Origin of the sequence: Novosphingobium aquae, assembly GCF_037572715.1 — a bacterium.
Classification (GTDB): Bacteria; Pseudomonadota; Alphaproteobacteria; order Sphingomonadales; family Sphingomonadaceae; genus Novosphingobium; species Novosphingobium aquae.
The window spans coordinates 225935-283103 of record NZ_JBBHJY010000006.1 but is presented as its reverse complement, the minus strand read 5'-3'; the positions used below and the strand labels follow the sequence as shown (position 1 = coordinate 283103).

The 57169-nt window shown below is 64.8% G+C and carries 51 protein-coding genes (1 of these 51 only partly in view); 30 read left to right on the top strand and 21 right to left on the bottom strand.

Annotated features, from left to right (window positions below; all coding sequences use genetic code 11):
• The 4 genes from WG900_RS13445 to WG900_RS13430 form a co-directional block, all read left to right on the top strand.
• Window positions 1-565 (top strand): SDR family NAD(P)-dependent oxidoreductase (locus tag WG900_RS13445; RefSeq protein WP_339967757.1); only part of this gene is annotated, 565 nt, incomplete at its 5' end.
• An 89-nt stretch (window positions 566-654) separates the two neighbouring features.
• The gene (locus WG900_RS13440) at window positions 655-2250 is read left to right on the top strand and encodes a gluconolaconase (RefSeq protein WP_339967756.1); all 1596 of its coding nucleotides are present in this window, start codon (window positions 655-657) and stop codon (window positions 2248-2250) included.
• 5 nt (window positions 2251-2255) lie between these two features.
• Window positions 2256-2864, top strand: a complete 609-nt coding sequence (locus tag WG900_RS13435; protein WP_339967755.1) for an MSMEG_1061 family FMN-dependent PPOX-type flavoprotein — start codon at window positions 2256-2258, stop codon at window positions 2862-2864.
• A gap of 24 nt (window positions 2865-2888) precedes the next feature.
• A complete protein-coding gene (locus tag WG900_RS13430; RefSeq protein ID WP_339967754.1) occupies window positions 2889-3302 on the top strand; it encodes an EthD domain-containing protein in 414 nt (137 codons plus the stop codon).
• Between the two features lie 32 nt (window positions 3303-3334).
• Here the strand turns inward: WG900_RS13430 and WG900_RS13425 are convergent, their stop codons facing one another.
• Complete coding sequence (locus WG900_RS13425) at window positions 3335-3814, bottom strand: nuclear transport factor 2 family protein (RefSeq protein ID WP_339967753.1); 480 nt, start codon at window positions 3812-3814, stop codon at window positions 3335-3337.
• 173 nt (window positions 3815-3987) lie between these two features.
• On the opposite strand from WG900_RS13425, the gene WG900_RS13420 reads away from it, so the two are divergent.
• From WG900_RS13420 to arsB, 6 genes are all read left to right on the top strand, one after another.
• Window positions 3988-5778 carry a thiamine pyrophosphate-binding protein gene (locus tag WG900_RS13420; protein ID WP_310530565.1) on the top strand — a complete coding sequence of 597 codons (1791 nt, stop codon included), beginning with the start codon at window positions 3988-3990 and terminating at the stop codon, window positions 5776-5778.
• Between the two features lie 104 nt (window positions 5779-5882).
• Entirely contained in the window at window positions 5883-7307 is a 1425-nt protein-coding gene (locus tag WG900_RS13415) for an aldehyde dehydrogenase family protein (protein ID WP_339967752.1), read from the top strand.
• 127 nt (window positions 7308-7434) lie between these two features.
• Window positions 7435-7770 carry an ArsR/SmtB family transcription factor gene (locus WG900_RS13410; protein WP_339967751.1) on the top strand — a complete coding sequence of 112 codons (336 nt, stop codon included), beginning with the start codon at window positions 7435-7437 and terminating at the stop codon, window positions 7768-7770.
• Window positions 7767-8237, top strand: a complete 471-nt coding sequence (locus WG900_RS13405) for an ArsI/CadI family heavy metal resistance metalloenzyme (protein WP_339967771.1) — start codon at window positions 7767-7769, stop codon at window positions 8235-8237. Before WG900_RS13410 ends, WG900_RS13405 begins: the two co-directional genes overlap by 4 nt.
• A gap of 8 nt (window positions 8238-8245) precedes the next feature.
• Window positions 8246-8752, top strand: coding sequence for an arsenate reductase ArsC (locus WG900_RS13400; RefSeq protein ID WP_339967750.1), 507 nt, complete (start codon window positions 8246-8248; stop codon window positions 8750-8752).
• Between the two features lie 28 nt (window positions 8753-8780).
• A complete protein-coding gene (gene arsB / locus WG900_RS13395; protein ID WP_339967748.1) occupies window positions 8781-9833 on the top strand; it encodes an ACR3 family arsenite efflux transporter in 1053 nt (350 codons plus the stop codon).
• Here the strand turns inward: arsB and WG900_RS13390 are convergent.
• Window positions 9825-10622, bottom strand: a complete 798-nt coding sequence (locus WG900_RS13390) for an IclR family transcriptional regulator (protein WP_339967746.1) — start codon at window positions 10620-10622, stop codon at window positions 9825-9827. The two genes, arsB and WG900_RS13390, sit on opposite strands and share 9 nt — an antisense overlap.
• A 63-nt stretch (window positions 10623-10685) precedes the next feature.
• Here WG900_RS13390 and WG900_RS13385 point away from each other — a divergent pair, with 63 nt between their 5' ends.
• The 5 genes from WG900_RS13385 to WG900_RS13365 all read left to right on the top strand — a co-directional run bounded on the left by WG900_RS13385 (window position 10686) and on the right by WG900_RS13365 (window position 16272).
• On the top strand, window positions 10686-12263 hold the full coding sequence (locus WG900_RS13385; protein ID WP_339967745.1) for an acyl-CoA synthetase: 1578 nt from the start codon (window positions 10686-10688) through the stop codon (window positions 12261-12263).
• A 21-nt stretch (window positions 12264-12284) separates the two neighbouring features.
• The gene (locus WG900_RS13380; RefSeq protein ID WP_339967744.1) at window positions 12285-13409 is read left to right on the top strand and encodes an FAS1-like dehydratase domain-containing protein; all 1125 of its coding nucleotides are present in this window, start codon (window positions 12285-12287) and stop codon (window positions 13407-13409) included.
• Window positions 13410-13527: 118 nt separating this feature from the next.
• Window positions 13528-14748 carry a CaiB/BaiF CoA transferase family protein gene (locus tag WG900_RS13375; protein ID WP_339967743.1) on the top strand — a complete coding sequence of 407 codons (1221 nt, stop codon included), beginning with the start codon at window positions 13528-13530 and terminating at the stop codon, window positions 14746-14748.
• A gap of 10 nt (window positions 14749-14758) precedes the next feature.
• Entirely contained in the window at window positions 14759-15670 is a 912-nt protein-coding gene (locus tag WG900_RS13370) for an SDR family NAD(P)-dependent oxidoreductase (protein ID WP_339967742.1), read from the top strand.
• 50 nt (window positions 15671-15720) lie between these two features.
• Complete coding sequence (locus WG900_RS13365; protein WP_339967741.1) at window positions 15721-16272, top strand: lipocalin family protein; 552 nt, start codon at window positions 15721-15723, stop codon at window positions 16270-16272.
• 10 nt (window positions 16273-16282) lie between these two features.
• Here the strand turns inward: WG900_RS13365 and WG900_RS13360 are convergent, their stop codons facing one another.
• The 4 genes from WG900_RS13360 to WG900_RS13345 form a co-directional block, all read right to left on the bottom strand.
• Window positions 16283-16711: a DUF2721 domain-containing protein gene (locus tag WG900_RS13360; protein ID WP_339967740.1), complete on the bottom strand. Its 429-nt coding sequence runs from the start codon at window positions 16709-16711 to the stop codon at window positions 16283-16285.
• A gap of 40 nt (window positions 16712-16751) precedes the next feature.
• Entirely contained in the window at window positions 16752-17543 is a 792-nt protein-coding gene (locus tag WG900_RS13355) for a class I mannose-6-phosphate isomerase (RefSeq protein WP_339967739.1), read from the bottom strand.
• On the bottom strand, window positions 17540-18580 hold the full coding sequence (locus WG900_RS13350; protein WP_339967737.1) for a mannose-1-phosphate guanylyltransferase: 1041 nt from the start codon (window positions 18578-18580) through the stop codon (window positions 17540-17542). Before WG900_RS13350 ends, WG900_RS13355 begins: the two co-directional genes overlap by 4 nt.
• A 65-nt stretch (window positions 18581-18645) precedes the next feature.
• Entirely contained in the window at window positions 18646-19236 is a 591-nt protein-coding gene (locus WG900_RS13345) for a TetR/AcrR family transcriptional regulator (protein ID WP_339967736.1), read from the bottom strand.
• 127 nt (window positions 19237-19363) lie between these two features.
• On the opposite strand from WG900_RS13345, the gene WG900_RS13340 reads away from it, so the two are divergent.
• Window positions 19364-20773 carry a M20/M25/M40 family metallo-hydrolase gene (locus WG900_RS13340; protein WP_339967735.1) on the top strand — a complete coding sequence of 470 codons (1410 nt, stop codon included), beginning with the start codon at window positions 19364-19366 and terminating at the stop codon, window positions 20771-20773.
• 9 nt (window positions 20774-20782) lie between these two features.
• Here WG900_RS13340 and mobA read toward each other — a convergent pair whose 3' ends face one another.
• A complete protein-coding gene (mobA, locus tag WG900_RS13335) occupies window positions 20783-21301 on the bottom strand; it encodes a molybdenum cofactor guanylyltransferase (RefSeq protein WP_339967734.1) in 519 nt (172 codons plus the stop codon).
• A 39-nt stretch (window positions 21302-21340) separates the two neighbouring features.
• Window positions 21341-22147 carry an SDR family NAD(P)-dependent oxidoreductase gene (locus tag WG900_RS13330; protein WP_339967733.1) on the bottom strand — a complete coding sequence of 269 codons (807 nt, stop codon included), beginning with the start codon at window positions 22145-22147 and terminating at the stop codon, window positions 21341-21343.
• A gap of 142 nt (window positions 22148-22289) precedes the next feature.
• Between WG900_RS13330 and WG900_RS13325 the strand changes: the two genes are divergently transcribed.
• The gene (locus WG900_RS13325) at window positions 22290-23114 is read left to right on the top strand and encodes an IclR family transcriptional regulator (RefSeq protein WP_339967732.1); all 825 of its coding nucleotides are present in this window, start codon (window positions 22290-22292) and stop codon (window positions 23112-23114) included.
• Window positions 23115-23197: 83 nt separating this feature from the next.
• A complete protein-coding gene (locus WG900_RS13320) occupies window positions 23198-24238 on the top strand; it encodes a phosphotransferase family protein (RefSeq protein ID WP_339967731.1) in 1041 nt (346 codons plus the stop codon).
• A gap of 40 nt (window positions 24239-24278) precedes the next feature.
• On the opposite strand, the gene WG900_RS13315 is transcribed toward WG900_RS13320, so the two are convergent.
• The 4 genes from WG900_RS13315 to WG900_RS13300 all read right to left on the bottom strand — a co-directional run bounded on the left by WG900_RS13315 (window position 24279) and on the right by WG900_RS13300 (window position 28355).
• Window positions 24279-25481 (bottom strand): amidohydrolase family protein, encoded by a 1203-nt coding sequence (locus WG900_RS13315; protein ID WP_339967730.1) that lies wholly within the window; start codon window positions 25479-25481, stop codon window positions 24279-24281.
• 74 nt (window positions 25482-25555) lie between these two features.
• Window positions 25556-26740 carry a thiolase family protein gene (locus WG900_RS13310; protein WP_339967729.1) on the bottom strand — a complete coding sequence of 395 codons (1185 nt, stop codon included), beginning with the start codon at window positions 26738-26740 and terminating at the stop codon, window positions 25556-25558.
• Window positions 26737-27144 (bottom strand): Zn-ribbon domain-containing OB-fold protein, encoded by a 408-nt coding sequence (locus WG900_RS13305; RefSeq protein ID WP_339967728.1) that lies wholly within the window; start codon window positions 27142-27144, stop codon window positions 26737-26739. The genes WG900_RS13310 and WG900_RS13305 overlap by 4 nt, the downstream gene beginning before the upstream one ends.
• On the bottom strand, window positions 27141-28355 hold the full coding sequence (locus WG900_RS13300; protein WP_339967726.1) for a CaiB/BaiF CoA transferase family protein: 1215 nt from the start codon (window positions 28353-28355) through the stop codon (window positions 27141-27143). Before WG900_RS13300 ends, WG900_RS13305 begins: the two co-directional genes overlap by 4 nt.
• Before the next feature lie 149 nt (window positions 28356-28504).
• Here WG900_RS13300 and WG900_RS13295 point away from each other — a divergent pair, with 149 nt between their 5' ends.
• Window positions 28505-29527, top strand: a complete 1023-nt coding sequence (locus WG900_RS13295) for a phosphotransferase family protein (RefSeq protein WP_339967724.1) — start codon at window positions 28505-28507, stop codon at window positions 29525-29527.
• 85 nt (window positions 29528-29612) lie between these two features.
• On the opposite strand, the gene WG900_RS13290 is transcribed toward WG900_RS13295, so the two are convergent.
• Window positions 29613-32150 carry a TonB-dependent receptor gene (locus WG900_RS13290; protein WP_339967723.1) on the bottom strand — a complete coding sequence of 846 codons (2538 nt, stop codon included), beginning with the start codon at window positions 32148-32150 and terminating at the stop codon, window positions 29613-29615.
• A 287-nt stretch (window positions 32151-32437) separates the two neighbouring features.
• On the opposite strand from WG900_RS13290, the gene WG900_RS13285 reads away from it, so the two are divergent.
• The 9 genes from WG900_RS13285 to WG900_RS13245 all read left to right on the top strand — a co-directional run bounded on the left by WG900_RS13285 (window position 32438) and on the right by WG900_RS13245 (window position 46226).
• Complete coding sequence (locus WG900_RS13285; protein WP_339967722.1) at window positions 32438-33895, top strand: aldehyde dehydrogenase family protein; 1458 nt, start codon at window positions 32438-32440, stop codon at window positions 33893-33895.
• Between the two features lie 15 nt (window positions 33896-33910).
• The gene (locus WG900_RS13280; RefSeq protein WP_339967721.1) at window positions 33911-35206 is read left to right on the top strand and encodes a cytochrome P450; all 1296 of its coding nucleotides are present in this window, start codon (window positions 33911-33913) and stop codon (window positions 35204-35206) included.
• A gap of 39 nt (window positions 35207-35245) precedes the next feature.
• Entirely contained in the window at window positions 35246-38797 is a 3552-nt protein-coding gene (locus WG900_RS13275; RefSeq protein WP_339967720.1) for a hydantoinase B/oxoprolinase family protein, read from the top strand.
• A 147-nt stretch (window positions 38798-38944) separates the two neighbouring features.
• The gene (locus WG900_RS13270) at window positions 38945-41056 is read left to right on the top strand and encodes a TonB-dependent receptor (protein ID WP_339967719.1); all 2112 of its coding nucleotides are present in this window, start codon (window positions 38945-38947) and stop codon (window positions 41054-41056) included.
• A gap of 122 nt (window positions 41057-41178) precedes the next feature.
• Window positions 41179-41451, top strand: a complete 273-nt coding sequence (locus tag WG900_RS13265) for a glycine zipper 2TM domain-containing protein (protein ID WP_339967717.1) — start codon at window positions 41179-41181, stop codon at window positions 41449-41451.
• 66 nt (window positions 41452-41517) lie between these two features.
• Window positions 41518-43506 (top strand): alpha/beta hydrolase family protein, encoded by a 1989-nt coding sequence (locus WG900_RS13260; RefSeq protein ID WP_339967716.1) that lies wholly within the window; start codon window positions 41518-41520, stop codon window positions 43504-43506.
• Window positions 43507-43603: 97 nt separating this feature from the next.
• Window positions 43604-44077, top strand: coding sequence for a VOC family protein (locus WG900_RS13255; RefSeq protein WP_339967715.1), 474 nt, complete (start codon window positions 43604-43606; stop codon window positions 44075-44077).
• The gene (locus WG900_RS13250) at window positions 44070-44840 is read left to right on the top strand and encodes an SDR family NAD(P)-dependent oxidoreductase (RefSeq protein WP_339967714.1); all 771 of its coding nucleotides are present in this window, start codon (window positions 44070-44072) and stop codon (window positions 44838-44840) included. Before WG900_RS13255 ends, WG900_RS13250 begins: the two co-directional genes overlap by 8 nt.
• An 81-nt stretch (window positions 44841-44921) precedes the next feature.
• On the top strand, window positions 44922-46226 hold the full coding sequence (locus WG900_RS13245) for a metal-dependent hydrolase family protein (RefSeq protein ID WP_339967713.1): 1305 nt from the start codon (window positions 44922-44924) through the stop codon (window positions 46224-46226).
• 3 nt (window positions 46227-46229) lie between these two features.
• On the opposite strand, the gene WG900_RS13240 is transcribed toward WG900_RS13245, so the two are convergent.
• Both WG900_RS13240 and apaG read right to left on the bottom strand, forming a co-directional pair.
• Entirely contained in the window at window positions 46230-47015 is a 786-nt protein-coding gene (locus WG900_RS13240; RefSeq protein ID WP_339967712.1) for a LysR family transcriptional regulator, read from the bottom strand.
• A gap of 62 nt (window positions 47016-47077) precedes the next feature.
• The gene (gene apaG / locus WG900_RS13235) at window positions 47078-47497 is read right to left on the bottom strand and encodes a Co2+/Mg2+ efflux protein ApaG (protein ID WP_339967711.1); all 420 of its coding nucleotides are present in this window, start codon (window positions 47495-47497) and stop codon (window positions 47078-47080) included.
• A 142-nt stretch (window positions 47498-47639) separates the two neighbouring features.
• Between apaG and WG900_RS13230 the strand changes: the two genes are divergently transcribed.
• Window positions 47640-48086 carry a DUF6628 family protein gene (locus WG900_RS13230; protein WP_339967710.1) on the top strand — a complete coding sequence of 149 codons (447 nt, stop codon included), beginning with the start codon at window positions 47640-47642 and terminating at the stop codon, window positions 48084-48086.
• Here the strand turns inward: WG900_RS13230 and WG900_RS13225 are convergent.
• Both WG900_RS13225 and WG900_RS13220 read right to left on the bottom strand, forming a co-directional pair.
• Entirely contained in the window at window positions 48083-49408 is a 1326-nt protein-coding gene (locus tag WG900_RS13225) for a PAS domain S-box protein (protein WP_339967709.1), read from the bottom strand. The two genes, WG900_RS13230 and WG900_RS13225, sit on opposite strands and share 4 nt — an antisense overlap.
• Window positions 49409-49487: 79 nt before the next feature.
• The gene (locus WG900_RS13220; protein WP_339967708.1) at window positions 49488-50696 is read right to left on the bottom strand and encodes a trans-sulfuration enzyme family protein; all 1209 of its coding nucleotides are present in this window, start codon (window positions 50694-50696) and stop codon (window positions 49488-49490) included.
• Between the two features lie 75 nt (window positions 50697-50771).
• Between WG900_RS13220 and WG900_RS13215 the strand changes: the two genes are divergently transcribed.
• Complete coding sequence (locus tag WG900_RS13215; protein ID WP_339967707.1) at window positions 50772-52076, top strand: phospholipid carrier-dependent glycosyltransferase; 1305 nt, start codon at window positions 50772-50774, stop codon at window positions 52074-52076.
• A gap of 112 nt (window positions 52077-52188) precedes the next feature.
• On the opposite strand, the gene WG900_RS13210 is transcribed toward WG900_RS13215, so the two are convergent.
• The 4 genes from WG900_RS13210 to recO form a co-directional block, all read right to left on the bottom strand.
• A complete protein-coding gene (locus WG900_RS13210) occupies window positions 52189-54282 on the bottom strand; it encodes a prolyl oligopeptidase family serine peptidase (RefSeq protein ID WP_339967706.1) in 2094 nt (697 codons plus the stop codon).
• A 91-nt stretch (window positions 54283-54373) separates the two neighbouring features.
• The gene (locus WG900_RS13205; protein WP_417597865.1) at window positions 54374-55546 is read right to left on the bottom strand and encodes a glycosyltransferase; all 1173 of its coding nucleotides are present in this window, start codon (window positions 55544-55546) and stop codon (window positions 54374-54376) included.
• Window positions 55547-55596: 50 nt separating this feature from the next.
• Window positions 55597-56655 carry a 3-isopropylmalate dehydrogenase gene (leuB, locus tag WG900_RS13200; RefSeq protein WP_339967703.1) on the bottom strand — a complete coding sequence of 353 codons (1059 nt, stop codon included), beginning with the start codon at window positions 56653-56655 and terminating at the stop codon, window positions 55597-55599.
• 2 nt (window positions 56656-56657) lie between these two features.
• Window positions 56658-57169, bottom strand: partial view of a DNA repair protein RecO gene (gene recO, locus WG900_RS13195; protein ID WP_339967702.1) — the 3' portion only. 100 nt of this gene lie beyond the right edge of the window; the window shows 512 of its 612 coding nt (coding positions 101-612); its start codon lies beyond the right edge, outside the window; the stop codon is at window positions 56658-56660.

Here is a 57169-nt window from a genome sequence, read left to right as displayed (position 1 = left end):
CGAAGCATTCCGCGCGCTGGTCGATGTCCACATGATGGGCGCGTTCAATGTCGTGCGTCCGGCCTTCCCGCTGATGAAGGCGGCGGGCTATGGCCGTGTCGTGCTGACCGGCTCGATCGGCGGCATCTACACCATGCCGCAGACCGTCCATTACGCCATGTCGAAAGCGAGCATGATCGGGCTCAACAACGCCATCAGCGTCGAGGGCAACGATTTCGGCGTAAAGAGCAATGTCATCCTGCCCGGCGCGGTGACGCGCATGGCCGAGGGGATCGACACCAGCCAGTTCCCGCCGATGGACCCTGCACTGGTCGCCCCGATGGTGGGCTACCTCACCCATGAGGACTGCGCGGTCAGCGCCGAGATCTATGCCGCCGTCGCCGGCCGCATGGCGCGGGTCTATGTCACCGAGACGCACGGCGTCTGGCACAAGGACTGGTCGATCGATTCCGTGGCCGAAAGCATGGACGCGATCCGCGATCCTTCGAACAATCTCACCTTCCACCCAGCCGAGGGCGGCTTTGGCGCGCATCTGGGGATTAGCTTCGGGATGGTGGGGAGCTGATCCCAAGGCATCGCTCCGGCGCGCAATTCATGGTTGCGCTTCGCCGCGCCGGACGAAACATTGCGACCGGATAAAACCGGGAGAGTGCAATGACCTTGGCAAGCGGCCGCCCTGCAGAAAATCCGTCGGCACAGGTTGCCGAAGGCTGGACGCTGACCCGCGCCACCCGCCCGAGCCGGCTGGCCGGGGCGAACGGCATCCGCACCGGCGCGGACGGCAAGATTTATGTCGCGCAGGTTGCGGGCAGCCGCGTTTCCACTATCGATCCCGACAGCGGCGAAGTCTCCGCGCTCACCGCAATCGGCGGCGGCATCACCGCGCCTGACGACCTTGTCTTCGATGACGAGGGCAATCTCTACTGCACCGAGATCACACTGAACCGCGTTTCCGTCCTGCGCCCCAACGGCACGGCGCAGGTGCTGCAGGGCGAGATCAACACGGCCAACCCGATCACCTTCCACCAAGGCCGGCTGATCGTCGGCGAACTGACGCTTGATGCACGCATCATGGAACTGGACCGCAACGGCGGTGCGCCCAAGGTGCTTCTCGAGCACGTGCCAATGGTCAACGCTTTTGACGTCGGCCCGGACGGCAAGCTCTATTTCCCGGCGCAGGGCGCGAACGAAATCTGGCGCATCGGGCTTGATGGCGGCGAGCCCGAAGTCGTCGCCAAAGACCTCGGCGTGCCGGATTCGGTGAAGTTCCATCCCGATGGCTACATCGTCTCCACGCAGGTCCATTCGGGCCAGGTGCTCAAGATCGATCCCCGCACCGGCGCGCAGGAAGTACTCGCCAATATCGGCCCCGGGCTCGACAACGTGACCTTCGTCGGCAAGCGGATTTTCGTCAGCCACATTACCGGTTCGATCCACGAGATCACCGCCCCTGGCGTGGCCAAGCCGCTGCTCGAACGCGGACTGCAATGGCCACTCGGCCTCGCGGTCGGACCTGATGGTGCCCTGTTCATCGCCGATGGCGGCTTCGTCTATACGTTCGCGGCGGGCAGCGATCCGCAGCTGGTCGGCCACCTGTTTTCGCCCGGCTTCCCCGGCTGGACGCGCGATGTCGCTGCCTACGGTCCCGGCGAATGGGTGGTGACCACGGCGGCCGGGACGGTCGCACGGTTCCGCCCCGGGCTGGAGGAGAGCGAAGTGCTCGCTTCCGGGCTCGGCGTGCCAATGGGCGTTGCACTAGCCGCAGATGGAACGGCAGTCTTCACCGATGCCCAGACCGGCAAGGTTCACTGTGTGAAGGACGGCAATGTCGAAGAGCTCGCCAGCGGACTCGACAAGCCCAGCGGCGTGGCCATCGGCCCAGACGGCACGATCTATGTGTCCGAGACTGACGCCGGCCGCGTGGTGAAGATCGCCGGCGGACGCAGCGAAACCGTGATCGATGGACTGGGCCGGCCCGAGGGCCTCGCGGTTCACGGCGGGCGGCTGCTGGTACTCGATGTTCGGACCAAGGAACTGATCTCCACCGACCTGTCGGGCGGCGCACGCGAAGTGCTCGCTTCCAGCCTGCCGGTCGGCGCGCCGGTGGGTATGGAAATGCCGCGGCTTGGCGGCATCGGCATCTTCTGCGGGCCGATGTGGACCATGTCGGGCATCACCGCCGGGGCCGACGGGACGATCTACATCGCCGGCAGCGCCGAAGGATCGGTGCTTGCTCTGAAGCCGGAATAGCCGCCGTGGCGCGGATCGAGACGCGGGAACAACTGGCGGCGATCATTCCCGACGCCAGCCCGCGCGCCGCCGCCAAGGTTGGTGACCGGCTCGACGAACAGGCGCTCGCCTTCGTGGCGCACAGTCCGTTCCTGTTCATCGGCACCGAAGGGCCAGACGGCATCGAGATCAGCCCCAAGGGCGACGGGGCAGGCTTTGTCGAGGTGGTGGATGAACGCACCCTGCTGATCCCCGAACGGCCTGGCAACCAGCTCAAGATGGGGCTGAGCAACATCCTCGCCAATGGGCGTATCTCGCTGCTGTTCCTTTGCCCGCCAACCAACGACACGCTGCGCGTCACCGGCAGGGCAACGCTGATTGACGATGCCGATGTTTGCCAGCGCCACGCCATGGGCGGCAAGCCGGCGCTGCTGATGATGCGTGTCGAGATCGAGCGCGCCTTCTTCCACTGCTCGCGCCCGGTGCTGCGCGCGGGCCTGTGGAAGCCCGAAACCTGGGGCGATCCGATGACGATCTCCTACGGCAAGATCTATGCCGAGGCGCTCGGCAAGCCCGAAATCGAAGAGATGTTCGACGCGATCACCAAGGAACGCGAACACGACCTCTGGAACTGACGCCAAGACCCAAGGACCCATCCGATGTTCAAGCAGATCTGCTTTTTCCGCAAACGCCCCGACATGACGATGGACGAGTTCCTCGACTATTACGAAAACCAGCATTCGCAGCTTTCCAAGCGGCAGGGCCGCGCGCCTTCGCTGCCGGGTGCGCAGCGCTATGTCCGCCGCTATCTGGTGCCCGAAAAGAATCCGGTGACCGGCGAGGTCCACGATCCCGGCTATGATTGCATCATGGAAATCTGGTGGAACAGCCGCGAGGAATTCGAAGCCTCGCAGCGCATCATTTCCGATCCGGCGCGGCTGCCCGCGATCATGGAGGACGAGCTCAACCTTTTCGCCAGCCATGTGAACCCGGTGTGTTCGGTGATCGAATACGATTCGCCGATGGGCCCGCAAGGCGAGGCGACGCGGGTGGAGGTTGTGCACGGGGATTGAAGTTCCCCTCCCGCTTGCGGGAGGGGAGAAGGTTAGGGCTTCGCCGAACGCACAAACACCGGCTTCGAATCGAAGCTAGCAATCCGCCAGTGGCCATCGGCCTCACGCCGGCAGTCCATCCACACATCCGCATAGGAAAGCGGATCGGCCACGTCCGCGCCCATCTTGGTGACCACGCTGGAGAAATAGGTCAGGTTGAAATCGCAGCGCGCCTCGTCCGCGGACTTGAACGTCACCCGCTGGTTGGCCAGCGCATGGCGGTGGATCGGCGGACCATCGGGGAATTCGCCAAGCCGCCCGGTGTAAAAGGCTACTACGGCATCGCGACCATCGCGGCATTCACCGCGCACCACGTACTGGCAATCCTCGGTCAGCAGCGGCGCCATGGTCAGGCCATTGTTGACGTCCATCTCGAAGGCCCATTCATTGATGACCTGATGGATCGCCAGCACGTCGGCGACCTGGTTTGCCTCGAACTTGGCCATGGCATTCATTCCTTCCCGGGTTTTCATGGCGCGTGGCTAGCGCGGCGGCAGCCCGGCGATCAAGCCACTCGCCCACCATCCCGATTCCATCGCCGGTGCGTCCTGCTTTGCCATTGCGGGCAGCGGGCAAGTTCGGCAATCCGCGAGGCTGAAAATTGACCGTGTCCGCAATCGGACCAGACTGCAGGGAAAGTTGAGCCATGAGCTACGCCGATACGCCCGACACCGCCGATACCGGCGCCAAGCCCAAGGGCGTTCCTGTCTACAAGCGCCTGCTCGACCTGTTCGAGGCTGAAGGCATCAAGACCCTGTTCGGCATCCCCGATCCGAACTTCGTCCATCTCTGCCTCGAAGCGGAAAGCCGCGGCTGGACCGTGGTTTCGCCCCGGCACGAAGCCGCTGCCGGCTTCATGGCCGAAGCTGCCAGCCGCATCACCGGCAAGCCCGCCGTCTGCTTCGGCACGCTCGGGCCGGGCCTGGCCAACATGATGCCCGCGATCCAGTGCTGCAAGGTCGAGAATTCGCCGGTCATCTTCCTTGGCGGCCAGCGCGCCCGCATCACCGAACAACGCGTCCGCCGCGGCCGCATCCAGTTCGTCCGCCAGGAACCGATGATCGCGGATTCGGTCAAGTATTCGGGCGTGATCGAATATGCCGACCAGGTGGACGAGATCGTCCACGAAGCGATCCGCATCGCCATGTCGGGCACGCCCGGCCCCTGCTACATCGAATATCCCTCAAACGTGATCCTCGAGGAAGTCGACCCCACGCCGGTTCCGGCACCCAGCCGCTACCGCCTGACCAATCAGGGTGCTGACGGTGACCGTATTGCCGAAGCGGCGAAGGCGATCATGGAAGCCAAGAACCCGATCCTGCTGGTCGGCCACGCGGTGCACACTACCAAGTCGGGCGAAGCCGTGCGCGAACTGGCCATGAAGATGAACTGCCCGGTGATCCAGACCTCGGGCGGCACCTCCTATATCAAGGGGCTTGAGGACCGCACCTTCCAGTACGTGTTTTCCGATGCCTCGATCGACGCGGTCGAGGAGTGCGACGTTGTCGTCGCGCTCGGCACCGAACTGGGCGAGCCGCTGCACTTCGGCCGCTGGCGCCACTGGTACGACGGCGAGGCGACCCGCAAGTGGATCTACGTCCAGCAGGACGCGACCGCCATCGGCGTCAACCGCCCGATCGACATCCCGCTGGTCGGTGACGTCCGCGCCGTAGTGCCGCAGCTCAGCCGCGCGCTGGGTGAAGGCCGCGAGGAAGCTCCCGGCCTGCAGCGCTTCATGAAGGACGGCGCCGAGGAACTGGCCGAACTGGCCGAGGAAACGCTGACCAAGAGCGACGGCACCGGCAATGTTGCAGTCCACACCAGCCGCTTCATCGTCGAAGCCACCAAGCACTTCCCGCCCGAAGGCATCATGATCCGCGATGGCGGCGCTTCGGTGATCTTCGGCTGGACCTATAACCAGTGCAAGCCGCACGACGTAATCTGGAACCAGAACTACGGCCACATCGGCACCGGCCTGCCCTATGCCAATGGCGCCATGCTGGCTGACATTGCAGAGAACGGCCCCGGCCGTCCCGGCATGCTCGTCACCTCGGACAGCTCATTCCTGTTCCACATCGGCGAACTTGAAGTCGCGGTGCGCAAGAATCTGCCGCTGGTCTGCGTGGTTGCAGTCGACTTCCAATGGGGCCTTGAAGTGGGCGTCTACAAGCGCACCTTTGGTCAGGGCACGGCGGAAACCGGCACGCACTGGTCCGACAAGGTCCGCTTTGACAAGATCGCCGAAGGCCTTGGCGCACGCGGCGAATTCGTCCGCACCGCTGACGAGATCGGCCCGGCCATCGCCCGCGCCTATGCCCATATCGATGCCGGCGGCGGCCCATCGGTGATCCACGTGCCGATCGATCCCAAGGCGAACTCGGAAGAAATGCCGAAGTACGAACGCTTCCGGACCTGGTACGCCGAAGGCACGCAGTAAGCGGCCCTATGGCTTAGCAAATACCAAGGCCCGCGCTGCGCCATTGCTGGTGCCGCGCGGGCCTTTTCGTTACCACCGGACACAACCAGATTCGGGAGCAGGAAATGCGCAATTACACCCAGTTCTACATCGACGGCGCTTTCGTCGATCCCATCACGCCCAAGACCGCCGAGGTCATCAACCCGGCGACCGAGGCAGTATCGGGCACGATCTCGCTTGGCAGCGAAGCCGATGTCGACAAGGCGGTTGCCGCCGCCCGCCGCGCTTTCGCTTCGTGGTCGGTCAGCACGGTAGCCGAACGCACCGACCTGCTCGGCGCGATCCTCGCCGAATATGAACGCCGCGAGCGCGAACTGGGCGAGGCCGTTACCGAAGAAATGGGCGCGCCGCTGTCGCTCGGCTGCGGGTTCCACACGCTGCTCGGCAAGGGCCACATCGGCACCGCGCTTGAGGTTCTGAAGACCTACAAGTTCGAGGAAGAGCGCGGCGTCACCATGATCCGCAAGGAACCGATCGGCGTCTGCGGCCTGATCACCCCGTGGAACTGGCCGATGAACCAGACCTGCGTAAAGATCGCCCCGGCCCTCGCCACGGGTTGCACGATGATCCTGAAGCCGCCGCAACTCGCGCCCTATTCGGCGCAGATCCTCGCTGAAATCCTGCACACGGCAGGCGTTCCGGCGGGCGTGTTCAACATGGTCCAGGGCGCGGGCAGTGTCATCGGTGCGGCGCTTTCGCGGCACAAGGATGTGGACATGATATCGTTCACCGGTTCCGAGCCCGTCGGCGTGCAGATTCAGAAGGACGCCGCCGACACGGTCAAGCGCGTCGGGCTGGAACTGGGCGGCAAGAGCGCGTGGATCGTGCTCGACGACACATCGATGGCCGCCAATGTCGCCGGGGCAACCGGCGGCATGATGGGCAATTCGGGCCAGACCTGCTCGGCCGGCTCGCGCCTGCTGGTGCCGGCCGCGCGCATGGAAGAAGCCATCGCCGCTGCTGCCGAAGCCGCCAATGGCGTCACCGTGGGCGATCCCACCGGCAATTTCGCCATGGGTCCGGTGGTTTCCAAGAGCCAGTACAACATCATCCAGGACTACATCACCAAGGGCATCGACGAAGGCGCAACGCTCATCGCCGGTGGTCCGGGCCGTCCCGAAGGCATCGACAAGGGCTGGTTCGTCCGCCCCACCGTCTTCGTCGGCACCAACGACATGGTCATTGCGCGCGAGGAAATCTTCGGGCCGGTGCTGGTGATGATCGGCTATGACGACCTCGACCACGCGGTGGAGATCGCCAACGATTCCGATTTCGGCCTTGGCGGCTATGTCTCGGGCGAAGATCTGGGCGTGGCGCGCGACGTATCCAAGCGGATGCGCACCGGCGCGATCTGGGTCAACGGCGGGTTTGATTTCAACGCACCGTTCGGCGGCTACAAGCGCTCGGGCAATGGCCGCGAATGGGGCGTCGAGGGCTTTGCCGAGTATCTCGAAACCAAGGCTATCGTCGGCTGGAACGCTGCCGGCTGATCGCTGAACCAAAGCAAGCCAAAGGGCGGGGTATGGGAAGCCATGCTCCGCACTTTGCGTTTCCAGCCGCTTGACAGGCGCCCATCACTTCCATATTTCGATATTTATCGAAACATTGGAACAAGCGATGCAACCCGATACCGTCATCCGCGCCCTTGCTGCCCTTGCGCAGGAACACCGCCTCGCCGCTTTCCGTCTGCTTGTCGTGGCAGGACCGGAAGGCATGCCCGCCGGCGCAATCGCTGACGAACTCGGCCTGCCCGCCTCCTCGATGAGCTTCCACCTTGCCCAGCTGGTCCACGCCGGCCTTGCCACCCAGCGCCGCCAGAGCCGCTCCATCATCTATGCGGCGGACTTTGACGCCATGCGCGGGGTGATGGGCTACCTCACCGATAACTGCTGCGGCGGCGCGTCCTGTTCGCCCGTCGATTCCGAAAACTCTGGTGAAAGGAGTGCTGCCTGATGCGTTTCCATGTCCATGTCGGCGTTGCCGATCTCGACCAGTCAATCGCCTTCTATTCCGGACTGTTCGGCGCGCAGCCCAGCGTCACCAAGGCCGACTATGCCAAGTGGATGCTGGACGATCCGAAGGTCAACTTCGCCATCTCGCAGAAGGCCGGCGCGGCCAAGGGCGTCGAGCACCTTGGCGTGCAGGTCGACAGCGAAAGCGAACTCGCCGCGGTCTATGGCCGCCTGAAGGCTGCCGGCGGCCCCGTGCTGGAAGAGGGTGCGACGACCTGCTGCTATGCCAAGTCGGAAAAGAGCTGGATCGCCGATCCGGACGGCGTTGTCTGGGAAGCCTTCCACACCACGGGTGAGAGCACGAATTATGGCGACAGCCCCGACATCGCCGCACTGGCCTCGACCAACACTGCCGACAATGCCTGCTGCGCGCCAAAGGTCGCCGCGCCGGCCACTTCCTGCTGCTAAGACCGGCGATGGGGGCAAGGCCATTTTCCGTGCTGGTTCTCTGCACCGGCAATTCCGCCCGCTCGGTTCTGGGCGAGGCAATTCTGGCGCAGCTTGGCGGCGGACGAATCGTTTCGCATAGCGCCGGGAGCAAGCCCAAGGGCGTGCCGCACCCCGCCGCGCTGCGGCTGCTGGCGCGCAAAGGCATCGATACCGCGCGCTTTCGCTCCAAGTCGTGGAACGAGTTTACCGGACCAGATGCGCCGCCGATTGACCTTGCCATCACCGTCTGCGGCAATGCCGCAGGCGAGGCTTGCCCGGTGTTCATGGGCGCACCGCTGAAGGCGCACTGGGGCCTGCCCGATCCCGCCGACGAAACCGGCGGCGAGGCAGCCGAGGACGCGGCCTTCGCGCAGACCTGGGACTGGCTCGAAATGCGGACGCAGGCCCTGCTCGCCCTGCCGTTCGAAACGATGGACCGCGCCGAACTGACGCGCGAACTGGCCCGCATCGGCCAGATGGAAGGCGCGGCGTGATCACGCCATGCACAAGGGGGATTGCACTGTGACCGAAGCCGAAACGCCCGCCCGCCTGTCGTTCATCGACCGCTACCTGACGCTGTGGATCTTCGCCGCCATGGCACTCGGCATCGCGCTGGGTTCGCTGGCACCCGCCGTGCCGCAAGCGCTGGACGCCATGTCGATCGATTCGACCAGCGTACCCATCGCCGTGGGCCTGATCCTGATGATGTTCCCGCCGCTGGCCAAGGTCCGCTACGAGGCGCTGGGCGAGGTGTTTCGCGATGGGCGGATGCTCGCGCTGTCGTTTGTCCTGTGCTGGATCGTCGCGCCCGCCTTCATGTTCCTGCTCGCCGCGACTCTGCTGCCGGGCCACCCAGAATACATGACCGGCCTGATCCTGATCGGCATCGCGCCGTGCATCGCCATGGTGCTGGTGTGGAACCAGCTGGCCAAGGGCAGCCCGGAATATGTCACCGGATTGGTAGCGTTCAATTCGGTGTTCCAGATCTTCTTCTATGTCCCCTACGCGTGGTTCTACCTCGTGTTCCTGCCGCCGATCTTCGGCCTGCAAGGGCAAGTGGTGGACATCGAATTTGGCACCATCGCGCAGGCCGTGTTGGCCTATCTCGGCGTGCCGTTCCTCGCTGGTTATTTCGTCCGCCGGGTGCTGGTGCGCAGCCGGGGGCTGGATTGGTACGAGGGCCGCTTCCTGCCGGCGATCAGCCCGATCACGCTGGTCGCGCTGCTGTTCACCATCGTCGCCATGTTCAGCCTGAAGGGGTCGGAAATCCTTGCCCTGCCGATCGACGCACTGCGGATTGCCGTGCCGCTGGTGATCTTCTTCGTCGTCATGTTCGTGCTGGCCTTTGCCGCCGGCAAGGCGATGGGCGCGGGCTATGCCGAGACGACCTCGCTGTCATTCACTGCGGCATCGAACAATTTCGAACTGGCGATTGCGGTCGCGATTGCCGCTTTTGGGCTGGCCTCGCCTGTCGCATTTGCCGCCGTCATCGGTCCACTGGTCGAGGTGCCGGTGCTGATCGCGCTGGTCAATCTTGCGCTATGGTTCAAACGGAACTGGTTCGCTTCAGCCTGATCCGCCCATCTGCCGGGTAAGCACGCGCGCCTCTTCGACCAGCGCCGCCTGCAAGTCCGGCAGACCGGCGCGCTGGAGCGCCGCAGAAAGCCCGATGGCGACAAGCGCGTGGCTTGGCTTGCCCGGCGCCTTCCACACGGGCGCGGCGATGACCGTGACGCCGGCCATGTAATTGCCCGCATCAATGCCGAAGCCCTGAGCGCGGGTCTGGCCGACCTGCTCCATCCACTCGGCAAAGCTGGGCGGGTCTTCCCAGCGCAGCGTTTCAAAGCGCGCCTTGAGCTGGCTCTCGCCGTACCCGCCAAAGGCTGCGATGCAGCGTCCGGTGGCGCTGATCAGTGCGGGGAAGCGGCTGCCGACCTGGGTGGCGATCTGGAAGCCGCCTCCAGCCTGACTGACCGCGACGGCGATCAGGTGATCGATGCCGAAGATCTCGACCCCCAGCATGGTGACGCCAAATTCGCGGCTCAGCCGGTCAAGCGGGGCCTGCGCCAATTGCGCGAACTCGTCCTTGCGCAGCCAGCCGCGCGCCAGGGTGAGCACGCCCGAGGCGAGCGCATAGCGCTTGGTATCGGGATCGAAGGAGACCAGCTCCTCCGCCACCAGCGCGCGCAGGACATAGAGGCAGGTGCTGGGATTGAGCCCGAGTTCGCGCGCAATCGGATTGAGTCCGAGCGCAGAGTCGCTTCGCCCCAGCAGGCGCAGGACCGCCGCCGCGCGGCTGATCGCGGGGGCCTTGCTGTCCTTCACGGCGGCAGCGAGTTCGGGGTTGGCTTCGGCGTTTGTCATTCTGTATATTGAATAGCATTCTATATTTGCAATGACAAGCGTGTTCTGCCATAGGCGCTGATCATGACCCGACTCACCGATTACACCAGCTATGCCGATGCTCAGGCCCACGCCTCCTCGGCCGCGCTGTGGGAGCTGTTTGACGGCGACCGCGAAGACCTGAACATCGCGCATGAGTGCATCACCCGCCACGCTGACGGCACGGGCCGCCCCGCGGTACGCATCGCCCATGCCGACGGCGCCGATGAAATCCTGAGCTTCGACACGATCTCGGCAGGCGCCGCGCAGTTCGCCCACTGGCTCGACGCGCAGGGCATCCAGAAGGGCGACCGCATCGCCTTCATGCTCGAACCCAGCCTGCCATTCTACGTCTGCCTGTTCGGCGCGATGCAGACCGGCGCGATCTCGGTGCCGCTGTTCACCCTGTTCGGTCCCGACGCACTCAAGCTGCGCGTGGGCGACTGCAACCCGGTGATCCTGATCACTAACCGCGAGAAGGAAGAGCTGGCTCGCGGTTCGGTCGGCGCGGACGGACTGCCGCGCATTGTCGTCGCCGACGATGGCCTGCTCGACGTGATCAAGCAGTATCCCGAAACCTACACGCCCAAGAGCAAGGCCAATGACATGGCCGTGTTCCAGTACACCAGCGGCACCACGCGCGAGCTGCCTGAGGCGGTCAAGCATTCGCACCGTACCTTGGTGACGCTGATGTTCGCCGCGCTGTATGGCACCGGCATCCGTCCGGGCGACGAATTCTTCTGCCCGTCCAGCCCCGCCTGGGGCCACGGCCTGTGGCACGGCACGCTCGCGCCGCTGGCAATGGGCGTGACCACCGGCACCTTCGCCGGTCGCTTTGATCCCGTCCGCCTGATGAAGGCGCTCGACGATTACGGCATCACCAACATGAGCGCTGCCGCCACTCACTACCGCATGATGAAGAACAGCGGAAAGGGAGGCGATTACAACTTCCACTTCAAGAAGCTAAGCTACACGGGCGAACCGATCGACCCGGCCACGCTTGAGTGGATCGACGAATATTTCAAGGTCCCCGCCTGCTCGATGTACGGCACGACCGAGATCGGCGTCGTGCTGGTCAACTTCCCCGGCGCGCCGGACTTTACCGTGAAGCCCGGCTCGCTCGGCAAGGCTGTCCCCGGCCAGAAGCTCGAAGTGCAGCGCCCCGATGGCAGCCCCTGCGATCCGGGCGAGATCGGCGAGCTGATGTTGTGGAGAGGCGGCGGGTGGATGACCACCAAGGACCGCGCGAAGATCGACGAGGACGGCTATTTCTATCACTGCGGCCGCGCCGATGACGTGATCATTTCCGCCGGCTGGACCATGTCCGCGGTAGAGATCGAGAACACCATGCTGCGTCATGACGCGGTGCTGGAATGCGGCGTGATCGGCGTGCCCGATGAAGCGCGCGGACAGGTCGTCAAGGCCTTCGTCGTCGCCAATTGCGAAGGCTCGCCGGCCCTCGTCAAGGAATTGCAGGACTTCACGCGTGAGCGGCTCGCCCAGCATGAATTCCCGCGTATTGTCGAATTTGTGAAGGAGCTGCCCAAGAATCCCGCGGGCAAGGTCCACCGCAAGATGCTTCGCGACCAGGAAGCGGCGAAGGCCGCTGCCTCGGCCGCCTGAACCCTTCAGGAGAAGAGAAAAATGTCAGCCAAATTTCCCAAGATCACCGAGGAAGGTCTTGCCGACCTGCGTTCACGCATCGGCGTCAAGATCACCAACACTGTCGAGCCGTGGAACTATGAAGCCACCCGCGACGCCATCCGTCACTATGCCCACGGCATCGGCGACGACAACCCGCTGTGGTGCGATCCGGAATATGCGGCCAAGACCCGCTTCGGCAGCCTCGTCGCGCTCCCCAGCTTCCTGTTCACCAGCAGCCGCATCATTTCGGGTTACTGCGGTGGCCTTTCGGGCGTCCACGCCATGTGGGCCGGCGCTGACTGGACCTGGCACAAGCCGGTGTTCCGCAACGACACCATCCGCACCGAGGCCTATCTGAAGGACCTCGTCGAGCATCAGACCAAGTTCGCCGGTCGCTCGTTCCAGCAGATCTACCACGTCGATTTCTACAACCAGCACAATGAACTGGTTGCCGAGGCTGACAGCTGGGTGTTCCGTACCGACCGCGACGAAGCACGTGAGCGCGGCACCAAGTACACCGAAGCCCGCGGCCGCGTTGTGCCCTTCACCGAAGAGCAGCTGGCCGAATTCTCGGAGCTTTATGCAAACGAAGAAGTTCGCGGCGCCGCTCCCCGTTACTGGGAAGACGTCACCGAGGGCCAGGCCCTGCCGCGCATGATGAAGGGCCCGATGACGGTCACCGGCTTCATCGGCTATGCCCAGGGCTGGGGTGGTCTTTACATCCGCGCCAACAAGATGGCGTGGAAGATGCAGCAGGCGCATCCGGGCCTCGCCATCAAGAACCGCTTCAACGTGCCCGATTGCCCCGAGCGCGTGCACTGGGACGAAGCTTTCGCTCTCGAAGTCGGCGCACCGGGCGCATACGATTACGGTCCAGAGCGTTGCAGCTGGCTGACCCATCACATGACCAACTGGATCGGTGACGATGGCTTTCTGACCAAGTCGAACTGCCAGATCCGCCGCCATAATCCGGATGGCGACGCGATCTTCATCGACGGCGTTGTGAAGCGCAAGTTCGAAGAAAACGGCAAGAAGTACGTCGAAGTCGAACAGAAGGCGACGACCCACCGCGGCGAGCTTTCGGCATTCGGCACTTCGGTCGCCGAACTGCCCAGCAAGGGCTGAGCCTTACCCCTTGGGAGGGGGGCGTGGGGCGAAATGATCCACCCGGGAAACCGGAGCAACGGAACGTTTCGCCCCCACCCCTCCCCCGACGGGGCAGGACTTGCTACAGCCCCTGACAATGACTGAACCCTCAACCCCCGCGACCACTTGGGCCGGCCCGCTTGCCGGTGTCCGCGTGCTCGATTTCACGCGCGTCCTTGCCGGACCTGCGGCGAGCCTTGCGCTGGCTGACCTTGGCGCCGAAGTGATCAAGGTGGAACCGCCCGGAAGCGGCGATGATACCCGCACCTTCCCGCCGATCCGCGATGGTGAGAGCCACTATTTCCTCAGCGTCAATCGCGGCAAGAAGTCGATTGTCATCGACCTCAAGGCCCCCGACGGCCTTGGGCTGGCCATGGACCTTGCGGCCAAGTGCGATGTCCTGATCGAAAATTACCGCCCCGGTGTGATGGACCGGCTCGGCCTTGGCTATGACGCGCTGAAAGCGATCAATCCCGGCCTGATCTATTGCGCGATTTCGGGCTACGGCATGACCGGCCCGATGCGCGACATGCCCAGCTTCGACATTGTTCTGCAGGCCCAGTCGGGCGCGCTCTACATGAACGCCGAACCCGGCGGCCAGCCGATGAAGCTTGGCCTGCCCATGGGCGATCTTGTCGGCGGCATTTCCGGCCCCATCGGCATACTCGGCGCGCTGTTCGAACGCACCCGCACCGGCAAGGGCAGGCTGATCGATGTCAGCCTGACCGAGGGCCTGATCGGCCTGTCCGCCTACCTGCCGCAGCTCGCCTGGTTCACCGGCGCGGACCCGCAGCCGCAGGGTTCGCAGCATCCCAATCTCGTGCCTTACGGCGTATTCCCGGCGAGCGACGGATCCATCGTCGTCGCCTGCCTGACCGCCGGGTTCTGGGGCAATGTCTGCCGCGCCATCGAGCGCCCCGAACTGGCGGACGACCCGCGCTTTGCCACCCTTTCGCAGCGCCGGGATGCGCGCGAGGAGATCAACGCGGCGGTCAGCGCCTTTACCTCGCGCCATACCGTGGCCGAACTGGTAACGCGATTCACGCAGCTTGAAGTGCCGCATGCGCCGATCCTCTCGGTGCTCGAGGCGCTGAACTCGCCGCAAAGCAAAGCGCGCGGTGTGGTGGTCGAGGTGGATCATCCAGCGCTCGGCCCCATTCCGCTGGTCAACCGGCCGATCCGCTATGCTGATGAAGAGCAGGCCCCGGTGACCGCCCCGCCGATGCTTGGACAGGACACCGACGCGATCCTTGCCGATCTGCTCGGGCTTGACGAAGATCGCATCGCCGCGCTGCGCGCCGCTGGAACCGTTGCCTGAGGACAAGACCATGACTGAACTGCGCTTTGACGACCGTGTTGCCGTGATTACCGGTGGCGGACGCGGACTGGGCGCTGCCCACGCAAAGCTGCTGGCGTCGCGCGGGTGCAAGGTGGTGGTCAACGATCCCGGCGTGTCGATGGCCGGCGATGCCACGAGCGAGGGTCCTGCAGAGGCGCTTGCCGCAGAAATCCGCGCTTCTGGCGGCGAAGCTGTGGCCAACACCGATTCCGTCGCCACGCCCGATGGCGGCGCGGCGATCATCCAGACGGCGCTTGATACCTGGGGCCGCGTCGACATCCTGATCCATTCCGCCGGAAACGTCCGCCGTGCGCCGCTCGCGGAAATGAGCGCCGAGGACTGGCAATCGGTGATCGACGTCCATCTCAATGGCGCGTTTTACGTCACCCGGCCCGCCTTCGCGGCGATGATGGCAGCGGGCTATGGCCGCATCGTCATGACCAGCTCGGTCAACGGGGTCTATTCGAACAAGCAGGTCGCCAATTACAGTGCAGCCAAGGGCGGCATGATCGGGCTGGCCAACACCGCCGCGATCGAGGGCTTTGCAAGCAATGTGAAAGCCAACTGTATCCTGCCTGCAGCGGTAACGCGCATGTCCGAAGGCATCGACACCAGCCAGTTCCCGCCGATGACGCCTGAAATGGTCGCGCCCCTCGTGGCCTACCTGTGCCATGAAAACTGCGAAGTCACCGGCGAGATGCTGATATCCGCCGCCGGACGGATGGCGCGGGCGTGGACTGCCGAATCTGCAGGGATCTACCAGCCCGAGTGGACAGTCGAGGATGTCGCGGCCAAGATCGATGCCATCCGCTCGATGAAAGACCCACTCCATTTTGCCCCCGCACCGCAGGGGCACCTCGATCACCTGCTGCACAGTTTCGGCATGGCGCGCGGCGGCTAATCACCCCATATGAGCCGGGACCTTTCTGCCCCCTCGGGAGTTCCTGCGCCATGAACCGCAAACCCATCCTCGCATTCGCCGCGCTTGTCGCCGCCGGAACCCTGCTTGCCGGCTGTGCCGCGCTGGGCCCCAAGCACCCGGTCGGCAATGCCGCCGTGCCGCAGCCGGCCAAGTCGGTCGATCTGACCCGCTACCTTGGCCGCTGGTACGAACTGGCGCGGTACGAGCAGGGCTTCCAGAAGGACTGCGACAGCGTAACGGCGGATTACTCATTGCGCGAGGACGGCGGCATCGCCGTGCTCAATTCCTGCGTGAAGCCTGATGGCAAGAAAACCAGCGCCACCGGCAAGGCCAAGATCGTCGACGAAGCCACCAAGGCCAAACTCAAGGTCAGCTTCTTCGGGCCGTTTTATGCCGATTACTGGGTGCTCGACCATGCCGAGGATTACAGCTGGTCCATCGTTGGCGAGCCCTCGGGCCGCTACCTCTGGCTGCTGTCGCGCGACGCGGCGCCCGGACAGGCAAGGCTCGACGAACTGACCGCTCGCGCCCGGGCGCTGGGTTATGACACGTCGATGCTGCGGATTACCAAACAGCCCTGATGGTCGAGCCCTAATGATCGAGGTAATCGCGCGGAATCCGTAGCGCGGCGGCGGCGATCTGGGTTTCGCGCAGGAACAGCGTCAGCGCCCACATCAGCAGGCCAATGGCGACGATGAAGAAGCCAGCGGCCACCCGTTCCAGTTTCATCGACACGATTTCCTCGAGGAACAGGATCGCCACGGTCATGCCGATGGCGAGGCCCGAGATCACCAGCACGCGGATGGCGCTGCCGATCAGCTTGATGCGCTGGTCGGCAAAGCGGATTTCGCGTACCACCATGTCATGCTCCGCGCCTTCGGTGACCCCGTGCCGCACCTGCAGGTGCCGCGCCCGGTCAACGATGCGGCCCAGCCGCGTCGACAGGATGTTGAGAATATTGCCGATCGCGACGAGCACGAACACCGGCGCGAGCGCAAGCTGGATGGTCTGGGCGATCATGGCCTATGGGTAGCCGTCAAAACGCCAATGCGGCAAGGGCTCAGGCAGCCTGCGCGATCAGCGCCTGCGCTTCGTCTGTCAGTTCGAGTTCGTCCAGCGACGCCGCCTCGCAGCATTCACCTATCGCCACGGTCTGTCCGCCGACGCGGACCTCGCCCCTGCGCGGGATGACCAGCAAGGGCCCGGTATAACGCCCGGCGAGCGCGGCATCCGGCATGCCCTCGATCCGGTCGAGCAGGAAGTTCGGCCCATCGACCAGCGTCACCGATCCGGTGTCCGGAACATGAAACATCGAGGTTTCCGGATAGGTCTCGCCCTTTGCCACGGCCATGCCCTGTTCCAGATGCAGTTCGCGCGGGCGGCCATAGTCATAGAGCCGGTACGTCACGTCGGAGTTCTGCTGCACCTCGACCAGGCTGATCCCCGGCCCGATGGCGTGGACTGTGCCCGGCGGGATATGGAAGAAGTCGCCAGCCCGCGCCGGATGCCAGGTCATCAACTGTTCGATTGATCCATCGAGCGCGGCGGCGCGCATCGCCTCTGAAGAAAGCGGTGCGTTGAAACCGATGCCCAGCGTTGCGCCGGGTTCGGCAGCGATCACCAGCCAGCATTCTTCCTTGCCGTGGCCGGGAAGCTGCGCGTTCGATGGGTGGACCTGCACCGACAGCTTCTCGCTGGTGAAAATGTATTTGACCAGAAGCTGCGGCAGGCTCGGCTGCGGTTCGAACCACACTTCGCCAATGGTCTGGCCTTCGAGCGCCACAAAAGGTGCCGGCAGTTCGCGCCGGCCCCACGGCCGTTCGACCATGCGGACGGGCAGCAGGCCGGTCACTGGTTGACCGCGCCTGACAGCTTGCCGACGAGCTGCGCTCCGTCGATTGTCGTTACCAGCACGTCATTGCCGTCCACCACCACGATCACGTTCTCCAGCCCGATCACCGAGACGCGGGGGCCATCGGTTTCCACCAGAACGTTCCGGCAATCGACGAGTTCCGCATCGCCGTGGACGCGGTTGCCGTTTTCGTCCCCGTCGCGCGCATCGCGCAGCGCGTGCCAGTTGCCGATGTCGGACCAGCCCATGTCGGCGGGGACCATGGCGGCGCGGCGGGTATTTTCCATCACCGCATAGTCAACGCTTTCGCCCGCGATCTGGCCGAAGGCATCGGCATCGGGATGGAACCGCGCGCCCTCTTCGCGTCCGGCTTCAACCGCAGCGCGCGCGGCGGCGAGGATCGCCGGGCGGTGTTCGCCCAGTTCCTTCAGAAAGGCGCCGGTCCGGAAAGCGAAGATGCCGCCGTTCCACGCATAGTCGCCCGAGGCGAGGAATTCGCGCGCACGGTCAATGTCGGGCTTTTCGACAAAGCGCGCTACCTGATAGCCGCCGCTGTCGCCGATAGAGTCGCCGCGCTGGAGGTAGCCGAAGCCAGTTTCGGGCGACTTCGCCTCGATCCCGAAGGACACCAGCCAGTCTTCGGCAGCAAGGGCCGCAGCAGCCTGTGCGGCGGCGGCGAAGGCCTGATCATCGGCGATGTGGTGGTCGCTCGGGCAGACCAGCATCACCGCATCTTCGGGCAGGCGCAGCGCGGCAAGCGCAATGGCGGAGGCGGTGTTGCGCGCCGAAGGTTCGACAATGACCTGCGCCCCGTCATGCCCGGCCAGCTGGCTCTCGACATGGGCAAGGTGGGCACTGCCGGTCACCACGATCGGCGGGGCAAAGGCAGCGGGATCGGCGGCCCGGGCTATCGTGCCTTCGAACAGGGTCCGGTCACCGACCAGCGGCAGGAAGGGCTTGGGAAAGCTCGCACGGCTGCGCGGCCACAGGCGGGTTCCGCTGCCACCGCAGAGGATGACGGGAGTGATCTTGGTCATGGTTTGAAGCTATCCATCAAGCGCGGCCACTCGGCAACGCCTGCCTGCGTAAAATGTTTCACGATTCAACCGCGTTTGAGCGCACCGACCGTGGGCGCGATGGTCAGCCGGTCCAGCAGTTCGGCCACTTCTTCCAGCGGGTAGTCAGGCTGATCGCGTAGCCACCAGCCAAGGATCTCGATCGTTGCCGTAACGCCGAACCGGATGCCCAGCGTGCGTGGCAGCCATTCGCTGGGAAAGGCTGCAATCGACATCTCGTCGGCCAGCCGCTCGAACTGTTCGCGCAGGTGCGTGGCTGCGCCCCCGGTGAGCAGCGCCGACCAGACATCGCGCCGCGCGCCGACATGTTCGGCCAGCACGAGGCAGGTCCGGCGGGTATCGGCAGGGTCGAGCAGCGGCGCGGTGCGCGCCAGCATCTCGGCAATTTCCTCGCTGGCGATGGCATCAAGCATCGCGTCTTTCGACGGGTAGTGGCGGAAGAACGTGGCATAACCCACACCCGCCTCGGCAACGATGTCGCGGACGGTGATCTTGTCATAGGACTGACGGGCGATCAGCGCGATGAGCGCGGCGCGCAAGGCCGCATCGCTGCGCAACTGGCGCGCGTCGCGTGTCTTCCCGGCCAAACCTTTGGCAGTGGCGGCAGCAGTGGCCATGAGTCCCCTTCGTATGTGGCTGCGACCACCATGCGCGATTGCGCCGCGCGGCTCAAGGGCATGGCAGACTTGCGATGGCAAGGATATCGCCTAACCTGCACCGATCTTTCGCAACACGGGTCCCTTCATGTCCAGATTGTTCGCCGCCGCGCTTGCCGCCGGCCTGCTTGCTACCACCCCGCTCGCCGCCAGCGCCAGGCCCGCTGCCTCGCTTGAAACGGCCGAGGCGCAAGTGCTGGCGCTGGTGAAACAACTCGTCGCGATCAAGTCGGTCGCGGGGCCGGGCAACCAGACGGCGGTAGCGGACAAGGCGATTGCCGACGCGCTGGTTGCCGGCGGCTGGGCGCGTAGCGATATCGATATCGTGCCGCTGAATGACACCGCCTATATCATCGCCACCTGGCCGGGCAGAGATCCGAAACTGAAGCCGCTGGTGATTTCCGGCCACCTCGACGTTGTCGCCGCCGATCCGAAGGACTGGCAGCGCGATCCCTTCACGCCGATCATCGAGGATAGCTTCCTGTTCGGGCGCGGCGCGAGCGACATGAAGCTCGACGCGGCGAGTGCGACATCGGCGCTGATCGAACTGCGCCGGCAGGGCTATAAGCCGCGCCGCACCATCGTGCTGCAATTCTCGGGCGACGAGGAAACCACGATGGTAACCAGCCGCAGAATCGCCGAGCGGCTGAAGAATGCCGAACTGGTGATCAATATCGACGGCGGCGGCGGCGCGCTTGACGAGAAGACGGGCAAGCCCGCCTACTGGTCGTGGGATGGGGCGGAAAAGACCTATAACGATTACACGATCGAGGTGACCAACCCGGGCGGCCACAGCTCTGCCCCGCGCCCCCAAAATGCCATCGTCCAGCTTGCCACCGCGCTCAAGAACATCGGCGAATACAGCTTTGCGGTTGAACAGAACCCGCTGACCAAGGCCTATTTCGCCAATGCGGCCGCGTTCGAATCCGATCCCAAGCTGGCCGCCGCGATGCGCACCTTTGCCGCCAATCCAGGGGATGCCGGTGCGGTGAGGACGCTGCGCGCCAGTCCGACCTATGTCGGCAAGACCGGCACGACCTGCGTGCCGACGCAGGTCAACGCCGGCCACGCCCGCAACGCCCTGCCGCAGCGCGCCACGGCGAATATCAACTGCCGCATCTTCCCGGGCCACAGCCGCGAGGAAATCCGCGCGCTGCTCGAAAAGGTCGCCGCCGTGCCGCAGGCCAGCGTGAAGGATGCCACGGGGGACGAGTCCATCGCCTCGCCCGCCAGCCCCATGCGCGCCGACGTTCTGGCCGCCATGACCAAGGCGATCCGCGCCAGCTATCCCGGCGTGCCGATCATCCCGACGCAGGCATCGGGCGCTTCCGATTCGATGTATTACCGCGCGCTGGGCGTGCCGAGTTATGGCGCGAGCCCGACCTTCATCAAGGATTCGGACAGTTTTGCCCATGGTCTGAACGAGCGGGTGCCGCTGGCCAACATTGCGCCGGGGCTGCGATATTATCTCAGCCTGTTCACCGACCTGTCGAAGTAAGGTCTTGGCCTAGAGGTCTTCTGGCCGATTGATGTTCGCCGGCGGCGCAGGGAGCGTGACGCGCCGCGCGCCAAGGCTTTCGGCAAAGGCGAACATCGAATGTCGGCCATCGCCGCGCAGGATCGCCTCGATCGCGCGCGCGCCTTCGACGGCAGGCCAGCGGCCGATCACCGGCTGCTGATCGACGCAGGCGGGGGCGGGGAACAGCAGGTCGGGCAGATCATCGGGCAGGCCGGGTGAATCGACCCCGCAGTTGATCACTTCGCCATAGCCTTCGTCCACCGCGTAATGCAGCGCGGCAGCCAGCCCGCCGAGCGGGCCCATGTTCGGCTGCGGCCAATCGGGCAGGCACAGCGCGGGGCCGAAGGTTCGCCCGACAATCACAACATGATCGCACCAGCCGGAGAGCTGCTCGACCGCGATTGCGATCAGGCTGCGCCCGCCGATCTCGGCCAGCGCCTTGTCGCTGCCGAAGCGGCTCGACTGGCCGCCGGCAAGGACGACACCTAGGATGGGGATTCGTGCCATGGCCGCAGCCTAGTGGCCCGCCGCACCGGCGCAAGCCACTTACCGGCGCGGCGGCACCCCGGCGGAAAGGCCGCCATCGACCGGCAGGTTCACGCCGGTAATGTTGCTCGACAGATCGCAAGCGAGAAACAGCGCCGCGTTGGCGCAGTCCATCGGGTCGATCGGGCGGCCCAGCGGGTGAGTGGCTGCCATGCTCGCCTTGGCCGCATCGCTGGTCTGCAGGCCGGGTATGAAATTCGTCGCCATGCCCGCCGGGCAGACCGAATTGACGCGGATGTTCTGGTCAGCAAGCTCAAGCGCCAGCGTCTTGGTCAGCAGGGTCACCGCGCCCTTCGACGAACCATAGGCGCTGCCGCCCCAGCCGATCAGCCCGGCAACCGAGGCGGTATTGACGATCACGCCGCCGCCTTGTCCGTCCTTGGCCTGTTTCTCGAACTGCCGCACCGCCGCCTTGCAACCGTTGATCACGCCGGTGACGTTGACGCGGTAAATGCGGTCAATCTCGTCATCGTCGGTGTCGACCAGCTTGCGCACCCCCGCATAGCCCGGGCGCGGTTGCAGCGTGATGCCGGCATTATTGTAGATCAGGTCGAGCCGCCCGAAGGTCTCGACCGCAGTCGCAACGGCCTCGTCGACCGCGATCCTCTCGCCAACATCGCAGATGCGCGAAATGCAGGTGCCGCCTTCTGAAGTTACGGCGGCCACTGTCTCGTCCAGCCCGTCCTGCCCAATGTCCAGCGCCAGCACCTTGGCCCCATGGCGCGCGAAGAGCAGGCAGGCGGCGCGGCCGACACCCGATCCCGCGCCGGTGACGATAACGCTTTTCCCTTGCAGCAGGCCGCTCATGGCACTCTCCCAACATTCGATATTGTGAATATGTTTTCGCCAAATCATGCTATGGACAAGTCGGCACAGGGTCAAGCCGTCCGCTTGACGCGCAACACCGCGCCGCCTAGCAATCGCGTTCACAATAGCGAAAAGGCCTGCGATGACCCGCACTTCCCCCGGCGTGAAACGCATCGCGGCGATCCTCGATTTCCTCGCCGACCACCCGACCCAGTCCTTCGCGCTGACCGATCTGGTGCGTGCGCTCAAGCTCAGTCGCGCGACCGCTCATGCCCTGCTGACGGGGCTGGTTGAAGTCGGCTACCTCTACCGCACCGGCGACAAAACCTATGTCCTCGGCCCCGCTCTCGCCCGCGTGGGCCGCGCGGCGGCGCAGAACATGTCCCCGCTGCAAGTCGCCCAGCCAGAAATGCGCGCGCTGGCGGATGAATTCGATGTCGTCTGCTCGGCCTTCTTCCTGGAAGGCGACACCATCGTCAGCCGCGAGCGCGCTGCATCGATCAGCCATGTCGGCTATTCGCTGCCGCTGGGCACGCGGATCAAGCTGATGCCGCGCTCGCTACCAACGTTCTTCTCGTGGCAGCCCGAGGAAGCACGCGAGCGGCTCGACCGTGCCGAACCGCCGGTCAGCGCAGCGCAGCGCGAGCAGATCGAAGCCGCGATGCAGTTCGTGCGCGACAAGGGCTTTGCCGTGATGATGCGGACCGACGATGCCGGTCGCCAACCCGATAGCCTTGAGGCCTTCGGCAGCGAAACAGACCGGCCCGTGACGATCCTGAGCGCGATTTCGCCCACAGAAACCTATGCCGTCAGCGCCGTGATCGCGCCGGTGTTCAACGGCCATGGCCGCATAGAATTCGTCATCTCGCTGATGGGCTTCACCGGCCCGCTTACCGGCGCACAGGTCTCGGCAGCGGCAGAGGATCTCAAGGCCGCCTGCCACCGCATCGGGGCGTTCCTCGCCTGATCCGGGCGCTTGCGATGCCCACCGGATTCGTCTAAACTGCGAACAACAATTCGCAGTTACGAATTAAATCCGGGAGAGCAGCCGTGTCCGACATCATCGTCGCCCCTGAAACGCGCGATCTGGACGAGCTGGCCAGCGCGCTTTCGGGCTGGCTTGCAGGTAAGCTGGGGGTGCCGGCGGTAACGCTGTCCGACCTCGCCTATCCGCGCGGCGCGGGGCAATCGCACGAGACCATCCTGTTCTCCGCCCGCTGGTACGGCGGCGCGCTGGAAGGCGTGGTGCGGATCAAGCCGGGCGGCTTCACCGTGTTCCCCGACGACCTGTTCGAGGCGCAGTACCACGTGATGAAGGCACTCCATGCGGGCGGCAGCGTGCGGATTGCCGAGCCACTGTGGCTGGAGGAAGATCCGGCGATCCTCGGCCGCCCGTTTTTCGTCATGCGCAAAGCCGTGGGCCGCGTGCCGGTGAGCGTGCCGCCCTATTCGCAAAGCGGCTGGGTGTTCGAGGCCAGTCCCGCGCAGCGCCGCGTGCTCTGGGAAGACGGCGTGCGCCAGCTTGCCGCGATCCAGCTGGCCGATCCGGCGGACTTCACCTTCCTCGCCGGGCCGGACAATGCGCGTGACGGATTGGCGCAGGAGTGGGACAAGTACCGCCGCTTCATCGCCTGGCTCGATGAAACGCCCGCCAGCCGCCCGTTTTGCCGAATTCTGGAACGCGGCATGGACAAGCTGGCCGAGACCATGCCTGCCGACGCCCCTGTCGGCCTCGTGTGGGGCGATGCACGACTGGGCAACATGATGTTCGGCGACGATTTCCGGGTGGTCGCGGTGATGGACTGGGAGCAGCCCAGCCTTGGCGGCGCGCTGCATGATCTGGCGTGGTTCGTGACGATGGCAGGACACTGGCACCGCCGTCCCGACGGTTCGTGGTTCGAAGGCATGGGCAGCCGCGAGGAAACCATCGCGCTGTGGGAAGAGGTAAGCGGCAAGAGCGCCGCGCATTTGCCGTGGTTCGAAGCCTTCACGCGGGTGAAGACGAGCTGCACCGGGCTGCGGCTGGATCAGTTGCGCGGGACCAGCACCTATGTCGAAGAAGCACTGGCGAAGCGGCTTGGGGTGGATTGAGCAAGACCTCGTCCCGGGTCATGCCCGGGACGAGGCAGCCTCACCCCAGATTGAAGAACTTCCGCGCGGTGTGGCAGATGATGTCCTTCGTCTCCTCCGCCGGCACGCCATCAAAATCGCGCATGATGATCTTGCGCGAATTGGGAAAAGTCGTCTCCGAGTGCGGGTAATCCGATGACCACATGATGTTGCGGCCGCCGGGAAGATTGCGGCACAGCACGCCGGTGCGGTCCTGGATGAACGATCCGTAGACGTTCTTGTCCATGTAATAGGCCGGACTCTCGGTCAGCGGGCTTTCCACCCAGTAGCGCTGCTTTTCCCAGGTCCGCGTGACGTATTCGGTGAACCACGCCATCCAGCCCACGCCGCTTTCGATCATGCCGAGCCGCAGTCCGGGGAAGCGCAGGAAGATGCCGTGGAAGATGAACATCGACACCGGCTCGGCCATGGCGAGCTTGCTCATCGGCATGTCGGGCAGGAAATGCAGCTTATCACCAAAGCGCGGCACGCGGCCGCCCAGATGCATGGTGACTGTGAGGTTCAGGTCCTGAATCGTCGCCCACAGCCGGTCGAATTCCGGCTGGTAATATTGCAGCTCACCCTTGGGATCGCCGGTCAGCGCGGAGACCTGCCCTGCCTTCATGTTGGCGACGTTCGAGGTCGTTTCCCATGCCTTGGCGTTCTGCGGGAAGGCCGGCAGGTTGATCGTCTTGAAGCCCATCTTGGCGAGCCTCTGGATGTGGCCCAGCGTCTCGTCGATGTCGCGCATCGGCACGTAGCCGACCGGGAACAGGCGATTACGGTCAGCGCCGCACCAGTCCCACACCCAGTTCTGGTACGCCTCGTAACTGGCCATGTAGAGCTCGTTGTCGAGCGTGCCGAGCGGGCCGCCGCCGAACAACACCGCCTGAGCCATGTGATCGAGGTCCATGTCGGACAGGCGGAAATTGGCGTCCCACGACTGGCGCATATCGGAGAGCTTGCCCCGCATCTTGAAGTTCTTGCCCTCGCGCCCGGCCTGGTTGTTGATCATCTGCAGCGGGCGGCGGTTGCCTTCGAAGACGATCCAGTCGCAATCGTCGCCTTCCTCGATCTGGGGGCCGCGATCCTTGAGGTGCGCGGGAAGGTAATCGCGCCACATCGAATAGGGCGGATCGATATGGGCATCGGCATCGACAATCTCGCCGAGCGTCCAGTTTTCGACATCTACCAGCGGGCGGTCGAGCGTATCGAGGTCTGCCATTCTGCCTCTCCGTTTATTCGATATTGTGAATTATTAATCGATATTCGGAATTATCATGCAAATGGAAGCCCGAGTCAATCAGTCCGCAGCAGCAGCGCGCCATAGCCGTAGCCGCCATTGCACACGGCGCTGACCTTCGCGTCTTGCACCTGCCGTCCGCCGCCCCGGCCCCACAATTGCAGGCAGGCCTCATAGGTGTGACCATAGCCATGAAAGCGCCCGCCCGAGAGCTGTCCGCCGCCGGTGTTGACCGGCAATTCGCCGCCTATGCCGGTTCGGGTGCCGCCTTCGAAGAAGTGCGCCGCCTCGCCCGGTTGCCACAGCCCCAGTGCCTCGCCCCACAGCCAGACGTGGATCGAGAAGCCGTCATAGATCTGCGCGCAGGACAGGTCGGCAGGGGTCAGGTCGGTGCGCTGCCACAACATGGCGCCGGCCTTGGTTGCGGGCAGCGTGGTGAAATCGCCGACATGGATGCCTTGCCCCAGCCCGCCCAGCGACATGCCCATCGCCTCGATATGAATCGGCCGGTTGGCGCAGTCCTTCGCCGCGTCGCGGTGCGAGATCACCAGTGCGGTCGAGCCGTCGATATGGGTATCGCAGTCATAGAGCCGCAGCGGCGAGGAGATCATTCGGCTGCTGAGGTAATCCTCGATGGTCAGCGGATCACGGTAGATCGCATTGGGATTGTGCGCGGCATTGGCGCGGGCGTTGACCGAGACCCAGCCGAGCTGCTCCTCGCCGACGCCGTACTTGTCAAGATAGGCTCGGGCGAACAGCGCCCAGTGGTTGGTCGGGGAGACGGCGTGGAACGGCACGGTCCAGGCATTGTTGCCCGAAACGCGCGAAGCTGTGCCCGAAAGCAGCGTCGCCTCGCGCGATTGCAGCCGTGCCTGCGCCTGCGCGACGGTGCGGAAGACGAGGACGTGGCGGCACAGCCCCGTCGCGACCGCCATGATCGCGGCAAAGATCGCGCCCATGTGGCCGGGGCCCTCGTGATTGGCGACGCCGATCCACCTGGCATCGATGCCCAGCGCGAACATCGCCTCGTTCACGCCTACAGGGGAAATGCCGCCGCCAAGGTCGGTCTTGGGCGGGTAATTGACGATGCCATCGATGTCCTCCACGCGCAGGCCCGCATCGGCGATGGCCATCTGCGCGGCATCCAGCGTCAGTTCGATCGGGCTCTTCGCCGATGGCCGGCCGACTTCGGATTGGCCGATGCCGGTGATGCGGCAGAGCTTTTCAGGAAGGTCGGTCATGCGGGATCTGCCGGCGCGAAGAGCGGGAACCATACGTCGTCCTGCTGTTCGAAGGTCACCTGCACCGCAATGCCCGAATGCACTTCGTCGGGCGCGCAGAGGACGTTGCTGAGCACATAGAGTTCGGGTTGCTCGGTGAGTTCTATCGCGGCGAAGATGAAGGTCGGATCGACGCCGCGCTGCCATGACTGGGCATTGACAGTCCAAGTCTTCACGGTCCCACGTCCGGAAACAGCGCGGGCTTCAAGTTCCGCCGAATGACACTTCGGACAGCGGACCAGCGGCGGGTGCTGCCAGTGGCCGCAAGCCTGGCAATGCTGGATGCGCAGTTCGCCCTGCGCGCCGCCAGTCCAGAAGGCCTCGGTCAGCGGTTCCAGCAGGGGAAGTTTTCGCGTGCCGATCAAAAAACCACGCCTTTCACCTTGAGGTCGATGATCTCATCCTCGCTGAGGCCGGCGGCGGCAAGCACTTCGTCGCTGTGGGCGCCAACGTCAGGCGACTGGCCCGCCGGCAGCGGCTTGCCGTCAAACTGCATCGGCACCGAGACCACCGGGATATCAACCCCCACCGTGGTCCGTACGGTCTGCAGGTATTCGTTTGCCTGCACCTGCACGTCGCCATGCAGTTCGCCGATATGCTGGACCACGTCCCATTGCCCGTCCTGCTGCTTGAGGATCTCGCGCCATTCGGCGAGCGTCCTGGCGGCAAAGATCGTGGTGACTTCATTGAGGCAGGCTTCGACATTCCGCCCCCGCGCCTTGGCATCGACATAGCGCGGATCGTCGGCAAGCTCGGGCCGGCCGACCAGATGCATAAGCTTTGCCCAGTACTTGTCCTGCTGCAGCATGCACAGCGAGAGGAAGCGGCCGTCGCTGGTCCGGTAATTGTAGGAGAGCACGTTGTTGGGCCGGCCCCGCGGCGGGCGCGGGAAATTGTCGGTGCCGTCCATCATGGTCTGGGCAATGCCGCGCTGCATCGACCACATGGCCGCGTTGAGCAGCGACACCTCGACCGTCGAAGCCTCCCCCGTCATCGCCCGCTTGGCGATCGCGGCGCAGATGCCGCCCGCCAGCATCGATCCGGAGAGCGTATCGCCATGCGCCGGACCTGCCGGGCTCACCGGATATTCCGCATCCGGCTCAGTCAGCGCCGAGGCAATGCCGCCGCGCGCCCAGTATGATATCGCGTCATAGCCGCCCTTGTCGCCCTCCGGCCCCCGGTGACCGACCGCGCTGCCGAAAGCGTAGATCAGTTTGGGGAAGCGTGCGCGCAGGGTCTTTTCGTCGATATTCATCGCAAGGCGCGCGCGCGGCAAGAAGTTGGTGAGAAAGACGTCGGCATCGTCCAGCAGGCGCATCAGCACCGCTTGCCCTTCCGACGATTTCAGATCGAGCGTGACCGACTTCTTGCCGCGGTTGTAGCACTCCCATGACAGTTCCATCTTCTCCGCGCCGGTTGCGCCGGGGACCGAGCGCAGCCCGCGGATCGGATCGCCGCTCGTCGGCTCGACCTTGATCACTTCGGCGCCCATGTCGCTGAGGATGGCGCCCGCCACAGGCACGAAGGCCCACATCGAAGCCTCGACCACCTTGATTCCTTCGAGCGGCCTGCCCATGCCTGTTCTCCCACGGTCTCTGTGCGTTTTTCCCAGCCTAACCCGGCTTGACTTCGGGTCAATCGTTTTCGAATATGCGATATTAATTTCACAATAGCGAATTATTGACCGGCACCAGACTAGCGAGCCGGGACGGGAGAGTCACCGACATGATGAGTGCCAAGGTCCCCGAAAAGCTTGCCGATGCGCTTTCGCCTGAGTGGCTGTCGGGGGCACTAGTGGTAGAAATTGCCCGCGTCGATACGGTCGAGGTGATCCGCACGGTCGCCACCAAGGCGCGCTTCGTGGCGCACCTGGCAGACGGTTCGCCGCCGCTGGCACTGTGCCTCAAAGGCCTGCTCGACGGTGACGAAATGACCCGCATGGGCGGACCGACGATGGTGCGCGAGGCGGACTTCTACGGCAAGGTGGCCGGGTCGGTGGCGGTGCGCGTGCCCAGTCTGCACACCAGCGTCATCCACCGGGAGGCCCGGCAGGCCATCGTCATCATGCGCGACCTCATCGCCGAGGGAGCGACTTTTTGCTCCGCGCTCGATCCCTTCACCGCCGACGATACCGCCGCCAGCCTCGAGCAATTGGCCGCGCTCCACGCCGGGCGCGGACTGCTGGCCAGCGAGCCATGGATCACCCGGCGTATCGACGAATTCGCCGCGCGCCCGCACCTGAGCATTGAGCAGCTGCAGGCACTGCTCGACGATCCGCGCGGAGTGCCGCTCGCCCCGCGCACCAAGGACGCCGCCCGCCTGCTCGCCGCCCTCGCCCCGCTCGCCGCGCGCGATGCGGGCCGGATGCAGTTCCTCGTCCACGGCGACGCCCATGCCGGGAACATATTCCGCACGAGCGCCGGCCCCGGCCTGATCGACTGGCAATTGCTGCAGGCCGGCGGTTGGGCGCTCGATCTCGCCTACCATGTTGCTGCAACGCTGCCGGTCGAGATCGCCGCCAGCGAAGAACGCCGCCTGCTCGGCCATTATCTTGGACACATGCGCGCGCTCGGCTGCGCCATGGCTGACGATGAAACCGCCTGGCGCGAATACCGCGAGGCGATGGTCTATGGCTTCTACCTCTGGGCGATCACCCGCCGGGTCGATCCGCCCATCATCCATGCCTTCACCGCAAGACTTGGCGCCGGGGTTGAACGGCTGGACAGCTTCAGCCTGCTGGGGGTCTAGAAGCGCGAACGGGGGACAGGATTGCTCCTGTCCCCCGCAGCTAACGGTCGCGCCTTGGGAGGGAGCCGACCGCCGCTAGGCCCGTTCAGCCGCCGCCGAAGGCAAAGCGCAGGCGCACGCCGTACATCCGCGGCGGGCCGTACATGAAGTCGCCGATGCCCGACGATTCGAAACCGCCGCCCGACGAGGTCCGGTAGAGCTCGTTGGTAACGTTGGTGGCAAAGCCGATCACGTCGACCCCGGTGCCGCCGATGTTCGCCCAGGTGGCGTTGAGGTTGACCAGACTGGTCGACGGGATGCGGTTGTTGCCGTCCACCAGCTGCGACGAGGTATGGGTGAAGATCGCGCCGAGCGTGATCTTGCCCAGTTCGTCCGGCGTCGGGATTGTCAGGTCGGCCGATGCCGTCAGGCGGTGATGCGGCGAATAGGAAAGCTCGCCGCCAACAACGCCGCGCGGGATGATCTGCTGGAACGGGCTGTTGGCCGCCAGCGTCGGCGTGATCAGTTCCTTGATCTCGGTATCGAGGTACGAATAGCCCACCGACAGGCGCAGGATCCGGCCAAGGTTCACGCCGGAATCGACCTCAATGCCCTTGATCAGGGACCGGCCGGCATTGATGATCGCCGCACCGCCGGAGAGCCCCGACGTGGGCTTGGCGATCAGCGCGCCGAAGATCTGCTGGTCGGTGAAATTGTTGTAGAACGCGGCAATGTTGAAATAGCCGGGAACCGCACCGCCGAAGGTGAACTTGCCGCCCACTTCATAGGTATCGACCTTTTCCGGCCCCGCCGTTTCGATGCCCGGGTTGGTGAAGTTCACCGTGCCCTGACGGTATCCGCGCGACCACTTGGCATAGACCAGGATATCGTCGTTCGGCTTGAAATCAACGCCGAGCAGCCAGGTCGGCTTGCTCGACTTGGTAACGATCCGCGTACCGCAGAGCGACGTGTCGGGTGTCGCCAACAGGTTGACCGTCGGATGGCTGAGCGAGTCGTTGCAGACGCGCTGGACCGGGATGGTCCCCGCGCCGGGGATCGTCGCCAGGATGAAACGGTTCGATTCCGAATAGCCGTCGATCGTGTCGAAGGTGTAACGGAAGCCCCCGGTCAGCGAGAGCTGGTCGGTGAACTTGTAGGTCGCCTGCGCGAAGACGCCGTGGTTGTTGAAGTTGAACCGGGTGCGCGATTCCGAAATGATCACGCCTGGCGCGGTGAAGCTGGCCGACAGCGGCACCAGCGGCAGCGCGCCGGTGCAGTTCAGCGTGCCGGGATCGGTGCACTGGCCGTAAATGCCGGTGCGCTGCTGGTTCCAGCCCAATGGCCGGCTGAATTCGAGGTAGCCGCCGACCACATAGCTCAGCCGGTCATCCGAAGTGCGGCCTTGCAGCTGCAGTTCCTCGGTCCAGGTGCTGCCCGATGCCGCGTCATAACCGGGCTGGGTGCCCAGCTGGATGTACTGGAAGCGCGACCCCGGCAGAGGTCCACCGCGTCCCGCGAAGAACTGGGTGGTCGCATTGTTCGGCACGAAGAAGTTGTCGCTGTAGAGCTGGAACGCGCTCTGTTCGCGGTATTCGCCGTAGCTGAGGGTGTTCTTGACCGTCAGCGTGTCGCTCGCGTCCCATTTGGTGGTGTTGATCACCTGCCACATGCGCAAGTTGATACCCGGGGTCTGCGCCGAGACTTCGACATCGAGCGGGCCATCGCCGCGCGCCTTTTGCCGGGCAATCTGCTCGCAGGCAGCAATAGACGTGTAATAGCGCGTCAGGCTGCCACCAACGAGCGGTGAAGCCGCATTTGGATCGCAGAATTCATAGTGCGAGGCATATCCGTTGGTTTTCGACCGGCTGTAGGTCGCGACGATCGTGTTCTCGAGGTTGGGCGTCAGCTCGCCAAGGATCGAGAGGCGGCCATAGAAGTAGTTGACGTCGTTATAGTCCGCCGGGCCAATCCCCGAACGGTTGCGCATATAGCCGTCACGCTCATTGCGATCGAACGAGAAACGCACCTTGAACGTCTCGGCCAGCGGAATGTTGAGCGCGCCTTGTACGCGCTTCTGGTCGTAATTGCCGTAAGTCCCTTCAAGGTAGCCGCCGAATTCGCTGGTCGGCCGCTTGGGCACCAGCAGGATCGCGCCGCCGGTGGTGTTGCGTCCGAACAGCGTGCCTTGCGGGCCTTTCAGCACCTGCACGTTCTGGAGGTCGGTGAAGGACCCCGCGCCAACCGTGTTGCCGCCCGCTGTGCCGCCCTGTGCGCGGGTGCCGACGACATCGGCGAAATAGACGCCGACGGTCGGCGCAGTCGAAGCGTCCTGGTTGAAGCCGCGAATGGCGAAAGTCGCCTTTTCCGGGCCGAAGCGCGTATTGGTCGAAAGCGAAGGCGTGTAGGTGCCAAGATCAGAGGCAACGGCGATGTTGCGCTGGCTCAGCTGTTCCTGGTTGAACACGGTGATCGAGATGGGAACGTCCTGAAGCCGTTCTTCCACACGGCGGGCGGTCACAACGATATCGGCGGCGGAATTTGCCGATTCCTCATCACCCGCATCCTGCGCCAGCGCGGCATTGCTCATGCCCAGCGCGAGCACGGCGGCAAGAATCGATCCAGTTGTCCTGTAAATCGCCTTCATCTTCATCTCCCAATGGTTGACGCTGGCTTTGCCTTGCGTCGGTTCTCTGTGGCTCTGGCGGCCCAATTAATTTGGTAGTTATGAAATACGATGGCTCATACCATCATTGCTTTGGCCCTGCGTCAAGCGTCTTTGCACAGACCCTCTTGCATAGGCGAGCAATCGGCCATGACTGGAGGGAGCTTCGATCCGGTTTCACCCGCAACTGCAAAGCCAATTGACGTCGCTCTCTCAAAATGGGAAACTGCGAATTATTTTTCGAAACTGCGAATACCTTGGGAGTACGCATGGACTACGCCGGCTATATCGACGGGCACTTCGTCAAGGGCGAAGGGGCGACATTTGACGTCGAGAACCCGTCGGACGGCAGCATTGTGGCGACGATTGCCGGGCTATCCCCCGGCCAGACCGGACAGGCCATCGCCGCCGCACGCCGCGCTTTTGACAAGGGGGACTGGAGCAGCATGGCCCGCGCAGAGCGCGCCGCAATCATGCGCCGCTATGCCGAGGCGTTGGCTACCCACGCCGACCGGTTGAAGGAACTGGCCGTGCTCGAGGCCGGCTGCCCGCTCTCCTCCTCGGTCATGTTTGCGCAGGTCCAGACCCCGCTGCGCCACGCGGCCGAAATCCCCGAGGTCTACATGAGCCTGCCCGAGATCGAGGACAATCCGCTTCCGATGCACGAACGGCTGGGCATGGCGGGAATGCCGATGCAGTCAATCCGGCGCTACCTGCCGCATGGCGTCGTCTCGGCCATCGCTGCCTACAACGTGCCGCTGTTCACCGCGCTGTGGAAAGTGATCCCGGCGCTGATCACCGGCAATACCGTCGTGCTGCGGCCCAACCCGCTGACACCGATCTCGGCCATGATCTTTGCCGAAGCCGGCGAAGCTGCGGGTCTGCCGCCGGGCGTGCTGAACGTGGTGATCGAAGGCGGGCTGGAAGGCGGGCAACTTATGTCGAGCGATCCGCGCGTCGACATGGTCTCGTTCACCGGCTCAGTCGGAGTCGGCATTGCCATCGCCCAGCAGGCCGCGCCGACGCTGAAGCCGCTGGTGCTCGAACTCGGCGGCAAGTCGGCGCAGATTTTCCTCCCCGACTCCATCGACAAGGCCCCGATGCACGCGCGCGTGATCTGCGTCGCTCATGCCGGCCAAGGCTGCGCGCTCGGCACCCGCATTTTCGTGCCGGAGGAGAGCAAGGCCGAAGTCCTCGCCAAGGCGAAGGAACTGCTGTCCGCCATCCGCATCGGCCCGGCAAATGATCCGGCGACCGAGACCGGCCCGGTGATCAACGAAACCGCCGTCGCCCGCTGCGAACGCATCGTTGCCGATGCCGTGGCGGCGGGGGCCAAGGTGGTCCACGGCGGCAAGCGCTGGACCGGGATTCCCGGCGGACATTACTTCGAGCCGACGCTGCTCGACCTGCCTGACAACACCAATCCCGCCGCGCAGGAAGAGGTCTTCGGGCCGGTCGTCGCGGTGATCGGCTACCGCGACCTCGACCATGCGATTGCCATGGCCAATGATTCCAGATTCGGCCTGTCCGGCTGGGTCCACGGCGCTGACAAGCGCGTGGCGGTCAAGGTGGGCGAAGCGATGCGGTCGGGCTCGATCAACGTCAACAACGGCGTCACCAGCGCCTGGGCATCGATGGGCGGCATCAAGCTTTCCGGACAGGGGCGCGAACGCGGGCCGGAGGGCATTCGCGCCTTCCAGCAGGTCAGCGTCCTAAACTTCAGCTAATCAAGGTCAGGCAATATGGCACAAAGCGAAACCATCGAACGGCCCGAAGACCAGCAGGCCCGATTGATCGAGATGTTCTCGGTGGGCAGCCAGGCGGGCAATGCCGGGCTCGACACCGATCGCGACTATTCGGACGCGATCAACGACCTGCGCGAGGCGGGGTCGGTGCAGAAGGGCAGCCCGCGAAGCCTGCTCGGCCTGCCGGAAATCATGGGCGGCACGACTGTCGAGCGCGAGGACTGGACGCTGCTGGGTTTCGATGCCTGCGAGCGGGGCTTCCGCGAAAACCTGATCTTTTCGTCTGAAATCATGGCCGAAAGCCCCGGTCTCAAGCAGGTCGGCCCGACGATCCTGCAAATGATCGGCAAGGAGCACAAGCGCAACCGCGCGGTCGCCCAGCCTCTGTTCCTGCGCCCGCGCACAATGGACTGGTGGAGGCCGAACTGGATCGACCAGGCGGTGACTTCGCTGCTCACCCCGCTGGAAGGCAAGGACCGCGCCGACCTCAACCTTGAGCTCTGCGCCTGGCTGCCGATGTTCGTCGTCACCCGTAGCCTTGGCCTCGAGGGCAGTGACGAACTGGCCTTCCGCTTTCACCTGACCCGCAGCAGCTTCGGCGCGCGCGATCACACGCCCGAGGAAGTCGCGGAATCGCGCAGGGTGGTCGATGGCATCCTCACCGAAATGGTCGCCTCGCGCCGCGCCAACCCGCAGGACGATGTCGTCTCCGGCCTGCTCGAAAACGATATCAAGCTGCCCGACGGCACGACCCGCAAGATGACGCAGGACGAGCTGTTCTCCTTCGCCAAGCTGGTGATCTTCGCCGGTGGCGGCACAACCTGGCGGCAGCTGGGCATCACCATCGATGCCATGCTCACGCACCGCGACGTCTGGGACGAATGCCTCGCCGACCGCAACCTGATCGAGGCTGCCGTGGACGAGGCGCTGCGCTGGCGCGCGACCTCGGGCAACTTCTACCGCGTGGCGACGCAGGACATCGAAGTGGACGGCGTGATCATCCCCGAAGGCGCCCGCGTCAACCTGTGGCTCGCCGCGGCCAACCGAGATCCGCGCATGTTCGACAGCCCGGACGCGTTTGACATCCACCGCCCGAAACAGCACCACCTCGGCTTCGGCCTCGGTCCGCACCGCTGCCTCGGCATGGACGTCGCCAAGCAGGAGATGATCGCAGCGATCAATGGCCTGATGGATCGCTGGCCGAAGCTGCGGTACGATCCAGAAGCGCCCAAACCGATTTTCGCCGGGCTGGACATGCGCGGCATGACGGCGCTGCCGGTGATCCTCGACTAAGCTTGACTTGCCCCCGCCCGCCCGCTTCACCGGGGCGGCATGGGCGGATGGCACTTCTGGATCGATCGCGGCGGGACATTCACCGATGTCGTCGCGCGCGCGCCGGGCGGAGAGATCGTCACCCACAAGCTGCTGAGCGAGAACCCGGAGCATTACCGCGACGCCGCCACCGCCAGCATCCGCGCCGTGCTGGGAATTACCGCCGATGCCCCGATCCCGCCCGAGCAGGTCGCCGAAGTCCGCCTCGGGACGACGGTGGCGACCAATGCCCTGCTCGAACGCAAGGGCGCGAAGGTCCTGCTGCTGGTCGATCGCGGTTACGCCGACTTGCTGCGCATCGGCCACCAGACCCGGCCCGACCTCTTCGCCATGGAAATCCGCCTGCCCGAGCCGCTCTACGCAGACGTTCTGGAAGTGGGCAAACGTGTCGGCGCAGATGGCGCGGCGCTGGACACGCTCGATGAAGCGGCGCTGCTGGATGCCCTCAGGGCCAAACGCGCGGAAGGCTTGGAAACCTGCGCCATCGCGCTGATCCACGCGTGGAAATTCCCCGAAACCGAAGCGCGAATTGCCGCCTTGGCGCGTCTGGCCGGCTTTGCCCACGTTTCGGCCAGCCACGAAGTTTCGCCCCTGCTCGGCCTTGTCGCGCGGGCACGGACCACGGTAGTTGACGCCTATCTAGGCCCGGTGCTGCGCTCCTATGTCGAGCAGGTCGCGGGCGAGCTTCCCGGCGTGCCGCTGTCCTTCATGCAATCGAACGGAGGCCTTGCCGCAGCCGACCAGTTCCGCGCCAAGGATGCGATCCTGTCAGGCCCGGCGGGCGGCGTGGTCGGCGCGGCCAAATCAGCCGGAGAAGCAGGCGAGGACCGCGTGATCGCTTTCGACATGGGCGGCACCAGCACCGATGTTGCGCTCTATGCCGGATCCTTCGAGCGCCAGTATGACACGCGCATTGCCGGGGTCGAGCTTCGCGTGCCGATGCTGGCGATCGATACCGTGGCGGCGGGCGGCGGGTCGATCCTCTCGTTCGATGGCGCCCGGCTGCGTACAGGTCCGCAAAGCGCCGGTGCCAATCCGGGACCTGCTGCATACCGGCGCGGCGGGCCGCTGACGGTGACCGATGCCAATGTGCTTTGCGGCAAGATCCAGCCCGCCCATTTCCCCGCCGTGTTCGGCCCGGCCGGCAACGAACCGCTCGACGCCGATGCCGTCGCCGCGAAGTTCGATGATCTGGCGCGGGCCGCCGGCCGCCCGCCGCGCGAACTGGCGGAGGGGTTCCTCACCATCGCCGTCGCAACCATGGCCGCCGCGATCAAGCGCACCGCCTTGTCGCGCGGCGAGAATGCCGGCGGCTTCACCCTGCAATGCTTCGGCGGCGCGGGCGGGCAGCACGCCTGCCGCGTGGCCGAGGAACTGGGCATGACCCGCGTGCTCGTCGATCCGCTGGCCGGCGTGCTCTCGGCCTATGGCATCGGGCTGTCACAACGCTCGGCGATCCGGCAGGCGGCGCTTGAACTGCCGCTGGGAAGCGACCTTGCCCCCCGCCTTGCCGCACTGGAGGCAGACGCGCGCGCGGGTCTCGATCCCGCCGCCACGGCCACCGCGACCGTCCACCTGCGCTACGAAGGCACTGATGTGGCGCTCGGCGTGCCGCTGGACGAGGTCGAAGCGATGCGCGCGGCCTTCGAGGAAGCGCATCAGCGCCGCTTCGGCTTTGTCACACCCGAACGCGCGCTGGTCGTGGCTGAGCTCGCAGTCGAGGCAGTCGAACCCGGACCCGACCTGCGCCGCCCGGCACTCCCCAAGGGCACCAGCGCCGCACCGATCGATCATGTCTCGCTGTGGACCGGCGAGCGCGAATGGCAGGCGCCGGTGTTCGACCGGGACGCGCTCGGCGGGGGCGACATCCTCCCCGGTCCGTCGCTCATCCGCGAAGCCATCGGCACCGTGGTGATCGAGCCCGGCTGGCGCGGCGAAGTGCTGGCCAACGGCGCGCTGCTGCTCACCCATGTCGAGGCTGCCCCCGCCGCGCTGCCCGACCTGTCGCGGCCCGATCCCGTCCTGCTCGAACTGTTCAACCAGCTGTTCATGGGGCTGGCCGAAGCGATGGGCGCGGTGCTTGAGGCGACATCGTCGAGCGTCAATATCCGCGAGCGGCTAGATTTCTCCTGCGCGCTGTTCGACGCGGCGGGCAATCTGGTCGCCAATGCGCCGCACCTGCCGGTCCATCTCGGCTCGATGGGCGAGGCGGTGCGCACAGTGATCGCCAGTCACGGCGCGGACCTGCGCCCGGGTGACGCCGTGGTGCTCAACAATCCCTACAACGGCGGCACGCACCTGCCCGACGTTACTGTGGTCTCGCCGGTGTTCGACGATGCCGGCGAGAATATCCGCGCCTTCGTCGCCAACCGGGGGCACCATGCCGACATCGGCGGGCGCACGCCGGGATCGATGCCGCCCGATTCAGTGCAGCTTGAGGAAGAAGGCGTGGTGATCGATCCCATGCTGCTGGCGCGCGGCGGGCGGTTCCTTGAAGACGAATTCCGCGCCGTTCTGGCAACCGGCGCATGGCCCGCGCGCAATCCCGACATGAACGTGGCCGATATCAAGGCCCAGCTTGCCGCCAATGCCACCGGCGCGCGTGAGATTGCCGCGCTGGTGGCACGCTGGGGCTGGCCCTGCGTGCTCGCCTACATGGGCCATGTCATGGATAACGCCGAGGAAAGCGTGCGCCGCGTGATCAACCGGCTGGCGGACGGGCTTTTCAGCCTGCCCGCGGATCAGGGCGGATCGATCGAAGTGGCGGTTACGCTCGACCACGCGGCGCGTTCGGCCCGCATCGATTTCACCGGCACCAGTGCTGAGCGCGCGGGCAATTTCAACGCGCCGCCCGCCGTGACCCGCGCCGCCGTGCTCTATGCCTTCCGCTGCCTGACCGGCGATGCCCTGCCGCTTAACGAAGGTTGCCTGCGCCCGCTGGAGATCGTCATCCCCGCCGGCACCTTCCTTTCGCCAGCAACAGGCCGGGCGGTGGTGGCGGGCAATACCGAGGTCAGCCAGGCGATCACCAATGCCGTGTTCGGCGCGCTGGGTGCGCTCTGCGCCGGGCAGGGGACGATGAACAACTTCCTGTTCGGCAATGCGCGCCACCAGTATTACGAGACGATCTGCGGCGGCGCCGGTGCGGGGCCGGGGTTCGCCGGGGCCGGGCCGGTGCACACCCACATGACCAACACCCGCATCACCGATCCCGAAGTGCTCGAACTGCGCCTGCCGGTGCGGCTGGAGGAATTCTCCGTCCGGCGCGGGTCAGGCGGCAAGGGCCAATGGCCCGGCGGTGACGGCGTGCGCCGCAAGCTGCGCTTCCTTGAGGGCATGACCGTCACGCTGGTTTCCTCCAGCCGCAAGGTTGCGCCTTTCGGGCTGTCCGGCGGCGGCGATGCGGCCTGCGGGCGGCAATGGATCGAGCGCGCCGATGGCCGCATCGATCCCTTTGGCGGCACCGATGAAGCGCAGGTTGCCCCTGGCGATGCCGTGGTCATCGAGACTCCCGGCGGCGGCGGCTACGGACCACCCTTGGTCGGCGGGTAAGCGCCTTTCATCGATAGCGGATAGCCCAGCAGCCACCCCGCGCCTAACGCCGTCCGTGCAGGAGGGGCACCTGTTCGGGCGCGCATCGCGGGGGAAACCTCCGCAAGCTTCCCGGTATCGGTTTTGGGAAGCGGAAAAGCCTTTTTTATGAAATCTCTATGCCCCGCGGCCCTGCCGCTCCATCGCGGATTCGCACTTGTCGCCGCTCTGGCTTTTACCGCGCCCGCGTGGGCCGAAGACAATGCCGAAGGCGTGGCTCCGGCGCAGGCAGAACAAGGCCGCAGCACGGTCTACCAGCCCGACTATTTCGCCCAGTTCGCGCCTTCAAACGCGCTCGATATCGTGCGCCGCGTGCCCGGTTTCGTGCTGGAAGAGACCAACACCGAAGTGCGCGGCTTTTCCGGCGCGGCGGGCAATATCGTGGTCAACGGCGCGCGGCCTTCTTCCAAGACAGAGACGCTTGGCGCGATGCTCGCCCGAATTCCCGCGCGGCAGGTGCTGCGTGTGGAAGTCAGCCCGGGCGACCTCTACGGGTCAGACTATGCCGGCAAGAGCCAGGTGCTCAACGTCGTGCTGCGCCGCGAAGGCGGGTTCGACGGCAACGTCAAGGTGGGCGCGACCCGGCTGCACGATGGCACCGCGATCCCGATTGTCGAAGCATCGGCGCTGATCCGCAGCGGGGCCTCCACCTTCAACCTTTCAGGCGGCCTTGGGCGCGGCGCCAATGTCGAGGTGGGCTATGACGACATTCGCCGGGCCAGCGACGGGACGCGGCTGGAACTGCGCGACAAGGTCAACACCATCGACGAGCGCAACCCCTTCGTCTCGGCGGCATGGTCGCACGAGGGCGGCACCAATCGCTCGGCGCACCTCAACCTGCGCTATGCCCCCAGCCACTTCACCCTGTTCCAGACCAACCACGTCACCCCGACCGGCGGGCAGGTGCGCGATGACCGGCTGACGCAGGATTACCGGAACACCGGCTATGAGATCGGCGGCGATGTCACCCGGCCTCTGGCGGGCGGCGCGATCAAGTTTGTTGCGCTGGCCAACCGGCGTGAGCGCGACAATTACGATGCCTCGTTCAACCGCGTCGGCGGTGCGACGATCGGCGGCTACGAACAGATCCAGGTCGCCCGCTATGACGAGGCGCTGGGCCGGCTGAGCTGGACTCACCCCTCGGTTCTGGGCTTCTCCGCCGAGGCAGGGACCGAACTGGCCTACAACAAGCTGCAGAACGCGACCGAGCTTTACCTGCTCGGTGCTGGCGGCGCGCGCAACCGCATCGACCTGCCGATCGATTTCGCCACGGTCGATGAAGTGCGCGCCGAGACCTACCTCAACCTTGGCCGTCAGCTTTCCAACGCCCTACGGCTCGATACGTCCTTCGCTTATGAAACCTCGCGCCTGACGGTTGGCGGCGATACCTCGGCCAAGCGTGTGGTCAGTTTCTTCAAGCCGGGTATGACACTCGACTGGAAGGACAAGTCCGGCTGGCACGTTCAGGCCTCGCTCCGGCACGAGGCGGCGCAGCTCGATTTCTATGACTTTATCTCGTCAGCCGAACTGGCCAACGGGCGCTTCAACGGCGGCAATGCCGATCTCAAGCCGCAAAGTTCGTGGGAAGCGCGGCTGACGGTCGAACGGCCGGTGCTGGGGCGCGGGCTGGTCAAGCTGGTGCTGGGGCATGACTGGGTCAGCCAGTTGCAGGACCGCGTGCTGACGCCTGACGGCTTCGATGCACCGGGCAACCTCGGCAATGGCACCCGCAGGTTCGCGCGTTTCACATTTGATGCCCCGCTCGACAAGCTCGGACTCAAGGCGACACGGCTGAAGTTCGAAGGCGGAGTGCAGGACACCAAGGTGCGCGATCCGCTCACCGGCCAGATCCGCGCGTGGAGCGGGTTCTGGCCCGAATGGGATTACCGCATCGAGCTGCGCCGCGACCTGGCGAAATGGTCCTACGGCGCGACATGGAACCACCGCAGCAGCTTCGCCTTTTACCGCACCGACGAGCTCGACGTGTTGATCAACGAAAAGCCCTTCGTCTCCGTTTTTGCCGAATATCGTCCCGACAAGCGCACAACGTTGCGCTTTGATGTCGATAATGCGCTCGACGGGGCCGGACAGCGGATGCGGACGTTCTATTCTCCGAACCGGAGCAACCCGGTGCCCTTCATCACCGAGTTTCGCCACCGCGACGCCCATGCCAGTGTGACCTTCTCGATCAACCGCACCTTTGGAGGCAGCAGCACCTGAAGGCATTTGGTGCGGCCTGCCCTGGCTAGGGCTCGCTTCGGCGCAATCGCCATCTCCTGTTCATGCCGAGCGGCGCTTTCATGCGTTTGAGCGGCGAAATCACAAAAAACAGGAGCATCACCATGACTTTCGGAATTCAAAAGGCAGCGGTCGCAATGGCGGCCATGGCGCTTACCCTCGGCACGGCCAGCACAGCTGAAGCCCGCGCCTGCAAGCGCCTGACCAAGACCGAAGGTGCAGTCGTTGGCGCAGTCGCCGGCGGCGTGCTTGGCCATGTTATCGGCGGCCGCGGCAACCGCACCACCGGCACGGTGATCGGTGCAGGCGTTGGCGGCGTTGCCGGCCACGAAATCGCCCGCAAGAAGTATAACCGCAACTGCGGCCGTCGCCGCTAAAACTTACTTCTTTCCCTTTTGACGTCCGTAGCTTAGCCTTTCCCCTGCAACCAGGGGAAAGGCTTCATGATTTTACGACGTCTGCTGGCGGCATGGTTCGCCGTTTTGATCAATGCTGCGCCGCTGGTGCCGGCCCAAGCGCAGGATAACACCAAGCCTGCCGCCACCGTCCAGCGCCCGGCCGAGCGCCCGGAGCGCTTCCCGATCAAGGCCTTTGCCGGATCCGATGCCGTCCGCAGCGCCAAGCTTTCGCCGAACGGCAAGCGCCTGGCGTTCACCACCATGCACAAAGAACTGCTGATGCTGGTTGTCACTGACCCGATGACCCGCCAGAGCCAGTTCACTTTCACCTTCGATGGCAAGCAGGAACTCAAGTGGTTCCGCTGGGCCGGGAACGACAAGGTGATGATGTCGCTCAGCCACACGACGACAATCGACATGGAGGAAGTGCGCTATACGCGGCTGATCGTCTCCAATGTCGTCACGGGCAAGACGAATTATATCGGTCCTGCGCAGATGGGGATCGTTGGGGACGACGTGCTTTATGTCGATCCCGAGGGTGGCCACCTCCTGCTCGCTCTGCAGCGATCGATCTACGAATACCCCTCAGTCTGGACCTTTCCACTCGACGAGACGGCACGCAAGGCAGGCCGCGAGATCCAGAAGCCGATCCCCGGCGCGTGGGACTGGTATGCGGATGACAAGGGCAATATCCGCATGGCCTTTGTCTATGCTCCCGGTTCGGTAAAGGTGCTCTACCGGACCAAGCCCGAAGAAAAACTGCGCGAAACGATCAAGATGACCAGCAAGGACTGGGAGCAGAAGTCGTGGGACGTGATGCGCATCTTCGCCGGTTCGAATTCCGGCTATGTCATTGAGCGCAATCTTGAAAACCGCGCGGTCGTGGCTTCCGCGGACTATGGCACGCGCACCACCGGTGACACGGTCTTCGCCCAACCGGGTTCAGACATCACCGATTTCGATCTCGACGACGATAACAAGCTCAAGGCCGTCTATTACACCGACGATGCCGACCGGATCGCCTGGGTCGATCCGAAAATGAAGGCGATCCAAAACTCGCTCAACAGGGCCTTGCCCGGCAGCGAGGCGATCATCGGATCGCGCGCGAAGGACAATTCGCGGATGCTGGTGTGGCAATCGCATGCCGGCGATCCCGGCACCCTGTACATCTATGATCTGTCGACCCGGCGCCTTGAGGAGCTGGCAAGGATGCGGCCCGATCTTGACCCCCGCAAGCTCGCCCGACCCAAGGCGATTGACTACAAGGCGCGCGACAAGGTTTCGATCCGCGCCTACCTCACCCTGCCAGTCGGCCGCGAACCGAAAGGACTGCCGCTGATCGTGCTGCCCCATGGCGGACCATACTGGGTGCGTGACAAGCTGCAATACGATGACGAGGTGCAGCTCCTCGCCAATCGCGGATACGCCGTGCTGCAACCGAATTACCGGGGTTCCGAAGGCTATGGCGAGGGGTTTGCCGGCCTTGGCGAAGGCCAGATTGGCCGCGCCATGCAGGACGACCTGGATGACGGGATGGACCACCTCGTCAAGGAAGGCCTGGTCGATGCCAAGCGCGTGTGCATCGTCGGGTCCAGCTATGGCGGTTATGCCGCTGCATGGGGCGCGATCCGCAACCCGGAACGCTATCGCTGCGCCGCCAGCTTTGCCGGGGTGATGAACTGGCAGCGGCAGGTCGGCTATACCAACCGCTTCGAATCCGATCCCAAGGAGCGCCGCAAGTGGAGCCGGCAGGTGCGCGGCGGCGAGGAAGGCACGTTCAACGTCGATCTCGTTTCACCGGCGAAGCAGGTCGGCAGGCTGACCCGTCCGCTGCTGCTGGTCCACGGTACCAAGGACAGCCGCGTGCCCTTCAGCCAGTTCAAGGAAATGCGCGAGGCGGCGGTGAAGGCTGGCGTGCCGGTCGAACCGGTCGTCCTCGAAGGGGTCGGCCACAGCTTCGAAAGCAGCAAGGAGACCGAAAAGTGGCTCACCGCGCTCGACACGTTCCTTGCGAAGCACAATCCGGCTGACTGATTGTTCCCCGGCAGGCAAGCGGCTTGCTGGGCCAGTCCATTGCGCTCCCCGAAGCGGCTCGCGATAACTGCTGCGAGAAACGCTTCGGGAGAGCACGATGATCCGCGGAATCCACCATGTCGGCATCCATTGCCACGACATCGCCAAGATGATCGCGTTTTACACTGACGCACTCGGTTTCGAGATGGTCGGTGAGTTCGACTGGGCGAACGAGGACAAGCTAGACTATATCGTCGACCTCGAAGACTCAGTCGCCAAGGGCGCGATGATGCGATCGGGCACCTGCTATATCGAGCTGTTCCAGTACGCCCAGCCCGCCCCGCGTAATACGCAGGCGCTGACCGCGGCGGACAAGGGCTATACCCACATCTGCATCGATACCGACAATATCGAGGAGGATTTCCCGCGCCTGATCGCAGCCGGCCTGCAGGTTGGCGACAAGAACTGGGTCGACATGGGCCACGTCCGCACGCTCTATTGCCGCGATCCCGAAGGCAACCTGATCGAGCTGCAGCAATGCATGCCGGGCAATGGCATGGAGCTGAAGGACGCGGCCAAGACCGGTGCGTGATTCCGCTGGGCGGCTTGCCGGGCGGGTGGCGCTGGTTACCGGCTCGTCGCGCGGGATCGGCGCGGCGATCGCGCGGCGGCTGGCGGCGGACGGCGCGCGGGTCATTGTCCATGCACGCCAATCGCTCGGCCGCGCAGAGCAGCTTGCCACAGAGCTGGACGGGCGTGTCGTAGCCGGCGACCTCGCCGAGGGGGACAAGGCTGCGGAGATTGTCCGGCAGGCCCATGCCCTCCACGGCGAACTCGATATTCTCGTGCTCAACGCCGGTGGCGGCAGCGGTGGTCTGGCGGTTGACCAGCCGATCAATACGATCGACCGCGTCCTCTCCCTGAACCTGCGGGCCACGATCCTTGCCGCCAGCGAATATGCCCGGCTGACGCAGAGCCTGCACGGCCGGGTCATCTTCATTTCTTCAGGCATGGCGATCCATCCTGCTCCCGGTGTCTCGATCGGTGCGGCGGCGAAAGCAGGGGCCGAAGCCTTTATCCGTTGCCTCGCCCAGGAAGTGGGCGCGCGCGGAATCACCTGCAATTCGGTCGCTCCCGGCTGTACCCGGACCGAGATGATTGCCGGCCAGTCATGGCCTGATGCCGTCCCGCCGTGGACCGCTCTTGGCCGGCTGGGCGAACCTGCCGATATCGCCGATGTCGTTGCCTTCCTCGCCAGCGACGAAGCACGTTGGCTGACCGGCGCAACGATTCCGGCCAATGGCGGCCTGGTGACGACAGCCGCCAATATCCTGGCGCGGGCACAGAAGGTCTGAACAACGAGGAGCGACGGTTGCCCGCGTCCGGGCGGCTCGATAAGGTTGCGCCAGCAACCTCTTTTCGGAGCACCAAACCGCATGATCCGTACAACCACCCGACTGGCGCTGGCCTGCTTCGCTACTATGCCAGCTGCCGCGCTGGCGCAAACCGCGCCGACCGCGACGACCTATATCCACGCCGGACGGGTCATCGCCGTGCCCGGGCAAGCGCCGCGCGGCGCGACGACGATCATGGTCGAGGCCGGACGGATCACGGGCCTGCGCGACGGCTATGTGCCCGCGCCCGAAGGCGTGAAGACCATCGACCTCAAGGGCCGCACCGTGCTGCCCGGCCTGATCGATAGCCACACCCACTTGTCCTCCGACCGCGCCGGTAACGAGGGCATCGCCGCCTGGGGCACCGACAGTCTGCCGCTGAATGCCTATGAAACCTACTGGAACGGGATGAAGACCTTGCGTGCGGGATTTACGACCGTGCGCAACCTCGGCGATTCCGATGGCAAGGTGCTGGCGCTCAAGGATGCGATCAAGCGCGGTTACCTGACGGGCCCGCGCATCATCGATGCCGGCGAATCGATTTCCACAACAGGCGGTCACATGGATTCGCGCGTCGGCATGGCCGATGACGTCCACCCGCACATCGGCACCGAGAACCTGTGCGACGGTGTCGACGATTGCCGCCGCGCCGTGCGCCGCCAGGTCGGGCGCGGGGCCGACGTGATCAAGTTCGCCACCACCGGCGGCGTCAATTCCGGCACCGGCCTTGCCACGCGCATGTTCGAGGATGAAGCAAAGGCGCTGGTTGATACGGCCCATGCCTATGGCCGCAAGGTTGCGGTTCACGCGCACGGCGCGGAAGGCATCCGGCTCGCCGTGGCTGCCGGCGCGGATTCGATCGAGCATGGCACGATGATCGATGCCGACATCGTCAAGCTGATGAAGGACCGCAAGACCTTCTACGTGCCGACGCTGAGCACGGTGAACGGCTACCTTGAACGGCTTGCCGCCAATCCCAACGCCTATCCGCCCCTGATCAAGGCGCAGATCGACTGGCGCATCGGCGTGACCGGCAAGTCGCTGCAGATCGCCTATCCGGCAGGCGTGCGCATTGCCTATGGCACCGATGCGGGCGTCTCCAAGCATGGCCGCAATGCTGATGAATTCGAACTGCTGGTCAAGTACGGCATGCCGCCCGCCGAAGCGATCAAGGCCGCCACCGTCAACGCCGCCGAACTGCTCGGCGTCGACAAGGAAACCGGCACGATCGAGGCGGGCAAGGCGGCTGACATCATTGCGGTCGATGGCGATCCGCTGGCCGATGTGAAAGTGCTGAAAGCGGTGAAATTCGTGATGGCGCGCGGCGAGGTGATCGTCGCGCCGTGAAGGTCAGGAGGTCAGGGCAGCGACCAGCGCCTTGACCTTTTTCTGCCGCCACTGCGGCAGCGGAGCGACGAGCCAGTAGGCCCGGCGGCAGTCTTCGCTGCTGCCGAGCGACGCGATGCGCCCTGCCGCGTGCCATTCGCGGGCGAGCAGTGCGGGGACGCGGGCCTTGCCCAGGCCTGCTGCTGCCGATGCCAGTGCCAAGCCGGCATCACCGACATGGACCGGCGGTTCCTCATCGCCCTCACCCTGCGGCGCCGGATCGCCGGGCCAGGTGATCCACGGGCCTTCGCCAACGATCACGCGTTCCGCCGATCCGAGCTGGATCCCTTCGAGATCGCCCGGACCCTCGGTCCAGCGCACGGCGAGATCGAGATTCGATTCGGTGAAATCGATGTCCTCGCCATCAAGCAGGACATAGCGCACTTCGGGATTGCCGGCGCGGAACGCGGCGAGGCGCGGTGCGAGCCAGACCGCCAGAAAATCACGCGGTGCGGCGATGGTGTAGACGTGGCTGGCCTGACCCGCCTGCATGGCCTGAACCGCATCCTCGAACTGAAGGAAGCCCGAACGCAGCGCCTCCAGACCCGCCGTCGCCTCGTCCGTGAGTTCCAGCCCCTTGCTGGTGCGGCGGAACAGGACGACGCCGAGCAGGTCTTCAAGCGCGCGGATCTGCTGGCCGACCGCTGCCGGAGTGACCGCCAGTTCGTCTGCCGCGCGGGTGAACGACAAGTGTCGTGCGGCAGCATCGAACACGCGCAGGGCGTTCAGGGGCAGGTGCGTGCGCTTCATGCCGACTTCCCTATGGGCAAGCTGCTTTCAGGGCAAGCCGGGTGGCAGGCCCGGAACGGCTGCTAATACGGCGCGCGGCGATCCGAGCTTTCGGTGGCCGGGGCGGCGAGCGGGAAGAACGGGATGGCCGCCTCCAGCAGGACGCCGTCCTCTCCGCGCAGGACATAGTGGCCTTCCATTGAACCGCTGGGCGTGGTCAGCGGGCAGCCCGAGACATAATCGTGGCTGCCGCCCGGCGCGATCACCGGCTGTTCACCAACGACGCCTTCGCCCTCGATCTCGTTCACCATGCCGCGCCCGTCGGTGATTTTCCAGCACCGCGAGAGCAGCTGAACCACCTGGTCCGAATGGTTTTCGATGCGGATGTGATAGACCCAGAACCACTTCCCCGCCTCAATCCGCGATTGTTCGGGCAGGAAGTTCACCGCAACGCGGACGGTAATGCCGTCGGTCATCGCGGCGTGCTGGAAGAATTTCTCCATGGCTGCAGACTAACGCTGTTTGGCCGGAGGGGCAATGCGGTCGGTGCGAGAAAGACGACGAAGTGCGGGACTTTCTTATTGCGACTCATTCGCAATAGCATTAGCTTCTGTTTCCCAGCATAGAGAGGAAGCCGAATTGCCCATGTCCGACCATCCCCGATGCCAGCTTCCCCTGCCCCTACCGGAAGAAGAGGACCTGCGGCTTGTTCTGCGCATCGTTCGACGCATGGCCGCCCACGGCCTGCGCGATGCCCAGGCCGCACTGCTCGCCGTCGAGGGCTTCGGACAGGGTTTCCGCCGGCCGCTGGTGCTGCTGCGGGCCTTCGTGGCGGAACTGGCGCAATGCTCGCACCGCCGCATCACCATGGCGCCAAGCTGCGCGCTGCGCATGACCATGGACGAGGCGCGGTTGATCGGTGTGCTGGCCACCGCGAGCCACAACCCGGACTGCGCACGCGCGCACCTGCGGATGCTCGCCGACCGGCACGACGTTTGCCATCCGCTGTCGGCCGCACTGGCAATCGCAGCGGCGCTTGGCGATCTCGGCCGCCCCTTGCCGCGCCTGAGGGCGACGTGCGCTCCCGATTAATCGACCGCGTGGGTCGCGGAGCAGGACAGCGACCAGACAAAACCCTCGGGCAGATAGTCGACGTCAACCTCGCCGCGCAGCTTGCCCTTGGGCACCGCGACAAGGATCTTCGAGCCGAAGCCCTCACGTTCGGGCTGCTTGACCGGCGGCCCGCCGCTTTCGGTCCAGCGCATCGTGAACTGCCCGTCGCTCAGCGTCCATTCGATATCGATCCGCCCGGTTGGTACGGACAAGGCGCCGTATTTTTCGGCATTGGTCGCCATTTCGTGCACGGCCATCGCAATCGCCTCGCCCGCAGCGGGAAGCAGGTTCAGCGCCGGACCGTCGTAATGCACCTGCGCGCGCGCATCGCCGAGCATGCCGAGCTGCGAATCGAGCAGCGCCACGATCGGCACGGGCCGCCAGTCGCGATCGACCAGCAGGTCCTGATTGGCCGACATCGCCGCAATCCGCGCCTCCAGCTTGGGGACGAAGGGCGAATCAGTGCCGAGCGTGCGCCGCGCCATCGACTGGATGATCGCCAGCATGTTCTTGGAGCGGTGATTGACCTCGCGTAGCAGCAGTTCGATCTGGCGTTCTGCGGCGCGGCGCTCGGTAATGTCGGTATTGGTGCCGAACCAGCACATGATCTGCCCGCTATCGTCGCGAAGCGGCACGGCGCGCGACAGGAACCAGCGGTATTCACCGTCGGCACCCCGCAAGGGGAACGTGTCTTCCCATTCCTCACCGCTGGCGATGCACTGCCTGAAACGCTCGGTCACGGGTTCGACGTGATCGGGGTGGTGGATCTTTTGCCAACCCCAGCCATCCATCTCTTCAAGTGTCGTGCCGGTGTAGTCATACCAGCGCTGGTTGTACCAATGGATCGCCCCGTCCGCCTCGGCGATCCAGGCGAGCTGCGAAATGTTGTCTGCCATAAGGCGGAACCGCTGTTCGGTGGTCTGCAGCGTTTCGCGCAGCTGCTTTTCCGCCGTAATGTCGCGCGCCATCTTGCTGGCGGCAACGATTGAACCGTCCTGGCCGACCACGGGGCTGATCAGCACGGCGATCTGCACCCTGGTGCCATCCTTGCGCACGCGTTCGGTTTCGAAGGTGCTGATGCGTTCACCGCGGCTGATGCGGGCGAGGATTTCGTCCTCTTCGTGCTGCCGGTCGTCGGGGAGCAGGCGGCGGATCGTGTGGCCGACCATTTCCTCGGCCGTCCAGCCAAAGATGCGTTCGGCACCGGCGTTCCATGTCAGGACCGTGCCATCGAGCGACTTGGCGATGATCGCCGCGTCACTCGATTCGATAATGGCCGCGTAGAGCGCTTCGGGGCTCATGCCTCTGGCTGGTCAGGCTGCATGGGCAAAGATGTAGCGCAGAGCGATCCTCTGACAAGGTCAAATGGATCGCGATTCATCACAATCCAATCGTGCGCAGCGCCTGATCAAGATCTTCCATCACATCAGCCGGGTCTTCCAGCCCCACGCTGATGCGGAGCATGCCTTCGTTCACCCCCATCAGCGCCCGCGTCTCCGGCGTCAGGCTGGAATGGGTGGTCGAGCTTGGGTGCGTCATCAGCGACTTGGTATCGCCGATGTTGTTCGAGATATCGATCATCTCCAGCGCGTCGAGCACCTTGTGCGCGGCTTCGCGCCCACCGTCGACCTCGAACGAGAACACCGATCCGGCCAGCCGCATCTGGCGCTTGACCAGTTCGTGCTGCGGATGGCTGGGCAGGCCGGGATGGTTGAGCACCGGCACACGGGCTTCGAGGAAGCGCGCCACTTCCAGCGCATTTTCCGCCTGCTTGACCGCCCGCAGTTCGAGCGTCTCCAGCCCCTTGAGCACGATCCACGCGTTGAACGGCGAAAGCGTGCAACCGGTGTTGCGCTGGTACGGCAGCAGCACCCCGTTGATAAATTCCGCCGTGCCGCAAACCGCGCCGGCAAGCACGCGCCCCTGTCCGTCCATCAGCTTGGTCGCGGCATAGGCCACCACGTCCGCCCCCTGATCGAGCGGGCGCTGGAGGGCCGAAGTGGCGAAGGCATTGTCCACGACTGACCGGATGCCGTTCTCCCGCGCCAGCGCGCAGACAGCGGCGATGTCGACAATGTCCATCGTCGGGTTGGCCGGGGTTTCGAAGAAGAACACCTTGGTGTTGGGCCGGATCGCGGCCTTCCACTGGTCAAGATCGCGGCCATCGACGGCGGTGCATTCGATGCCGAACCGCGGCAGCAGGTTGTCAGTCACCCAGCGCGTCGGCCCAAAAGCGGCGCGGGCGACGACCATGTGATCGCCAACCGAAAGCTGGCACAGCAGCGCGGTCGACATCGCCGCCATGCCAGAGGCTTGCGCGCGGCAGGCCTCTGCCCCTTCCATCAGCGCAATGCGCTCTTCCAGCATCTGCACCGACGGGTTCTGGGTGCGCGAATAGGTCATCCCCGGTTCTTGGCCCGCGAAGCGCGCAGCAGGCGTATGGGCATCGTCATAGCAATAGCCCGAGGTCATGAAGATGGCCTCACTGGTCTCGCCCTGTTCGGATCGCCAGGTGCCGCCGCGAACGGCACGGGTGGAGGAACGCCATTTCGACGTGATCGAGCGGTTCTGACCGGTATCGCGCTTCATGGCCCGCGCATAAGGGCGGCAGACCGAGCGTGCAAGCGGTTGCGCTTGTCGCTCCAGCCAATTATCCGTGCCCCGGTGAAGCCCGCCAGCCTCTACACGCCCGAAGTTTTCGTAGCGGACAGGGACCCCTGGCGCTGGTGCGCGGTGATCTGTGCGGCCTTTCTGGCGGTGCTGTGGATCCGCCTGCACATCCCTTCGAAGATATATTTCGACGAAGTGCATTACGTGAAGGCGGCCCGCGTGCTGCTGACCATGGAACGCCCGATCAACCCGGAGCACCCGCTGGTTGGCAAGGAATTGCTCGCGGCGGGAATGTGGCTGTTCGGCGATAATCCGCGCGCCTGGCGCATCATGCCGGCGCTGTTCGGCACGCTAGGGTTGTTCGCCTTCTCGCGCCTCGTCTGGGCGGCGTCCATGCGCCGGCTGGCGACGGTGCTGGCGACCTTGCTGCTGGCGACCAACTTCACCTGGTTCATCCAGAGCCGCATCGCCATGCTCGATATCTTCATGGCGACCTTTGCCATGCTCGCCTTCTGGCAGGTTGCGGCGGCATTCCGTTGGCAACATCAGGCGCGCTGGCGGCTGGCGCTGGCGGGGGTGTTCCTTGGCCTGTCGATGGGCTCGAAATGGTCGGTCGTCGCGCCGGCCATGCTGCCGGGGCTGGGCCTTGCAGTGTTGTGCATCGCCCATCGCGGCAAGCGCTTCGTGTTTTCCGCGAAGGGCGCACCGCTGCCCGGGATCAGTCTTGCCGAGGCCGCCGTCTGGCTGGGGCTGGTGCCGCTGCTGGTCTATTTCGCGACCTTCTGGCCGGCCTTCCACTATGCCACGCGGCCGGTCGATCCCTGGGGCATCGTCCAGTATCAGGGCTATATGGTGCAGCTGCAGGACAGCGTCACCAAGAAGCACAATTACATGAGCCACTGGTGGCAGTGGATGCTCGATATCCGCTCAGTCTGGTATCTCTACGAGAACGTTGACGGCACCCAGCGCGGGGTGGTGTTGATCGGCAATCCCGTGGCGATGTGGGGCGGATTGCTCGGCCTTGGCTGGTGTCTCTATGCTGGCCTCAGGCAAGGGCGGCGCGATGCGCTGGCCATGGCGCTGCTCTATCTGGTGGCGATCGGCATGTGGGTCGGCAACCGCAAGCCGGTCCAGTTCTATTACCACTACCTGCTGCCCGGGGCTTTCCTGATGGGCTGCCTCGCCCTCGCGCTTGATCAGGTGTGGCGGCGCGAGGATCGCTGGCGCTGGCTGGGGCGCGGCACCATGGCCGCCGCGCTCGCCGTGTTCCTGTGGTTCCTGCCGATCATATCCGCCGCCGAGCTTTCAGGCGGCAAGAAGAGCTACGTCATGTGGATGTGGCTGCCGACCTGGCGGTGAAGCCGGGCCTTTAAAACGTCGTCCCGGGCTTGACCCGGGACCGCTGGAGACCAGGCGCCAGGTTGCGTCGATGAGGCCAGCGGTCCCGGATCAGGTCCGGGACGACGCCTTATCAATCCATCAACTTCGAGACAAAATAAGTCATCCGCAGCGCCGAGGTATGCGCCTGCTGCTTGATGTCCGCGCCCGATCCGTGGCCGCCTTCGGTGTTCTCGTAGAAGTAATACGGCAGCTTCATATCCTCCAGCTTCGCGGCAAATTTGCGCGCGTGCTGCGGGCCGACGCGGTCATCGCGGGTCGTGGTGAAGACATAGGGTTCGGGATAGGCCACCCCGGCCTTGAGCGCGTGATAGGGTGAGACCCTTTCCCAGAACGCACGAACCGCCGGGTCCTTTTCAGGGTCGCCATATTCGCCCTGCCATGAAGCGCCGCGGGCGATCTTGCCGATGCGCAGCATGTCGAGCAGCGGAATCTCGATCGAGATCGCGTTGAACAGCTCGGGCGTCTGGGTCATGGCGACACCCATCAGCAGGCCGCCGTTGGAGCCGCCGAAGGCACCCAGCCGGCGCGGGCTGGTAACCTTGCGTGCAATCAGGTCCTTCGCCACGGCAGCGAAATCGTCATAGGCGACCTGCCGCTTGGTCTTGAGCGCCGCTTCGTGCCACGCCGGGCCGAATTCGCCGCCACCACGAATGTTGGCGAGCACATAGGCACCGCCGCGCTCGAACCACTGCTTGCCCAGCGTGCCCGAATAGAACGGCGTCTCGCTCACCTGGAAGCCGCCGTAGGCATTGAGCAGGGTCGGCGTGGACCCATCGAGCGGCATGTCCTTGCGGTGGACGATGAAGTACGGAACCTTGGTGCCGTCGGTCGACGTCGCCTCGAACTGTTCGACGACATGCTGCGATGCATCGAAGCGCGCCGGCAGCGATTTCACCGCTGCCACTTCGCCGGTCAGGGCATCGGCCCGGTAGAGCGTCGTCGGCGTAAGGAAACCCGACACGTTGAGGAACAGGGTGTTCCCGGTCAGGTTCGTCGTCACCACGTCAAGCGCCATGTTGTCCGGCAGGGCGAGCCGCGTGGCCTGCCACTTGCCGCCCGCCTCCGGCGCAAAGGCGGTAATCCGCCCGCGCACGTTATCCAGCGTCGAGACGATCAGCCGGTCGCGGGTGGCGGCCACCCCTTCAAGCGCCTCGCGCTTGCCGGGAGCCCAGAGCAGGGCCGGTTTGAGGTTCGCCGGGTCCTTCAGCATCGCGGCCTGATCGACCCAGACGAGCGAGCCGGCGGGGAACACCGTGCCGCCCAGCTTCCAGTCCTCGTCGAGGCTGATGACCACGCGGCCGCCGACCATTGCCCGGATCGAGGATTTGGCGGGAATGCCGATCTTCACCGTGCCGCGGCTGGTCAGCAGGTGCTGTTCGGAGTGGTAGAAATCGAGCGCGCGGGTGATTAGCTGCAAGGAATGGCCAGCGCCGTCCTGCAGGGTGGAAACGAAGACGCCGGTATCGCCAACCTGCCCACGAAACACTTCCTTGGCCTGATCAATCGGCTGGCCGCGCAACACGCGCTTGACGATGAAGGGATAGCCGGACTTGGTCAGGTCCTTGCCGCTCCAGTCGGTGGCGACGAGCATCGACTTGCCATCAATCCATGCGTTCGACTGGATCGATTTCGGGAGCAGGAAGCCGTTCTGCACAAACTCACCGCGCACCACGTCGAATTCGCGAGCCTCGGTCGCATCCTCGCCGCCGATCGACAGGCCGACCATGCAGGGGTTCTCATTCCGGCCAAGGCAATTCGCGCCCTTCCAGACATAGGATTTGCCCTCTGCCTTGCCGAGCGCATCGATATCGAGCAGCACTTGCCACTTCGGCTCGGCATTGCCGTAGTCAGCCAGAGTGGTCTTGCGCCAGATGCCGCGCAGGTGCTCGGGGTCCTGCCAGAAATTGGTGACGAGTTCGCCGGTCAGGTTCGGCGTCGGAATGCGGTCCTTCGCGCCAAGGATCGCCAGCGCTTCGTCGCGCAGCGGGGTGTAATGCGGGCTGGCGGTGAGCCGCTTGTCGGTGACCGCGTTGTGATCCTCAATCCACTTCATCGCTCGGGGCGTGGACCATTCCTCAAGCCAGACGTGGGGATCGTCCTCGGCAAATGCAGGGGCAGAAATCGGCATCAGGGCAAGCGCTGCGGCGAGCGTACGAAGGTGCATGGGGCCTCGCGAAAAAAGAGTAATCGCAAGACTCTAGCCTCCCCTCCGGTTCCGACAACGCCGATCCGACGAACGGCCGAAAAACGCTGACCTAATACTTGCCCCAGACAAACTTGCTCGACAGGGCAAAGTTCCACACCGAACCCAGCACGATGCCGGCGATCACCGCGACGAAGGCCGGCAAGCCGATCATCGTCTTGAGCACATAGGCCGAACCGACATTGGTCAGCAGCCCCAGCGCGCAGGTCAGCGCGAACTGCGCCCAGCCCTTGAGCAGCGGGAAGAAGCCGCGCAGGCGCTTGTCCGAATAGGTCAGTTCGTTGTTTAGCACGAAGTTGAACGACATGGCGACCACAGCGGCGACCGTGTTGGCGACGTTGAATGTCGTCGATTCCGACCAGTTGCCGTAAACAAAGCGCTCCCCGAAAACGAGGTGCAGCATCACCCACAGCGCGCCGAGCTGGACCACGACGCCCATCGCGCCGACCGTGCCGAACAGGGCAAAACGCGTCGGGATGATGCGGCCAAGCCACTTGTCGTAAAGCCCGATCAGGAATTCGAAGATCACCGTCTGGTCGAGCTTCGATTCGCCTTCCGCCCGCGCGGCGAAGTTCATCGGCAGTTCCTTTACCCGCAGCGGCTGTTCGACCGTGGCGAGGATATCGAGCAGGATCTTGAAGCCCACGCCCGACAGCTTGTGGGCATCGCCGCGCAGCAGTTCGGCGCGCAGCATGAAGTAACCGCTCATCGGGTCGGAGAGTTCAACGCCGGTCACCTTGTTGGCAAGGCGGTTGGCGAAGCCGGATGCCTTCACCCGGTCGGGCCGGCCCCATTCCTCGGTGCTCGATCCTTCGGCAAAGCGCGAGGCATAGGCGAGGTCATAATCGCCCGATGTCACGGCGGCGAGCATCTGCGGCAGCAGTTCGGGATCGTGCTGATGATCGGCGTCCATCACCGCAACAACCGGCGCAGCGGTGGAACACATGCCTTCGATCGCAGCAGAGGCGAGACCGCGGCGGCCAATGCGCTGGATGCAGCGCACGCGCGGATCGGCCAGCGCGAGGCGGCGTGCCTCGTCCGCCGTGCCATCAGGGCTGTTGTCATCGACAATGACGACTTCCCAGGCGATCCCGGCAAGCGCCTTGTCCAGCCGTTCGACCATGCCGCCAATGTTCTTGCGCTCGTTGTAAGTCGGCAGGACGACAGCGAGTTCGAGGGGTCTTTCGGCAGCCATGGCGGTCTTTTCCAGCGAAATCGGGGTCATGTCCATGCCCCGCAGAACTACGTGGGAAATATCAAGAAACGGTTTATGGTTTACAGCCTGCTAACCACGGCGTCACCGATTGCGCGCGTGCCGGCGCTGCCGCCCAGATCGCCGCCCTTGATCCCGTCGGCGAGCGCGCTGGCCACTGCCGCCTCGATCCGCACGGCCTGGTCCTCAAGCCCGAATGAATGGCGCAGCATCATCGCGGCGGAGAGAATCTGCGCCATCGGGTTGGCCTTGCCCTGCCCGGCGATATCGGGCGCGGAACCGTGGATCGGCTCATACAGCCCCTTGGTGCCATATTGCGTCTGCGTCTCGCCCAGCGAGGCCGAGGCGAGCAGGCCGATCGAACCGACGCACATCGACGCTTGATCGGAGAGAATGTCGCCAAACAGGTTGCCGGTGACGACAACGTCGAACTGGCCGGGGTTCTTGACCAGCTGCATCGCGGCGTTGTCGACATACATGTGGCTGAGCTCGACGTCGGGATATTCGGCGGCAACCTCGATCACCACGTCGCGCCACAGCTGCGAGGTTTCGAGCACGTTGGCCTTGTCGACCGAGCACAGCTTCCCGGAGCGACCCTGCGCTGCGCGGAAGGCAACATGGGCGATGCGGCGCACTTCGTCTTCGGCATAGGACATCATGTCCCAGCCCTGACGGCGGCCGTCTTCAAGCGTGCGGGTGCCCTTTTCGCCGAAATAGACATCACCGTTCAGTTCGCGCACGATCAGCAGGTCGATCTCGCGCGCCACTTCGGGGCGCAGCGAGGTCAGGTCCTCAAGTCCCTTGAAAACGGTGGCGGGGCGCAGGTTGGCGAAGAGCGTCAGCTCCTTGCGCAGGCCAAGGATGGCCTGTTCGGGGCGCAGTGCGCGTTCGAGGTGATCGCAGTCGAAATCGCCAACCGAACCGAACAGGATGGCATCGGCAGCGTGAGCAATGTCGATGGTCTGCTGCGGCAGGGGGTGGCCGTGCTTGCGCCAGGCGGCACCTCCGACATCGCCTTCGATCAGCTCCATGCCGGGCAGGTCCAGCACTTCGAGCACGCGAACGGCCTCAGCAACGACTTCCGCTCCGATGCCGTCACCGGCGAATACCGCGATTTTCATGGCTACCCCTGCTGTTCGATCTTGCCGAGCCGATCCCTCAACACGGCGCGGGCTCCCATAACATCCGAGAGGCGATCGGCAAGCGGATAGCGCGCAATGCGCGGGCCCAGCAGGTCAAGCGCGGCCAGCGCGGCGGGAAAATCGTCGGGATCAGGGCGCTGGATCGGCACTTCATAGCCAAGCTCGCGCAGCAGCAGCGCCTCATAGCCAACCAGCGCGACCGCCCACCCGCGCGCCGAGGGAGCATGGCACACGGCATCGAGTAGCGCGCCGAGCGCATCGTAAAGCGCGGGGTAGGGATAGCGTTCCGGCAGCGCCGCCGCGGTCAGCGCGCAGGCCCAGGTGATCGCGGCAGAGGCGAGCGGTTCGCCTAGCCACGGCCCCCGGCTTTCCAATAGTTCCAGCTTCGCAGACGGCATCGCGCCTTCGATGCGCGAGCGGATATCGGCCTCAACCAGGTTGCCGGGGATCAGGATCGGGCGCAGCGTACGCCCCCGCGCTCCGGCAACATAGG

Excerpts from the sequence above, each read along its gene's own strand:
- WG900_RS13350 (WP_339967737.1), bottom strand. The coding sequence starts at position 18,580 with ATGACCAAGATCACTCCCGTCATCCTCTGCGGTGGCAGCGGAACCCGC.
- WG900_RS13430 (WP_339967754.1), top strand. The coding sequence starts at position 2,889 with ATGTTCAAGCAGATCTGCTTTTTCCGCAAACGCCCCGACATGACGATG.
- WG900_RS13330 (WP_339967733.1), bottom strand. The coding sequence starts at position 22,147 with ATGAGCGGCCTGCTGCAAGGGAAAAGCGTTATCGTCACCGGCGCGGGA.
- WG900_RS13340 (WP_339967735.1), top strand. The coding sequence starts at position 19,364 with ATGTCCAGATTGTTCGCCGCCGCGCTTGCCGCCGGCCTGCTTGCTACC.
- WG900_RS13375 (WP_339967743.1), top strand. The coding sequence starts at position 13,528 with ATGACTGAACCCTCAACCCCCGCGACCACTTGGGCCGGCCCGCTTGCC.
- WG900_RS13265 (WP_339967717.1), top strand. The coding sequence starts at position 41,179 with ATGACTTTCGGAATTCAAAAGGCAGCGGTCGCAATGGCGGCCATGGCG.
- WG900_RS13205 (WP_417597865.1), bottom strand. The coding sequence starts at position 55,546 with ATGACCCCGATTTCGCTGGAAAAGACCGCCATGGCTGCCGAAAGACCC.
- WG900_RS13310 (WP_339967729.1), bottom strand. The coding sequence starts at position 26,740 with ATGACCGACCTTCCTGAAAAGCTCTGCCGCATCACCGGCATCGGCCAA.
- WG900_RS13380 (WP_339967744.1), top strand. The coding sequence starts at position 12,285 with ATGTCAGCCAAATTTCCCAAGATCACCGAGGAAGGTCTTGCCGACCTG.
- WG900_RS13255 (WP_339967715.1), top strand. The coding sequence starts at position 43,604 with ATGATCCGCGGAATCCACCATGTCGGCATCCATTGCCACGACATCGCC.
- WG900_RS13360 (WP_339967740.1), bottom strand. The coding sequence starts at position 16,711 with ATGATCGCCCAGACCATCCAGCTTGCGCTCGCGCCGGTGTTCGTGCTC.
- WG900_RS13415 (WP_339967752.1), top strand. The coding sequence starts at position 5,883 with ATGCGCAATTACACCCAGTTCTACATCGACGGCGCTTTCGTCGATCCC.
- WG900_RS13390 (WP_339967746.1), bottom strand. The coding sequence starts at position 10,622 with ATGACAAACGCCGAAGCCAACCCCGAACTCGCTGCCGCCGTGAAGGAC.
- WG900_RS13270 (WP_339967719.1), top strand. The coding sequence starts at position 38,945 with ATGAAATCTCTATGCCCCGCGGCCCTGCCGCTCCATCGCGGATTCGCA.
- WG900_RS13210 (WP_339967706.1), bottom strand. The coding sequence starts at position 54,282 with ATGCACCTTCGTACGCTCGCCGCAGCGCTTGCCCTGATGCCGATTTCT.
- WG900_RS13225 (WP_339967709.1), bottom strand. The coding sequence starts at position 49,408 with ATGAGCCCCGAAGCGCTCTACGCGGCCATTATCGAATCGAGTGACGCG.
- WG900_RS13245 (WP_339967713.1), top strand. The coding sequence starts at position 44,922 with ATGATCCGTACAACCACCCGACTGGCGCTGGCCTGCTTCGCTACTATG.
- WG900_RS13370 (WP_339967742.1), top strand. The coding sequence starts at position 14,759 with ATGACTGAACTGCGCTTTGACGACCGTGTTGCCGTGATTACCGGTGGC.
- WG900_RS13285 (WP_339967722.1), top strand. The coding sequence starts at position 32,438 with ATGGACTACGCCGGCTATATCGACGGGCACTTCGTCAAGGGCGAAGGG.
- apaG (WP_339967711.1), bottom strand. The coding sequence starts at position 47,497 with ATGGAGAAATTCTTCCAGCACGCCGCGATGACCGACGGCATTACCGTC.
- WG900_RS13275 (WP_339967720.1), top strand. The coding sequence starts at position 35,246 with ATGGGCGGATGGCACTTCTGGATCGATCGCGGCGGGACATTCACCGAT.
- WG900_RS13385 (WP_339967745.1), top strand. The coding sequence starts at position 10,686 with ATGACCCGACTCACCGATTACACCAGCTATGCCGATGCTCAGGCCCAC.
- WG900_RS13365 (WP_339967741.1), top strand. The coding sequence starts at position 15,721 with ATGAACCGCAAACCCATCCTCGCATTCGCCGCGCTTGTCGCCGCCGGA.
- WG900_RS13295 (WP_339967724.1), top strand. The coding sequence starts at position 28,505 with ATGATGAGTGCCAAGGTCCCCGAAAAGCTTGCCGATGCGCTTTCGCCT.
- WG900_RS13290 (WP_339967723.1), bottom strand. The coding sequence starts at position 32,150 with ATGAAGGCGATTTACAGGACAACTGGATCGATTCTTGCCGCCGTGCTC.
- WG900_RS13345 (WP_339967736.1), bottom strand. The coding sequence starts at position 19,236 with ATGGCCACTGCTGCCGCCACTGCCAAAGGTTTGGCCGGGAAGACACGC.
- leuB (WP_339967703.1), bottom strand. The coding sequence starts at position 56,655 with ATGAAAATCGCGGTATTCGCCGGTGACGGCATCGGAGCGGAAGTCGTT.
- WG900_RS13400 (WP_339967750.1), top strand. The coding sequence starts at position 8,246 with ATGGGGGCAAGGCCATTTTCCGTGCTGGTTCTCTGCACCGGCAATTCC.
- WG900_RS13220 (WP_339967708.1), bottom strand. The coding sequence starts at position 50,696 with ATGAAGCGCGATACCGGTCAGAACCGCTCGATCACGTCGAAATGGCGT.
- WG900_RS13440 (WP_339967756.1), top strand. The coding sequence starts at position 655 with ATGACCTTGGCAAGCGGCCGCCCTGCAGAAAATCCGTCGGCACAGGTT.
- WG900_RS13315 (WP_339967730.1), bottom strand. The coding sequence starts at position 25,481 with ATGGCAGACCTCGATACGCTCGACCGCCCGCTGGTAGATGTCGAAAAC.
- mobA (WP_339967734.1), bottom strand. The coding sequence starts at position 21,301 with ATGGCACGAATCCCCATCCTAGGTGTCGTCCTTGCCGGCGGCCAGTCG.
- WG900_RS13230 (WP_339967710.1), top strand. The coding sequence starts at position 47,640 with ATGTCCGACCATCCCCGATGCCAGCTTCCCCTGCCCCTACCGGAAGAA.
- WG900_RS13300 (WP_339967726.1), bottom strand. The coding sequence starts at position 28,355 with ATGGGCAGGCCGCTCGAAGGAATCAAGGTGGTCGAGGCTTCGATGTGG.
- WG900_RS13325 (WP_339967732.1), top strand. The coding sequence starts at position 22,290 with ATGACCCGCACTTCCCCCGGCGTGAAACGCATCGCGGCGATCCTCGAT.
- WG900_RS13425 (WP_339967753.1), bottom strand. The coding sequence starts at position 3,814 with ATGAAAACCCGGGAAGGAATGAATGCCATGGCCAAGTTCGAGGCAAAC.
- WG900_RS13410 (WP_339967751.1), top strand. The coding sequence starts at position 7,435 with ATGCAACCCGATACCGTCATCCGCGCCCTTGCTGCCCTTGCGCAGGAA.
- WG900_RS13280 (WP_339967721.1), top strand. The coding sequence starts at position 33,911 with ATGGCACAAAGCGAAACCATCGAACGGCCCGAAGACCAGCAGGCCCGA.
- WG900_RS13420 (WP_310530565.1), top strand. The coding sequence starts at position 3,988 with ATGAGCTACGCCGATACGCCCGACACCGCCGATACCGGCGCCAAGCCC.
- WG900_RS13260 (WP_339967716.1), top strand. The coding sequence starts at position 41,518 with ATGATTTTACGACGTCTGCTGGCGGCATGGTTCGCCGTTTTGATCAAT.
- WG900_RS13240 (WP_339967712.1), bottom strand. The coding sequence starts at position 47,015 with ATGAAGCGCACGCACCTGCCCCTGAACGCCCTGCGCGTGTTCGATGCT.